The organism is Cupriavidus sp. HY129, from assembly GCF_059492215.1.
In genome coordinates this window covers 1,888,449-1,945,891 of record NZ_CP083254.1, presented here as the reverse complement: position 1 = coordinate 1,945,891, position 57,443 = coordinate 1,888,449, and the positions used below count along the sequence as shown (strand labels likewise).

The 57,443-nt window shown below is 62.1% G+C and carries 49 protein-coding genes, 2 tRNA genes and 2 pseudogenes (2 of these 53 cut by a window edge); 34 read left to right on the top strand and 19 right to left on the bottom strand.

Annotated elements, in window-relative coordinates:
- A protein-coding gene (locus K6G35_RS08785) for a DsbA family oxidoreductase (protein ID WP_286880497.1) crosses the window boundary here: on the bottom strand, positions 1–574 show its 5' portion. The gene continues 80 nt to the left of window position 1, outside the view; only the first 574 of its 654 coding nucleotides appear in the window; the start codon lies at positions 572–574; its stop codon lies beyond the left edge, outside the window.
- Between the two features lie 145 nt (positions 575–719).
- A pseudogene (locus K6G35_RS08780) lies at positions 720–1,397 on the bottom strand (hydrolase).
- On the opposite strand from K6G35_RS08780, the pseudogene K6G35_RS08775 reads away from it, so the two are divergent.
- Positions 1,335–1,793, top strand: a pseudogene (locus tag K6G35_RS08775) (response regulator transcription factor); the annotation flags it as partial. The pseudogenes K6G35_RS08780 and K6G35_RS08775 overlap by 63 nt on opposite strands.
- Before the next feature lie 206 nt (positions 1,794–1,999).
- Here the strand turns inward: K6G35_RS08775 and K6G35_RS08770 are convergent.
- Positions 2,000–2,698 carry a hydrolase gene (locus K6G35_RS08770; protein WP_008651604.1) on the bottom strand — a complete coding sequence of 233 codons (699 nt, stop codon included), beginning with the start codon at positions 2,696–2,698 and terminating at the stop codon, positions 2,000–2,002.
- Between the two features lie 279 nt (positions 2,699–2,977).
- Here K6G35_RS08770 and K6G35_RS08765 point away from each other — a divergent pair, with 279 nt between their 5' ends.
- The 9 genes from K6G35_RS08765 to K6G35_RS08725 all read left to right on the top strand — a co-directional run bounded on the left by K6G35_RS08765 (position 2,978) and on the right by K6G35_RS08725 (position 11,172).
- Entirely contained in the window at positions 2,978–3,544 is a 567-nt protein-coding gene (locus K6G35_RS08765; RefSeq protein WP_495675571.1) for an antibiotic biosynthesis monooxygenase, read from the top strand.
- A 220-nt stretch (positions 3,545–3,764) separates the two neighbouring features.
- Positions 3,765–4,703, top strand: coding sequence for an intradiol ring-cleavage dioxygenase (locus tag K6G35_RS08760; protein WP_495675570.1), 939 nt, complete (start codon positions 3,765–3,767; stop codon positions 4,701–4,703).
- Between the two features lie 67 nt (positions 4,704–4,770).
- Entirely contained in the window at positions 4,771–5,520 is a 750-nt protein-coding gene (locus K6G35_RS08755; RefSeq protein WP_040011300.1) for an SDR family NAD(P)-dependent oxidoreductase, read from the top strand.
- 28 nt (positions 5,521–5,548) lie between these two features.
- Positions 5,549–6,433, top strand: a complete 885-nt coding sequence (locus tag K6G35_RS08750) for a beta-keto acid cleavage family enzyme (RefSeq protein ID WP_035882654.1) — start codon at positions 5,549–5,551, stop codon at positions 6,431–6,433.
- Positions 6,434–6,459: 26 nt separating this feature from the next.
- Entirely contained in the window at positions 6,460–7,437 is a 978-nt protein-coding gene (locus K6G35_RS08745) for a quinone oxidoreductase family protein (RefSeq protein WP_035882655.1), read from the top strand.
- Positions 7,434–7,784, top strand: coding sequence for a cupin domain-containing protein (locus tag K6G35_RS08740; RefSeq protein WP_008651613.1), 351 nt, complete (start codon positions 7,434–7,436; stop codon positions 7,782–7,784). Before K6G35_RS08745 ends, K6G35_RS08740 begins: the two co-directional genes overlap by 4 nt.
- Positions 7,785–7,933: 149 nt before the next feature.
- Entirely contained in the window at positions 7,934–9,013 is a 1,080-nt protein-coding gene (locus K6G35_RS08735) for a porin (protein ID WP_474373885.1), read from the top strand.
- Positions 9,014–9,070: 57 nt separating this feature from the next.
- Positions 9,071–10,048, top strand: a complete 978-nt coding sequence (locus K6G35_RS08730; protein ID WP_186425112.1) for a tripartite tricarboxylate transporter substrate binding protein — start codon at positions 9,071–9,073, stop codon at positions 10,046–10,048.
- 98 nt (positions 10,049–10,146) lie between these two features.
- A complete protein-coding gene (locus K6G35_RS08725) occupies positions 10,147–11,172 on the top strand; it encodes a LacI family DNA-binding transcriptional regulator (protein ID WP_187192274.1) in 1,026 nt (341 codons plus the stop codon).
- 327 nt (positions 11,173–11,499) lie between these two features.
- Here the strand turns inward: K6G35_RS08725 and K6G35_RS08720 are convergent, their stop codons facing one another.
- Positions 11,500–11,826, bottom strand: coding sequence for an EthD family reductase (locus tag K6G35_RS08720; protein ID WP_008651620.1), 327 nt, complete (start codon positions 11,824–11,826; stop codon positions 11,500–11,502).
- 133 nt (positions 11,827–11,959) lie between these two features.
- The gene (locus tag K6G35_RS08715) at positions 11,960–13,183 is read right to left on the bottom strand and encodes an MFS transporter (RefSeq protein WP_495675569.1); all 1,224 of its coding nucleotides are present in this window, start codon (positions 13,181–13,183) and stop codon (positions 11,960–11,962) included.
- 75 nt (positions 13,184–13,258) lie between these two features.
- Here K6G35_RS08715 and K6G35_RS08710 point away from each other — a divergent pair, with 75 nt between their 5' ends.
- Positions 13,259–14,305, top strand: a complete 1,047-nt coding sequence (locus K6G35_RS08710; protein WP_035882611.1) for an AraC family transcriptional regulator — start codon at positions 13,259–13,261, stop codon at positions 14,303–14,305.
- A 284-nt stretch (positions 14,306–14,589) separates the two neighbouring features.
- Here K6G35_RS08710 and K6G35_RS08705 read toward each other — a convergent pair whose 3' ends face one another.
- Positions 14,590–15,447: an alpha/beta hydrolase gene (locus tag K6G35_RS08705; protein WP_008651625.1), complete on the bottom strand. Its 858-nt coding sequence runs from the start codon at positions 15,445–15,447 to the stop codon at positions 14,590–14,592.
- Positions 15,448–15,585: 138 nt separating this feature from the next.
- On the opposite strand from K6G35_RS08705, the gene K6G35_RS08700 reads away from it, so the two are divergent.
- The 6 genes from K6G35_RS08700 to K6G35_RS08675 all read left to right on the top strand — a co-directional run bounded on the left by K6G35_RS08700 (position 15,586) and on the right by K6G35_RS08675 (position 21,860).
- Positions 15,586–16,371 carry an AraC family transcriptional regulator gene (locus tag K6G35_RS08700; RefSeq protein WP_495676338.1) on the top strand — a complete coding sequence of 262 codons (786 nt, stop codon included), beginning with the start codon at positions 15,586–15,588 and terminating at the stop codon, positions 16,369–16,371.
- Positions 16,372–16,517: 146 nt separating this feature from the next.
- A complete protein-coding gene (locus tag K6G35_RS08695; protein WP_051705380.1) occupies positions 16,518–16,982 on the top strand; it encodes a RidA family protein in 465 nt (154 codons plus the stop codon).
- 3 nt (positions 16,983–16,985) lie between these two features.
- Entirely contained in the window at positions 16,986–18,344 is a 1,359-nt protein-coding gene (locus K6G35_RS08690; RefSeq protein ID WP_495675568.1) for an adenylosuccinate synthetase, read from the top strand.
- A 12-nt stretch (positions 18,345–18,356) separates the two neighbouring features.
- Complete coding sequence (locus tag K6G35_RS08685; RefSeq protein ID WP_495675567.1) at positions 18,357–18,983, top strand: pyridoxamine 5'-phosphate oxidase family protein; 627 nt, start codon at positions 18,357–18,359, stop codon at positions 18,981–18,983.
- Positions 18,984–19,202: 219 nt separating this feature from the next.
- Positions 19,203–20,576 (top strand): MFS transporter, encoded by a 1,374-nt coding sequence (locus K6G35_RS08680; RefSeq protein WP_495675566.1) that lies wholly within the window; start codon positions 19,203–19,205, stop codon positions 20,574–20,576.
- A gap of 981 nt (positions 20,577–21,557) precedes the next feature.
- A complete protein-coding gene (locus K6G35_RS08675; RefSeq protein WP_495675565.1) occupies positions 21,558–21,860 on the top strand; it encodes a hypothetical protein in 303 nt (100 codons plus the stop codon).
- 70 nt (positions 21,861–21,930) lie between these two features.
- Here the strand turns inward: K6G35_RS08675 and K6G35_RS08670 are convergent, their stop codons facing one another.
- Both K6G35_RS08670 and K6G35_RS08665 read right to left on the bottom strand, forming a co-directional pair.
- The gene (locus tag K6G35_RS08670) at positions 21,931–22,179 is read right to left on the bottom strand and encodes a hypothetical protein (protein WP_317915098.1); all 249 of its coding nucleotides are present in this window, start codon (positions 22,177–22,179) and stop codon (positions 21,931–21,933) included.
- A gap of 405 nt (positions 22,180–22,584) precedes the next feature.
- Positions 22,585–23,604 carry an AraC family transcriptional regulator gene (locus tag K6G35_RS08665; protein ID WP_008651640.1) on the bottom strand — a complete coding sequence of 340 codons (1,020 nt, stop codon included), beginning with the start codon at positions 23,602–23,604 and terminating at the stop codon, positions 22,585–22,587.
- Positions 23,605–23,703: 99 nt separating this feature from the next.
- Between K6G35_RS08665 and K6G35_RS08660 the strand changes: the two genes are divergently transcribed.
- From K6G35_RS08660 to K6G35_RS08640, 5 genes are all read left to right on the top strand, one after another.
- On the top strand, positions 23,704–25,233 hold the full coding sequence (locus tag K6G35_RS08660) for a flavin-containing monooxygenase (RefSeq protein ID WP_495675564.1): 1,530 nt from the start codon (positions 23,704–23,706) through the stop codon (positions 25,231–25,233).
- A 31-nt stretch (positions 25,234–25,264) separates the two neighbouring features.
- Positions 25,265–26,212: an alpha/beta hydrolase gene (locus tag K6G35_RS08655; RefSeq protein ID WP_495675563.1), complete on the top strand. Its 948-nt coding sequence runs from the start codon at positions 25,265–25,267 to the stop codon at positions 26,210–26,212.
- An 83-nt stretch (positions 26,213–26,295) separates the two neighbouring features.
- Positions 26,296–27,738: a DUF1254 domain-containing protein gene (locus K6G35_RS08650; RefSeq protein WP_495675562.1), complete on the top strand. Its 1,443-nt coding sequence runs from the start codon at positions 26,296–26,298 to the stop codon at positions 27,736–27,738.
- Positions 27,739–27,814: 76 nt separating this feature from the next.
- Positions 27,815–28,849, top strand: coding sequence for a DUF1254 domain-containing protein (locus K6G35_RS08645; protein ID WP_495675561.1), 1,035 nt, complete (start codon positions 27,815–27,817; stop codon positions 28,847–28,849).
- A gap of 182 nt (positions 28,850–29,031) precedes the next feature.
- Positions 29,032–30,000 (top strand): SphA family protein, encoded by a 969-nt coding sequence (locus K6G35_RS08640; protein ID WP_495675560.1) that lies wholly within the window; start codon positions 29,032–29,034, stop codon positions 29,998–30,000.
- A 404-nt stretch (positions 30,001–30,404) separates the two neighbouring features.
- On the opposite strand, the gene K6G35_RS08635 is transcribed toward K6G35_RS08640, so the two are convergent.
- Both K6G35_RS08635 and K6G35_RS08630 read right to left on the bottom strand, forming a co-directional pair.
- Positions 30,405–31,301, bottom strand: coding sequence for a hypothetical protein (locus tag K6G35_RS08635; RefSeq protein ID WP_040011301.1), 897 nt, complete (start codon positions 31,299–31,301; stop codon positions 30,405–30,407).
- Positions 31,302–31,886: 585 nt separating this feature from the next.
- Positions 31,887–32,789, bottom strand: a complete 903-nt coding sequence (locus K6G35_RS08630) for a LysR family transcriptional regulator (protein ID WP_008651648.1) — start codon at positions 32,787–32,789, stop codon at positions 31,887–31,889.
- Between the two features lie 254 nt (positions 32,790–33,043).
- Here K6G35_RS08630 and K6G35_RS08625 point away from each other — a divergent pair, with 254 nt between their 5' ends.
- A complete protein-coding gene (locus K6G35_RS08625; RefSeq protein ID WP_193750071.1) occupies positions 33,044–33,241 on the top strand; it encodes a nuclear transport factor 2 family protein in 198 nt (65 codons plus the stop codon).
- 255 nt (positions 33,242–33,496) lie between these two features.
- Entirely contained in the window at positions 33,497–35,209 is a 1,713-nt protein-coding gene (locus K6G35_RS08620) for a thiamine pyrophosphate-dependent enzyme (protein ID WP_495675559.1), read from the top strand.
- Between the two features lie 29 nt (positions 35,210–35,238).
- Here the strand turns inward: K6G35_RS08620 and K6G35_RS08615 are convergent, their stop codons facing one another.
- The 3 genes from K6G35_RS08615 to K6G35_RS08605 all read right to left on the bottom strand — a co-directional run bounded on the left by K6G35_RS08615 (position 35,239) and on the right by K6G35_RS08605 (position 37,569).
- Entirely contained in the window at positions 35,239–35,394 is a 156-nt protein-coding gene (locus K6G35_RS08615) for an aldehyde dehydrogenase family protein (RefSeq protein WP_411860083.1), read from the bottom strand.
- An 81-nt stretch (positions 35,395–35,475) separates the two neighbouring features.
- The gene (locus tag K6G35_RS08610) at positions 35,476–35,886 is read right to left on the bottom strand and encodes a tautomerase family protein (RefSeq protein ID WP_035882630.1); all 411 of its coding nucleotides are present in this window, start codon (positions 35,884–35,886) and stop codon (positions 35,476–35,478) included.
- Positions 35,887–36,024: 138 nt separating this feature from the next.
- The gene (locus tag K6G35_RS08605; RefSeq protein ID WP_035882631.1) at positions 36,025–37,569 is read right to left on the bottom strand and encodes an acetolactate synthase large subunit; all 1,545 of its coding nucleotides are present in this window, start codon (positions 37,567–37,569) and stop codon (positions 36,025–36,027) included.
- 149 nt (positions 37,570–37,718) lie between these two features.
- Here K6G35_RS08605 and K6G35_RS08600 point away from each other — a divergent pair, with 149 nt between their 5' ends.
- Positions 37,719–38,693, top strand: a complete 975-nt coding sequence (locus K6G35_RS08600) for a LysR family transcriptional regulator (protein ID WP_495675558.1) — start codon at positions 37,719–37,721, stop codon at positions 38,691–38,693.
- Between the two features lie 38 nt (positions 38,694–38,731).
- Here K6G35_RS08600 and K6G35_RS08595 read toward each other — a convergent pair whose 3' ends face one another.
- The 3 genes from K6G35_RS08595 to K6G35_RS08585 form a co-directional block, all read right to left on the bottom strand.
- A complete protein-coding gene (locus K6G35_RS08595; protein ID WP_008651656.1) occupies positions 38,732–39,181 on the bottom strand; it encodes a YdeI/OmpD-associated family protein in 450 nt (149 codons plus the stop codon).
- A gap of 247 nt (positions 39,182–39,428) precedes the next feature.
- Positions 39,429–39,953, bottom strand: coding sequence for a phospholipase D family nuclease (locus K6G35_RS08590; protein ID WP_040011307.1), 525 nt, complete (start codon positions 39,951–39,953; stop codon positions 39,429–39,431).
- Between the two features lie 1,564 nt (positions 39,954–41,517).
- A complete protein-coding gene (locus K6G35_RS08585) occupies positions 41,518–42,375 on the bottom strand; it encodes a 23S rRNA (adenine(2030)-N(6))-methyltransferase RlmJ (protein WP_008651658.1) in 858 nt (285 codons plus the stop codon).
- Between the two features lie 123 nt (positions 42,376–42,498).
- On the opposite strand from K6G35_RS08585, the gene mnmC reads away from it, so the two are divergent.
- From mnmC to K6G35_RS08545, 8 genes are all read left to right on the top strand, one after another.
- A complete protein-coding gene (gene mnmC / locus K6G35_RS08580; protein ID WP_495675557.1) occupies positions 42,499–44,517 on the top strand; it encodes a bifunctional tRNA (5-methylaminomethyl-2-thiouridine)(34)-methyltransferase MnmC2/FAD-dependent 5-carboxymethylaminomethyl-2-thiouridine(34) oxidoreductase MnmC1 in 2,019 nt (672 codons plus the stop codon).
- A 149-nt stretch (positions 44,518–44,666) separates the two neighbouring features.
- The gene (gene tig, locus K6G35_RS08575; RefSeq protein WP_495675556.1) at positions 44,667–46,016 is read left to right on the top strand and encodes a trigger factor; all 1,350 of its coding nucleotides are present in this window, start codon (positions 44,667–44,669) and stop codon (positions 46,014–46,016) included.
- A gap of 109 nt (positions 46,017–46,125) precedes the next feature.
- On the top strand, positions 46,126–46,776 hold the full coding sequence (clpP, locus tag K6G35_RS08570) for an ATP-dependent Clp endopeptidase proteolytic subunit ClpP (RefSeq protein WP_008651661.1): 651 nt from the start codon (positions 46,126–46,128) through the stop codon (positions 46,774–46,776).
- A 281-nt stretch (positions 46,777–47,057) separates the two neighbouring features.
- Positions 47,058–48,335 carry an ATP-dependent Clp protease ATP-binding subunit ClpX gene (gene clpX / locus K6G35_RS08565; RefSeq protein ID WP_008651663.1) on the top strand — a complete coding sequence of 426 codons (1,278 nt, stop codon included), beginning with the start codon at positions 47,058–47,060 and terminating at the stop codon, positions 48,333–48,335.
- A gap of 246 nt (positions 48,336–48,581) precedes the next feature.
- Positions 48,582–50,993, top strand: a complete 2,412-nt coding sequence (gene lon / locus K6G35_RS08560; protein WP_008651665.1) for an endopeptidase La — start codon at positions 48,582–48,584, stop codon at positions 50,991–50,993.
- Between the two features lie 253 nt (positions 50,994–51,246).
- Positions 51,247–51,322, top strand: a tRNA-Val gene (locus K6G35_RS08555).
- Positions 51,323–51,363: 41 nt separating this feature from the next.
- Positions 51,364–51,440: transfer RNA gene (locus K6G35_RS08550), tRNA-Asp, on the top strand.
- A 243-nt stretch (positions 51,441–51,683) separates the two neighbouring features.
- Positions 51,684–53,630, top strand: coding sequence for a SurA N-terminal domain-containing protein (locus tag K6G35_RS08545; RefSeq protein WP_035882634.1), 1,947 nt, complete (start codon positions 51,684–51,686; stop codon positions 53,628–53,630).
- Between the two features lie 135 nt (positions 53,631–53,765).
- On the opposite strand, the gene K6G35_RS08540 is transcribed toward K6G35_RS08545, so the two are convergent.
- Positions 53,766–54,446, bottom strand: a complete 681-nt coding sequence (locus K6G35_RS08540; RefSeq protein WP_035882636.1) for an arylesterase — start codon at positions 54,444–54,446, stop codon at positions 53,766–53,768.
- Between K6G35_RS08540 and K6G35_RS08535 the strand changes: the two genes are divergently transcribed.
- Positions 54,433–55,131 (top strand): ABC transporter ATP-binding protein, encoded by a 699-nt coding sequence (locus tag K6G35_RS08535; RefSeq protein ID WP_008651672.1) that lies wholly within the window; start codon positions 54,433–54,435, stop codon positions 55,129–55,131. The genes K6G35_RS08540 and K6G35_RS08535 overlap by 14 nt on opposite strands.
- Before the next feature lie 15 nt (positions 55,132–55,146).
- On the opposite strand, the gene pgi is transcribed toward K6G35_RS08535, so the two are convergent.
- Entirely contained in the window at positions 55,147–56,772 is a 1,626-nt protein-coding gene (gene pgi, locus K6G35_RS08530; RefSeq protein ID WP_035882637.1) for a glucose-6-phosphate isomerase, read from the bottom strand.
- A gap of 279 nt (positions 56,773–57,051) precedes the next feature.
- Positions 57,052–57,443: the final stretch of a bifunctional ADP-dependent NAD(P)H-hydrate dehydratase/NAD(P)H-hydrate epimerase gene (locus tag K6G35_RS08525; RefSeq protein WP_008651674.1), read on the bottom strand. It continues 1,216 nt past the right edge of the window; only the last 392 of its 1,608 coding nucleotides appear in the window; its start codon lies beyond the right edge, outside the window — the gene reads right to left on this strand; it ends in the stop codon at positions 57,052–57,054.

The window sequence follows — 57,443 nt, the reverse complement described above, 5'->3', positions numbered from 1 at the left end:
GGCTGCCGACCCGGTATGTGGGCACCGAACGGATGCCATCCAACTGGGCCTGTAGTTCCTGGGTCACGACGCTGGCTTCTCCGGTCGAGCCGTCCAGATACTCGCGCACGTTGGCTGCGTCAACGCCGATCGAAACCGCGATGTCTACCAGTACGTCCAGAGAACCAATGTCCTGTCCGCGTGTGAAATAGGCTTCCATCACTGCGCTGAACAAGTCATCCGCGCGTGCGGCGTCGTGGTCCTGTACGTAGCGCATAAGGCGGTGTGCCAGGCGTGTATTCGGCGTGACCAGTATCCGGTCGTAGTTGAATGCAAGACCCACGCGTTTCCCAGCCGCCGCAACCTCCGCATCCAGCACCTGGGACCGCTCCCAGCTGCCAAACTTGCGGCTGCGATATGCCTTGCGATCCGAGCTGGGTTTCGGCATGTCCGGGTTGAGCTCGTAAGGCTGGTATTGCGAGCGGAATCGGCCAGCCATGCCAGCCTGCTCGATGCCGGCCTTCAGCGATTGATGCCCGATCCAGCACCAGGGGCAAATGAAGTCATAAGTGATGACGATGTCTATCGGTGTCATGGAGCGCTCCAGTCCTGAAACGAAATGGCGATGACACAAAGGTAAGGCACGCGTCCGGATTCCTGAATAGGGACGCCGCGCAACCCAGCGTTGCGTTCGATGCAAGGCACGGCCGCCGACAGGGCAGCCGTGTGTCAGTCCACCTTCAGCGTGCCGGTACGGGTGCGAGCGATTCGTGCGGCGTGGCGGTCCGTTGCGCGGCTTTATGGACCATCGTGTAGGCGTAGTCCACGCCCATGCCGTAGGCGCCGGAGTGCTCCTTCACGAGCTGCATCACGGCATCGTAGGTGTCGCGATGCGCCCAGTCGCGCTGCCATTCGAGCAGTACCTGCTGCCATGTCACCGGCACCACGCCGGCCTAGATCATGCGTTGCATCGCGTAGTCATGGGCTTCCCGGGTATTGCCACCACAGGCATCCGCAACCACGTAGAACTCATAGCCGGCGTCCTGCATGGCGCACAGGGCGAAGGTGGTAATGCACACCTCGGTCCACAGTCCTGCGGCCACGATCTTCTTGCGGCCGGCCGCCTTCAGCGCATCGCGCACCTTCTGGTCGTCCCAGGAGTTCATCGACGATCGCTCGAGTGTTTTCGCGTTCGGGAACACGTCAAGGAGTTCTGGAAACGTGTAGCCCGAGAACGACTCGCTTTCCACGGTGCTGATGGTGGTCGGGATATTGAAGATCTTGGCGGCCTTGGCAAGGCCGACCACATTGTTCTTCAGCGTCTGACGATCGATGGACTGAATGCCGAACGCCATCTGCGGCTGCGTGGCCAGAGGGGACTGGATCTGCAGGCCAGGCTGGGGCAGATGGGCATTCATATTCCGATCATCTTCATGACTGGGTACGGAGACATCGCCATGAGCGTCGCGGCCATGAAGGCCGGTGCCGAAGACTTCATGGCCAAGCCGTTTCGCGACCAGGATTTGCTGGACGCCGTATCCGCCGCGCTGGAGAAAGACCGTTTGCGCCGCCAGGCGGTTGGCAAGGTTGATGAGATTCGGGCGAACTACGCCACACTCACGCCACGCGAATCCGAAGTCATGGGACTGGCCGTGACAGGACTGCTGAACAAGCAGATTGCGGGCGAGATCGGCATCAGCGAGGTTACCGTCAAGATTCACCGCGGGCAGGCGATGCGCAAGATGCGGGCGCGCACGTTTGCCGATCTGGTATTGCTGGCGCAGCAGCTTGGCATCTGCAAGGCCAATCACTGACCGATTGTCAGGACGTTGCGCGCGGGAGAGGGTTCCCCCGCGCGACTGACATGCTCAGGCAATCAGTGTCCGGGCGACCAGCGTTGCGGCCGCCACGCTTGACGTACTGACCGCCAGCCAGCATCCCAGCAGGAGGGCGCCGTTGACCACGCTTCGATCTGATTTCATCTTGTGTGCTCCGTGGGATGACTGGCTGCGGGCAGGCATCAGCGCTCGATCACCGGTGCGTGCACGGGCGCGATCGATGCGTGCGGGGTCGCCGTGCGTTGCGCGGCCTTGTGAACCATCGTGTAGGCGTAGTCGATGCCCATGCCGTAGGCGCCTGAGTGTTCCTTGGCCACGGCCATCACCGCGTCGTACGTTTCGCGGTTCTTCCAGTCGCGCTGCCATTCCAGCAGAACCTGTTGCCACGTCACCGGTACCACGCCGGCCTGGATCATGCGCTGCATGGCGTAGTCATGCGCTTCCTTGGTGGTGCCGCCCGAGGCGTCGGCCACCATGTAGATTTCGTAGTCGCCTTCAAGCATGGCGGAGAGCGCGAAGGTGGTGTTGCAGACCTCGGTCCACAGGCCGGCCACGATTACTTTCTTGCGGCCGTTGGCGGCCAGCGCGTCGCGTACTTTCTGGTCGTCCCAGGAGTTCATCGAGGAGCGTTCCAGGGTTTGCTTGCCGGGGAATACGTCGAGCAGTTCCGGGTAGGTGTAGCCCGAGAACGACTCGCTTTCTACGGTGGTGATGGTGGTCGGCACGTCGAAGACCTTCGCAGCCTTGGCCAGGCCCACAACGTTGTTCTTCATGGTCTGGCGGTCCATCGACTGGACGCCGAAGGCCATTTGCGGCTGGTGGTCAATGATGATCAGCTGGCTGTTGCGCGGGGTCAGGACTTCCAGTTTGGCGTTCGACATGGTGCTCTCCACTAAGTTTTACTCAAGGAATTTGAGTTCTTGATCTGGCAGCGCCGCTTTCGCTTCGTTGCGTTGTTGCGCTGTCCATGTGCAGAACTATAGCGATGGCGAGCGCACAAACATCCGGTCAGGATTGTCAGTGTTATTCAAATTTTTTGATATTCGGAATTGGGCGGTGAAATCATGGGGGCGAGATCGAGCCCATGCCATGCGTGGTCGTGAAGCCCTGACGCGCTTTCGCATTTCACAAGCGACTGAGTTCCATCCATTGGGAGCGAGATGAACACGACAACCCTCAACCCTCAGGACATCGTGACCAGCATCATTGTTCACGAGGTCGAGCCCGGCGCCGCCGGGCAGTATGAGACGTGGCTCGCCGACATCCGTGTCGCATGCTCCAGGTTTCCCGGCTACCTGAGTACCGACGTGATCCGCCCGGTTGGCAAGAGCCGTGAATACGCGACGATCGTCCGTTTCGCTGACTTCAAAAGCCTGAATGCCTGGATGGAATCCGATGAACGCCGGCAGCATATTGCGCGGATGCAGTCGTCGCTGCGGCAGGGCGATCGATACGAGATCCGAACGGGTCTCGATTTCTGGTTCACGCCGAAGCACGCACCGGTCAAAGTGCCGACCGCGTGGAAGCAGTGGCTTGTCACGTGGAGCGCGATCTTGCCGCTCAGCATCGTTGTTCCGCTGGGGGTGGTGCCAATGCTCACCCGTCTCGGCTTCGCCCGCGACTCGTTTGCCGACAAGGCCGTCGTTTCGGCAGCAATCGTGTTCCTGATGGTCTACGTGGTGATGCCACGCTATACCCGGCTTGTGGCGCGCTGGCTGTTCAAGTGAGGGCGCTGTCGGTTTAGGCGTGGCTCCGGCTCAGTGGAGGGTGTCCCCCATCGGTCAACTACGGGTTTTGCCTGACACGCACCGTATCCGTTGATTTGATTGGGTTTTCCGGGGCGCTGTGACGTTCCGCGTTCCTGCGGGAGAAAAATTCTGCTTGATCTTCCCGATTCGATGTCCATAATGCAAACGTTTGCAAAAACGTGAGAAGAAGGAAGAAGCCATGGAGACGATGCAATCTCGATCGACGCCGCAATCCATTGAAGACCTGGCCCTGATCGACGACGAATGGTCGGTGACCGACGTTGTCAGGCGTGCAATGGAGGGAACGGAGAATTCGCGCCTGCGCACCGTGATGGCGGCGCTGGTGCGGCATCTGCACGAATTCCTGCGCGAAGTGCGTCCGAGCGACGAGGAGTTCGAGTTAGGGCTCGAGTTCATCGCCGCGCTCGGCCACGCCACGCACGCCACCAACAATGAGGTGGTGCTCGCCGCCGACGTGCTGGGCCTGTCGACACTGGTGACCACCATGAACAACAGCACGGCGGGTGGCCGTACCCCGGGCGCGCTGCTGGGGCCGTTCTATCGCGCCAATGCGCCGCGTTACCAGTGCGGCGATTGCGTGGTGCAGGACGACGCACCGGGTCTGCCACTGTTCGTCAGCGGCACCGTGCGCTCGACCGACGGCACGCCATTGCGTGGCGCGACCGTCGAAGTCTGGCAGGCGTCGCCGGTTGGCCTCTACGACAATCAGGACCCGAACCAGCCGGACCGCAATCTGCGCGGACTGTTCCAGACCGATGCCGAAGGCGGCTATCACTTCCGCACCGTGCGTCCGGCCGGCTATCCGGTGCCCACCAACGGCCCGGTCGGCGAACTGCTGGCCGCGCAGTTTCGCCATCCGTATCGCCCGGCGCATATCCATTTCATCGTCGCCGCGCCGGGCTATCGCACGCTGGTGACGCAGGTGTTTGCCGACGACTCGGACATCCTCGAAACCGATGTCACGTTCGGCGTGCATCGCCAGCTCGTTGGCCGCTTTCAGCAGGTGGAAGCGGGACGCAGCCCGTGGGGGGACATACCCGCGCCGTTCTACACGTTGGCATTTGATTTCACGCTGGAACCCGGCGTTCAGACGTTCCCGCGTCCGCCGATCGATTGATGGGCCGACGAACCCGTCGCTCCACCGTCGCGACGTTCATCACGACTCTCCATTCACCCAACCGAACATGCCTATTCATTCCCTATCCGGCAAAGTCGCCGTGATCATCGGCGGCACCGGCGGCATTGGCCTTGCCACAGGCCATGCGCTGGCAGAGATCGGCGCCAGCGTGGTGCTGACCGGCCGCGATGCCGATCGCACCGCGAGCGCCGTCGCCACGCTGCCGGCCGGCAATCATCTGGCTGCTCATGCCGAAGTCGGCGACAGCGCCACGCTGCGGCTGCTTGCGGACGACGTCCAGCATCACTACGGACGTGTCGACATCCTCGTCAACACGTCGGGCTTCACACGTGCGATTCCGCATGCCGATCTCGATGCGCTCGACGATACGTTGATCGACGAAATGTTTGCCGTCAACTGGCGCGGCCAGTTCGCCGCGATTCGCGCGTTCGCACCACTGCTGCGCGCGAACGGTGACGGCCTGATCGTCAACGTCGGCTCGATCGCGGGGCGTACCGGGCAAGGCAGCAACGTTGCGTACTGCGCGGTCAAGGCGGGCCTCGACGTCATGGCAATGTCGCTGGGCCGTGCACTCGCTCCTGCAATCCGCGTGCTCAATGTTTCGCCCGGCGTAGTGGATACCGGCTTCGTACCGGGCCGCGATAGCAGCTTCAATGAACGCGCGGCCAAGACCACACCGCTGCGGCGGATCGGCCAGGCGCAGGACGTGGCCGACGCCATCGTCGCGTGCGCCACATCGCTTCGCTTTGCCACGGGCACCACCATCGTCGTCGATGGCGGGCGCCAGCTCGGCTGATTCCTTTTCTTCTCAGTTCAACGTATCCATGCACGCACGCAAGACCATCATCACCTGCGCGGTGACCGGCAATATCGTCAAGCCAGACCAGCATCCCGGTCTGCCCATCACACCGGAACAGATCGCCAACGCCGCGCTCGAAGCGGCCGAGGCTGGCGCCGCCGTCGCGCACATCCATGTACGCGATCCGGAAACGGGCAAGCCGTCGATGCGTCTCGATTACTACGCCGACGTGATCGACCGCATCCGCGCGCGCAACCGTGCGCTGATCATCAACCTGACTACGGGCCCCGGCGGGCGCTTCGTGCCCGACGAGGACGAGCCGCGCGTGGCCGCGGCGGGCACCACGCTGCTGCATCCGCTCAAGCGCGTCGAGCACATCGCCGCATTGCGTCCCGACGTGTGCTCACTCGACCTCAACACGATGAACTCGGGCGCTGACGTGGTGATCAACACGCCGGGCAACGTCCGCAAGATGGCCGAGGTGATTCGCGCCGCGGGCGTGATGCCGGAACTGGAGATCTTCGATTCTGGCGATCTGAACATGGCGCTCGACTTCATGCGTGATGGCGTGCTTGAAGGCCCGGGGCTGTGGACCTTCGTGCTGGGCGTGAAGTATGGCTTCGCACCCACGCCGGAAACGATCTTCTACGCCCGCAACATGCTGCCACCGGGCGCGCACTGGTCGGCGTTCGGCATCGGCCGCGCGGAGTTCCCGATCGTCGCGCAGGCCTGGCTGGCGGGTGGCCACGTCCGAGTCGGCCTGGAAGACAACATCTATCTCGAAAAAGGCGTGCTGGCGCCGAGCAACGCCGCGTTGGTCGCCAAGGCGCGCGACATCGTGAAGTCGCTCGGTGGCGACATCGCTTCATCCGCCGATGCGCGCCGCACGCTCGGACTGCGCGAAGTCTGATTTCTCTCTACTGCATGTCAATCATCATGAACACTATTCAGGTCAAACGAAAAGCCGCGAACATCGACGAACTCGATCTCACCCTGTTGGGCGTGCCACGCCCCGAGGCTGCCGACGGCGAATGCGTGATCGAAGTGGCCAGCGCCGGGGTGAACCCGAGCGACGTGAAGGCGACGCTCGGTCTGATGCCCCACGCGGTCTGGCCGCGCACACCTGGGCGCGACTACGCAGGCGTCGTCATAGATGGACCGGCCGCGCTTATCGGCCAGCAGGTATGGGGCAGCGGCGGCGAGCTTGGCATCCGCCGCGACGGCACCCATGGCAAGTACCTGCGCGTCAACGCGCAATCGGTGCGCGCCAAGCCGGCAACGCTGTCGCTGCTGGAAGCGGGTGCGGTGGGCGTGCCGTTCATCACCGCCTACGAGGGATTGCGGCGCGCGGGCATGCCGAAGGCAGGCGGCGTGGTGCTGGTCGGCGGTGGAAACGGCAAGGTGGGGCAGGCCACGATCCAGATCGCCACGGCGCTCGGCGCGCGTGTCTTCGCCGTCGAGCGTGGCGCCGAACCGTATCGCGGCCACGCAAGCGGACCGGTACGCATGATCGATGCCAGTCGCGAAAGCATTGCCGAGGTGGTCCGGACCGAGACCGGCGGCCATGGTGCGGACATCGTCTACAACACCGTGGGCAGCCCGTACTTCGAGCAAGCGAATCTGGCCATGGCGATTGGCGCCACGCAGATCTTCATCTCGACGATCGAGAAGCCGGTGCCGTTCGACATCTTCGCGTTCTATCGCGGCCAACACACGTATGTCGGCGTCGATACGCTCGCACTGGACAGCCAGGCATGCGCGAGCATCCTGGATGCGCTCGCCCCGATGTTCGCCTCCGGCGCGCTGAAGCCATTCCCGGTACTCGACGACTACACGTATGCACTTGCGGATGCCCGCGAGGCGTATCGCGCGGTACTGCAGGGCGCCAGCGAGCGCGTGGTGCTCAAGCCATGAACACCACCCGGTTCGCACAGGCGCCGGCCTACTTCCCGGCCAATCACGAAGGCATGCATTGCCTGCGCTTGCAGGGGCACGAAGCTGGGCCGTCCGAGGCGTTGTGGATGGGTGTATCCGTGATCCTCCCGGGCGGCCACACGTCCATGGATGCCTCCCCCGTGGAAAAGCACTACGTGGTGCTGGAAGGCGAGGTATGCATCCGGACGCCCGGGGAGAGCGTCACGCTGGGCCAGTTCGACTCGGTGCGGCTGGCGCCGGGAGAAGGGCGTCAGGTGTCCAACCCTGGCAATCGCCCGGCGATGCTGCTGCTGGCCATGCCTTATCCGAAAGCTGTCAATCCATAACCATAAGCAGTTGACCCTTGACGCCCTCGTCCGCCCCGGAATGCAAACGTTTGCGTGTTATGCGGCCCGAGGCGGGCATCAGAAGAACATAAAAAAAACCTGGAGACAAAAAGATGCCCCCGATACTGCACCTGCGCCGACGCCACGTCATGCCACTGGTCGTCATGGCGACCGGCCTTGTAGCCGACGCCAGCGCGGAAACCAACGTGACGATCTATGGCCGGCTCAACACAGCCATCGAGTATTCGAGCGCCAGTACCTCGACGAATGGCACGTCGCTTGGCAGCGTGGTGCGCCAGACCAACAACCGTTCGGTGTTCGGCTTCCGCGGTGAGGAAGATCTGGGCGGATCGCTGAAAGCGGTGTGGCAGATCGAAAGCAACCTGTCGATCGATACCGGGCAGGGACAGATCGCGGGACGCAATTCGCGCATCGGTCTGCAGGGCGACTATGGCCTGTTTTTCATGGGGCATTGGACCACGCCCTACACCGAGGCAACGATGGGTTACGACCCGTACTACCCGACCACCGCTGGCTACATGGCGCTGATCGGCAACGGATCGACCTCGAGCTCCGACAACGTGCAGGACACCAGTTCGTTCGACCGGCGTCAGAAGAACATCGTGCAGTACCGTTCGCCGTCACTGGCCGGCGTCAGTGTTTCGCTCGGCTGGGGGCTGCCAGAGGAAAAGCTCACCGTGCCGCGCAATCCGGCGCTGTACTCGATGGCTGCCGTCTACGAACGGGGCCCGCTGAACGCCACCGTCGCCTACGAAATCCATCAGCACTATCAGGCAGCGGGCCGCAACGACGATGCGCTGAAGTTCGGCATCGCATACCAGTTGTTCCAGGGGACGCGCATTGCGGCGATCTACGAGCACCTGCATTACCGCACCGATACGGGCGACCTGCAGCGCAACGCCTATTACGCGTCGCTGGTGCAGCAGGTGGGTACCGGCAGCGTGCGCGCTGGCGTTGCGTATGCGGCGAACGGTACAGGGTCGTCGACCAGCACGATTGGCTACTTCCGTAGCGGCGCCGAGACCGGGGCTATCCAGTTCACGGTTGGCTACGACTATCCGCTGTCGAAGCGCACGGCGCTGTTCGCGTACTACAGCCGCATCAACAACAAGAAGAACGCGATCTACGACTTCGCAATCAACCAGCTTGGCATCAAGGCCGGCGCCGACCCGCAAACGGTGGCGCTCGGCATGCGCCACTTCTTCTGACGTTCGAATACCCGCACCCGCACCCGCACCCGCACACGCATCGCGAGGAGACCTATCATGTTTCGACGTTTCAAGGCGCTTGGCGCCATGCTTTCCCTTGCAATCGCATCGACCATGGCGACGGCAGCGCCGCCGCACTATCCCAGCAAGCCGATCCGGCTGGTCGTGCCGTTCTCGGCCGGCAGCGCCACCGACATACTGGCGCGCATCATCAGCACCAAGATGGGTGAAGGCGGCACGTATCAGATCGTCGTCGACAACCGGCCCGGCGCGGGCGGCACGCTTGGCGCCACCACGGTGGCCCGGTCGGCGCCGGATGGGTACACCCTCATCCTGGTCTCGGTGGGCCACGCCATCAATGCGACGCTGTATCCGAAGCTCGGCTATGACACGGTCAAGGATTTCGCGCCGGTTTCGCTGGTGGCATCGGTGCCGAACGTGTTGGTGGTGAACGCGGCGAGTCCGTACAAGTCGGTGCGTGATCTGGTGACGGCGGCGAAGGCCAGGCCGGGCGCGATGAACTTCGACTCGGCGGGATCGGGCAGTTCCACGCACCTGAGCGGCGAGTTGTTCAAGATGCAGGCCGGGATCGACATCGTGCATATTCCGTACAAGGGCACTGGCGAGGCTCTGACCGATGTCATGGCCGGGCGCGGTGACATGATGTTCGCGCCGACGCTTTCCGCCATGCCGTTTGTCAAGCAAGGCAAGCTGCGCGCGCTGGCAGTGACCACGCCCGCGCGCACGAGCGTGCTGCCCGATATCCCGACGGTAGCGGAGGCCGGACTGCCGGGCTACGCCTTCGATTCCTGGTTCGGCGTGCTGGCGCCGGCGGGTACCCCGAAGGAAATCGTCGATGCGCTAAACGCGGAGATCGGCAAGGTGCTGGCTTCGCCAGACGTGCGCGAGCGGATGGCTGCACAGGGTGCCGAGCCCCGCCGCAGCACACCGCAGGCGTTCGCCAGCTATATCCAGGTGGAGATCGGCAAGCTCGCGCCAGTGGTGCGGCAGTCGGGGGTGACGGCGGGGCAGTAAGCGGCGCCGCCATCTGGCAGCAAGCGGGCACGGGCGTGCTGATCGCAGGCGCTAGAATAGCGCATCGCCAACCCGTAATCGCACCGCCCGCTGCCAACATGCCCGAGCGCAAACGCCTGACTCTCAAAGACCTGGCTGCCGAGATTGACGTCCACTACTCCACCGTCTCGCGCGTGATGAATCCGGCCACGCGGCATCTGGTGGCCGACGAGGTGGCCGCACGCATCCTGCAGTTGGCCGAGCAGCGCGGTTTCCGGCCGAACCGGATCGCGGCCGGCCTGCGCACGCAGCGCTCCGGACTGGTCGGTGTGGTGCTGCCCGATATTGCCAACCCGGTGTTCCCGCCGATCCTTGCTGGTATCGAATCGGTGCTGGCGCGTGACGGCTATGTGCCGATCGTCGTCAATGCCGGCGCCGATAAGTCGCGCCAGCGGTTCGTTATCGACCAGTTGATGGGACGGCAGGTGGAAGGGCTGGTGCTGGCCACGGCCGAGCGCGACGACCCGATCCTCGACTACTGCCTGAAGCTTTCCATCCCGGTGGTGATGGTCAACCGGGGCGAGCCGACGGGGTGCGCGTCGTGCGTGGTCAGCGATGGCCTGCTGGCGATGCGGCTGACTGTCGATCACCTGGTGAAGCTCGGTCATCGGCGCATCGGTCATATCGCCGGACCGGAGACCACTTCTACCGGCCAGCAGCGCCGCGAAGGTTTCCTGCAGGCGGTCAAACGCCATCGCCTGCGCCGCGACGATTACGCGGTGGTGGAGGCCGCCAGCTATTCGCGCGAGGCCGGCCGTGAGGCCTGCGCCGAACTGTTCCAGTCACTGCCGGGCCTGACGGCGATCGCGGCCGGCAACGACCTCGTCGCGATGGGCTGTTATGACTATTTGCGCGAGCACGGCATCCGCTGTCCCGATGACGTATCGGTTGTCGGACACAACGACATGCCGTTTGTGGATGCGCTGACCCCACCGCTGACGACGATCCGCATTGCCGTGCATGAGATGGGCGAGCAGGCCGCTACGCTGCTGCTCAGGAAGATCGGCAAGCCCGAGGCGCCAGTGGTATCCGTTTCGCTGACGCCCGAACTCGTCGTGCGTGGCTCGACGGCCGTGCCGCGCTAGGCGGCTACGGCCAGCATCGGCGCATCATCAGTCCGAATTGCCGCTAAATTGCACCGAATCCTGAATCACCAAGTCATCCTCGCCACGGCAAACGGGGAGGGGATGCTTGCGAAGCAACCCTCTTTTACCGCGGCGGCAATTATTGTCCACCCAAGATTCAAAGGCCGTAGGGCCAGGCATTTTCAGATGTCGGCGCGGGTACGCCTTTTGTGATTCGCTTTTATCGCTATGCTGCTGCCCCATCGGGCGGCGGCAATGGCCAGCGGCGGCCGCGCGAGCGCAGGGTGGGGCGCCGGCGCCGCCGCTGGAAGGCAAGCTGCGGAGAATTCAACGATCCGACCGTTCGACGACGATCTCGCTGACCTGGAGCACCGGCGCGATGTCGGTGTAGTTGGCGATGTCGCCAAGGATCTCGGCGCCGTGCTCCTGCATGGCGGCCTGGAAGCCTTCGACGGAATCACAGATAAACGCGCACATCGCTACGAAGGCGGGTGGCGCACCTGGCGCTCCGCCAGCCAGGCCCTTTTCGACGGTGTAGTAGTTGCAGGCAGTGCCTAGCCTCGCCTTTACCATCGGCATGTGCCGGTCGCGGTAGTAGGTGTGGTCGAAGCGCGCGCCTTCGGTGTACGGATACATCACGTTGACCTTGATCATGGGGTTCTCCTTGCTTTGCACTGACTGCGATTTGGGACGGTAGAACGCCGTTCATGCATGGCGAGTGGTTCAATGGTTGCTTGGCCGGAATCGTCTGGCGTGTTGGGGCGTCTACTGTCGCACTGTGACAGATTTAATGCGGTCTACGCTCGACCAGCGCGGATACTGTCTCCACGCGTTGCGGTACGCCCGTCACGATCGTAGCAACCGCGATGGCTAGCACGACGGCGGCCCCGGCGAATACACCAGTCGCGCCGTTTGCGTCAAACACGACGCCGCCTGCCGCCGCACCGGTTGCGATCGCGAGCTGCACGGCCGCGACGATCAGGCCGCCCGCACTCTCGGCTTCATCGGGAACGGTGCGCGTGACCCATGTCGACCATGCGACCGGCACGCCGCCGAACGCCATCCCCCAAAGCGCGACTAGCACCGCATCGATCATCGGCGCGCGGCCGAGCACTACGAGCCCGATGCCGAGCACGACCATCAGTGCGGGCATTGCGATCAGCATTGGCCGCAGCCGGTGTTCAAGCACGCGGCCGGCGAGCGACGTGCCGAGGAAGTTCGCGACCCCGTAGCCGAGCAGGATCGCTGACAGCCCGTTTACTCCAACGCCCGCGACCTGTTCGAGGAACGGCCGCAGGTACGTGAAGAACGCAAAATGTCCGGTGAACACGAGCGTCGTCGCGAATATTCCGAGACCGACGGTCGGCCGGCGCAGCACGTCGATCAACGTGCGCAGGCGCGTCGTTCCGCTCGGCGGCATCGACGGCAGCGTCGCGACCTGCGACAGAAACGCGACGCCGCCAAGCGCGGCGGCTAACAGGAACACGTTGCGCCAGCCGATCAGGTGGCCGAAGTAGCTGCCGAGCGGGGCAGCGGCGATCGTCGCGACGGCCACGCCGCTGAAGATGATCGACAGCGCGCGCGGTACCATCGCAGCAGGCACGAGTCGCATCGCAGTGGCCGTTGCCATCGTCCAGAAGCCTCCGAGCGCTATGCCGAGCACAACGCGGCCAATCAGAATCGTCGTGAGGTTGGTGGCAAACGCAACCGCGAGATTCGACGCGATCAATAGTATCGAAAACGCGAGCAGCACGCGCCGTCGGTCGATCGTACGCGTCGCGGCGGCGGTCAGCAGGCTCGCGACGAGCGCGACCGTTGCGGTGGCCGTCACCGTCTGCCCGGCGACACCTTCGGTCACGCCGAGGCTGTCGGCCATTGGTGTGAGCAGGCTTGCGGGCAGGAATTCGGCCGTTACGAGGCCGAACACGCCAAGCGCCATTGCGAAGACCGCGCCCCAGGCGGGTTCACTGGAGGCCGCTTGCGGAGCGGCCTTGGAAAATCCGGGATTCATGCGTCGTTCCATGTCAGGAAAATCGGGAAAAGTGCCAATGACGGCATATCGTAAGCAGCGATGGCAGGACGGTATATGACATACAATCCGCAATCATTGATTAATCGTCCGGATCCAATGTCCGCTTCCCTTCCGGCTCCCGTTCCCGACGTGCGCGACCTCGTCAGCGAGCTGCTGCTGGGGATGCGCCTGAGCGGCGTCCAGTATCGCCGCATCCAGGTCCCGCGACCGTTCGGGTTGAGCTTCGGCCACGTCCCGGGACGCGCGCAGTTCCATTTCGTCGGGCGCGGGCCCGTGCTGCTGCGCGACGCGGCTGGCGCAACGATGAGGCTTGAAACTGGTGACGCGATCCTGTTACCGCACGGCAGCATGCACGCACTTGTGTCCGATCCAGACGCCCCGTGCCGTCCCATCGGTGCCTTCGAGAGCGCGAAGATCTGCGACTCGGTCGCGTCGGTCGGTACTCCACCGCCGTGCGCGAAATCCGATCCGACGCTCGGCGACGCGCTGATCTTCAGCGCGTGCATGGAGTTTGATCTTGGCGGCATGCAGCCGCTCGTCGGCACGATGCCGGAGTTCATGCACGTCGGCACACTGCTCGCGCGCTACCCCGAAATCCGCCCGATGCTCGATGCGATGGAGCGCGAAGCCTGCTCGGAACGCGCAGGCTTCGCGGGCATCCTCGCGCGGCTCGCGGACGTAGTCGCCTCGTTCATCGTGCGCGGCTGGGTCGAATGTGGCTGCGGCGACGCGACGGGCTGGGTGCAAGCGCTGCTCGATCCGAAGCTCGGCCGCGCGATCGTCGCGCTACATCGCGATCCGGGCCGAAACTGGAGCGTCGCGGAATTGGCCGCCGAAGCAGGTGTGTCGCGCTCGGTGTTCGCCGAGCGATTTCTCGCGGCGACTGGGATGACGCCCGTGCGCTACCTGACCGAGCTGAGGATGCGGCTCGCCGCGCAATGGATCGCACGCGACCGCGAGGCCATTGAATCCGTTGCGTACCGGCTTGGCTACGGGTCGCTCGCCGCGTTCAGCCGCGCATTCAAGCGGGTGGTCGGGCGGCCACCGGGCGCGGTACGTGCGGAGATTGACGCAGCCTACGCCACGCGTGCCGTGCCGTAGGCTGGTCGGAGAGCTGTGTTGCAACGACCGGTTGAATCCGCAATCCTTAGCGGCCTTCGCTGGCTCCCGGGCCGTTGAACGAGTGCGCCTTGGCGATGATGTAGTCGATGACGATGGGCGTCACGATATCGGCTAACGGGATGCCAAGCGCGGGCGGGAAGAGCCTTGCAGTGTGGACAACCGGCCGACAGCGAACTGGGGTCGCATGAGATTGGCCGGCTTTTCTTGCAAAGGCGGACTAGGCTAACGACTGCAAGATATCAGCGAGGCCCGCAACCTGAGCTTCAGGTTCGTTCGATCATGCGCAATACAGACGCGGCAAGGGTCCCGTCGGCATCGCCCAGCAGATCGACCGCATCGAAATGATGTCCACCCTCCTGCGGCACGATTTGCACGTCGAATCCGCATTCGGTCAGCAGCGCCTGATACTCTCGCTGGAGCCGGTGGTACTCCGGCGACTCATCTCCACCAACGGTCAGGATCATGGGCACTTTCACCATCGGCAGATGGCGCATCGGGCTGTAGTTTGCGACATCCGCTTCGGTCAACTGCACCACCTTGTTGAGATAGCACAGGCGGATGGGCTCCAGGTCATACAGGCCGCTGATCGCGCAGCCTCCCTTTACGATATCGGCGGGCACGCCGAGCGTCTCCCAATCCGTCCCTGCCAGCGTAGCGGTTAGATGCCCGCCGGCGGAGTGTCCCGAGACAAAGATCCGGCTCGCGTCGAACTCGAGTTCCTCAGCATTGCGATGGAGCCATGCCACGGCATCGCGATTGTCCCGAACGATGCCGGCCATGCCAACATCGGGGGCGAGGCGGTAATTCACCACGGCGACATTGATGTCGCGCTTCAGGTAGGGCGCAGCAATGTAGCTGAAGTCCGACTTGTCGAGCGATTGCCAATAGCCACCATGGATAAAGACAAGCAACGGACGGTTCTTCGTTCTGGCGGGAAAGAAATCCAGCGCCTGTTTGACGTTCGGTCCGTATGCAAGATTCTCCCTTACCGGATTGGCGCGCCGAAACGCCGCGCTGGTTCTTTCCCATGCCAGGAAGATGTTCTGGAAGCCAGGGATGCCCGCCCTGACGTTGTACTGATGGTCCAGTTCTTCCTGATTGAAGTTTCGATACACTGACATTACATTTGGCTCCAGACTGTTGGATCGATGTCTCGATTCCACTAGATTGTTGCGACGCGAATTGACGTCCGGCCCAAGATACTTGTCGGTGCCTGATGCGTCGCGCCCGTGGATGACAACGACTATCGCAAGGACGCCATGTTTGGAAAGAGCGAAAACCGGGATGACTACCAGGCGATAGACCGGCCGGTAGGCGGCATGGCGAGGAAGCTGAAGGATGGCTTCCATATCGGCGCGCATTCACATCCACGTGCTCAACTCATCTACGCCTATGTAGGCGCAATCCTGGTCACAACCGATTTCGGATCGTGGGTCGTGCCGCCGCAGCGCGCGGTATGGGTCCCGTGCAATGTCGAACATGCCATGCAAGCTTGCGGTGACGTCGAGATGCGAACGGTCTATGTCCGATCCGATGCCGTTCCCGAGGAATTGCATGACTGCTGTGTCGTGGCCGTCCCGCCTCTGTTGCGGGAGCTGATATCGGCGGTGGTTCGCATGCCTTTGACCTACGACGAAGGTAGTCGTGACAACCTGGTGGTCGAATTGCTGCTGCAGGACTTGCGACCGCTTTCCGTTGTTCCGCTGCATTTGCCGATGCCGAGGGATACGCGGCTAAGCAAGATCTGCGCGAAGATCCTCGACGATCCCTCTGACGAGACTTCGGTGGAAGCATGGAGTCGATCGGTGGGCGCCAGCGAGCGGACCATCATCCGGCTCTTCCCGGAGGAAACAGGCATGACTTACAGCCGCTGGAAGCAGCAGGCGAGACTGATGGCAGCTGTACGGCTGCTCGCCGAGGGCTGTCATGTCACGGACATTGCCTTGCAGCTTGGATATGAGAGCCCGAGTGCATTCAGTGCCATGTTCAGGCGAGCGCTGGGCATGACGCCTACTGAATATTTCAGGGATATGGCTGGGGATTAGGCATCGCGGACAGTTTGGCGTCTGCTCGACATCAACTGGCGTCACCGCGCGAATCGCATACCGCGCCGTGCGGCACAGTCAGGGTGTCGGCGGATTGCTAGCACCGTGCAGGCTCCGTCGACCTTTTATCAAGTCGAGGAGTCAGTATGTCAGTGATGGATCGTATCCGGGCCGCCGGTATTGTCTTGCCTGCGGCGGAAATCCCCAAGGCACTTTATGTCCCATACACGCTTCACCATGGTTTGCTGACTGTATCGGGGCAATTGCCGCTGCAGAATGGCAAGCCGATACTTGTCGGCACGGTTCCCGACGCAGTCACCGTGGAAGCAGCTCAGGATGCCGCACGACTGTGTCTGGCCAACATGCTTGGTTGGGTTGGCGCGGCCGTGGAGGGGGACTTCGAGCGTATTCGTGGCGTGGTCCGGGTTGGTGGCTACGTCGCGGTGAAGCCGGGTTTCAATGATGCGCCGCAGGTGATCAACGCGGCGTCCGAGCTTCTCAATCGGATCTTCGAGGAGCGGGGACGTCATGCACGCGTGGCGATGGGGGTGGCGAGCCTTCCCTTCGGTGCCCCGGTGGAAATCGAGGCGACGTTTGCCCTGGATGCGTAGTCGATGAATACCGCGACAAGAGCAGCATGCGCGGACGTGCTGGTGGGGCTGCAGTACGGCGATGAGGGAAAGGCCCGGGTGGTCGACCATCTCGCCGGCGAGTATGACGTGATCGCGCGCTTCAACGGCGGCGCGAACGCAGGGCATACCATCGTCACGCCTGACGGCACATTGCGGCTACGCCAGGTTCCTTCCGGCGTGCTGCATCCAGGGGTCGCCCTCTACATCGGTTCCGGCTGCGTGATCGGCTTGCAGCAACTGGCGTCGGAAATCGAAATGCTGGCCGGGCAGGGGATCAACCTGGCCGGGCGACTGACCATCAGTGACCGATGCCCGATCGTTCAGCCCGTCCATTTCCTGTCAGATCGCCAGGATGGCGGGCAAATCGGCACAACCGGTAACGGCATCGGGCCGTGTTACGCGGACCTGGCAGCCCGCATGCGAGGCGGCGAGCGAGCCGCGTGTCAGATTCGCGACCTGCTGCTGGATGAGGGCAGCGCATTCGAGCGGATGGCACGGTTGGCTGCGCAGGACAGCGATGAGGAACTGTCAATCTTCATGGATGGGATGCGCCAGGCGTGGCGGGTCGTCAAACCATTTGTGACAGACAATCCGGCCGCACTGCTGGAGCGGGTCGAACGCGGTGCGCGGGTACTCTTCGAGGGCGCACAGTCGGTCATGCTGGATGTTGTGCAGGGTGCTCAACCTTGGGTGACGTCCAGCCATACTCTGCCTTCCTACGCCTTCGTGGGGGGCGACCTCCCTTGTCAGTATCACCGCAAGACAATCGGCGTGGCCAAGGCCATCGTCTCCCGCGTGGGCAGCGGGCCGTTGCCAACGGAGCTCGGTGCGGAGCGGTCCGAGGCCTATTGCGCCCGGGCCGGAAGAGAGGGGTGGGGAAGAGCCGACGAAGCCGTCCGTTTTGATCCACAGGCGTTGCTCGCGGAAGGGGATGCGTTCTCCATCGGTGTGGCGATCCGGATGCTGTCGAACGAATATGGCACGGGGACCGGGCGACCGCGTCGGATTGGGATGCTGGATGTCGCGCAACTCCAGCTTGCCGTGCGGCAGTTTGGCGTCGACGAGGTCTACCTAAACAAGTGCGACAGCCTGGCCGCCTTTGCGCAGACTCCCAACCGATGCATTCCGGTGGTCGTCAGCTCGAGGGGCGGGGGTGAGTCGCAGGTGGCGTTGTTTCCAGCTTTCGATGCGGACGCCATCCCGCGCGACCACGCTTCTCCGCTTCCCCCACAACTTGAAACCCTGCTCGAGTGGCTGGCCGATGCCCTTCGCCGGCCGCTACGCGGCATTGGTTTAGGTCCGGAACGTAAGCAGATGCGGTTGTTCAGGACTCAACATTGAACCCACCCGATCATGACCATCGAGAAACCTTCCTACTTGCACAACGAAATGCGCCGGACCGATCTGGCCTGGGCAGACTGGCCCGCGATCGAGGAATTCCTCAGGAATGAACTGATCTGCAGGGTGGCGGTGCACGACACGCCGTTCCCCTACATCACCGCGCAGAGCTTTACCTTTACCGGCGACGCGTTCCTGATCCACAGCTCGAGATTTGGCAAGCTCGCGTCGGCGATCCGGGCGAATCCCCTGATCACTATCGAAGTGGATCGACCGGTGGCCTTGTTGAAGGCGCCCAAGGGACAGAACACGAGCCTTGAGTACTATAGCGTGATCGCGCGATGTGAAGTGAAACTCCGGGAGAGCACGGACGAAATACGGGCACATCAGAACCAGGCGTTGGATAAGTTCCGACCTGAGAAGGACTATTCGCCGATCGAGGACGGTGCGGCGAATCAGATCATTGCCTATCGATGCGAGATTCGCGAACTGAGTGCAAAGAAACGCATCCTCGCGGATGGCCAGTACTCGCCGCCGGGGCAACCAAAGGCTCCATACTTACGCTATCCATTCCAGTCCGGTGCCACGCTGTCCGGCTTGCCGCCGGAGGCATTTGATCCGCACAAGTTCGCGACAAGGTAACGGCTGCGCGCTGACGGCTGACGAAAAGAGGGGTGCTCAGGCACCCCTCTTTTTTTTGATACCACGTGAGTGGCTTGGCACCTTCGAGACAGACCTTGGCGTTTCCGCACGGGCCTCGACTACGTCTCCACGCGACAGTAGAAAGCGATGACGCATCGATGCGTCATCCCATTGTGATCAGCGCCTTCAGGCGCTGGCATCAAAACTACTGGAGACAACATGAAACACACACCGCTCGAGCTGATGCGCGTGCGCACAGGCGACCGGCTGGAACGACTGCCCGTGTGCGGGTACCACCGATTCCTGTTTGCCGTGATTGCCATGGCCTTCTTCTTCGACAATCTCGACCTGGCCATGATGACCTATCTCCTGGGGTCGATCCGTACAGAGTTCGGATTGACCTCCGCGCAGGCGGGGATGCTCGGCAGTGCCAGTTTCGTCGGGATGGCCATCGGCGCGATCTGCTCTGGGGTACTGGCGGACCGGTTTGGCCGTAAGCCGGTTTTCCAGTTCAGCATGATCATCTGGGGAGTTGGCAGCTACCTCTGTTCCACGGCGAGCAGTCCAATGGAACTCGGCGCCTATCGGATACTGCTTGGTCTTGGCATGGGTATGGAGCTGCCGTTGGCCCAGACGCTGTTGTCGGAGTTTATTCCGGCACGCCAGCGTGGCAAGTATCTGGCATTGATGGACGGAAACTGGCCGATTGCTTTCATCTGCGCCGGCTTGATGTCGTACTACGTGTTGAGTGCCTATAGCTGGCGCACGATGTTCCTGCTCGGTGCCGTCCCGGCCGTCTTCCTGCTTGTCATCCGCCGCTACGTGCCGGAATCCCCCCGCTGGCTGGAATCGCAGGGCCGGCATGCGGAAGCGGCCGACATTGTCGAGCGCATCGAGCATTCGGTGATGCGGCGGTTGAAGCTGGATGCGTTGCCCGAAGTCACCCCCGTGATCACCATGGCGGAGTCGACCGCATCGGGTCCGCGTGTGCTTTGGTCTCGCGAGTACCGCAGCCGGACGCTGACTGTGTGGGGTTTGTGGTTCTTTGCCTTGCTGGGGTTCTATGGGCTGAATACCTGGATTGGGGCGTTGCTGCAGCAGTCCGGGGTGGAGGTGACCAAATCCGTCCTGTACACGGTCTATATTTCCATCGGTGGTATTCCGGGGTTCCTGTGGGCCGCATGGGCAGTGGAGCGGTGGGGACGCAAGCCGGCATGCGTGGCGACGCTGGTGGGCGGTGCATGCATGGTGTTCATCTACGGCAGCCTGGCGGGCTCCAATCCAGACGCCACGGTGCTGATACTTTCAGGCGGCATGATGCAGTTCTTCATGTTCGGTATGTGGGCGGTGCTCTACACCTATACGCCTGAACTCTATCCCACGCGTGCACGCGCCTCTGGATGCGGGATGGCATCGACGGTCGGGCGGGTGGGTTCGTTGTTGGGCCCGGCGCTGGTGGGTCTGATATTGCCGGTTGCTGGGCAAGCTGGCGTGTTCTGCCTGGGTGCGCTGTGCTTCCTTGCGGCCGCAGGGATCGTGAGCAGGTTCGGCGTCGAGACCCGAGGCAGGGCGTTGGAGACCATTGCCGACTGATACGATCGCGGCAACTCACGGCGCGACGGCCGGTCGAATCCGCAGTCGGATATGGTGATGTAAGGAAAAGGCGCCCGGTCGGCGCCTTCCGACCCTTCTGAGACGTTCAAAGCGAGCGGGAAGAGTGGCTGATACGCGCCGATGCCAACGGTCGCCACCTCGGCGAGGTGTTCTATTTTCGGAATCGTTTGATCCTCGCAGCGAGTTCATTGGCAGCGCTAACGCTCCCACTTATGGCTTGCCCGCCGATCGTTATCCAGCCGAGCACAATGCCGATGAAACCGACTAGAACTCCGAGTATCGTGATACCAAAGCCAAGCAGAGACAGCCACCGCGTCTCGATCCCGAAGCCGATAAACCCTGTTATCGCGCCCATTGCTGCTATGCAAAATCCAGCAAAGCCGATGTTTAAATAGAGAAATCGCCTAGCCATGCTATTACCCCTTCTCGTGTGAAACCGTAGGACGCCATCACCCCAAACTAGCTGCCCTCATAATCGCGGACGCTTTTTGGGTGCGCTACGGGAAAGCGAAGAAAAGCTAGAGCAGACATGTGACCCATGGTAATGGGGGGCTGGCAGTGCGCAACGGCCGCTCCTGGCCGAACCGTGCCCTAAGCCGACGAGCGCCTGGCCTACCAAACCGCGATCCCTACCAATTCGCCAAGCAGACGAGGCTCTAGTTGCCCGTATCACCTGGATGGAGCCAGTGCGTTCACCAAGGCGTTGCGGGTGCGCAGCAGCCCCGCGAGTTGCTCGGCATCTCGCCGTGCCCCATCTCTTTGCGCTTCGAACTGAACGACGAGCGCTCCGCCCCCCTTTGGTGAATTCTCGGGGCGAGGCACACGTATCGGCGATGGGCTCTGCAGAAACATTGCTTACGGTTTGTCACAACCTCATCGTCAACGCCAAATCAACGCGGGTCGTTTTTACGGGCAAGCACGGCAACTTGCTGTGCCTCTAACCTCAAAGAAGGATTCATCATGAAGAAGCTGTTCGCCGCTGTCGCCTCTCTCGCCATCACCGGCGCCGCTTTCGCCCAAGGCGTTGCCCCGGCTCCCGCTGTTGCCCCGGCACCGGCCACCCCGGTTGCGCAAGCCGCGCCGGCTCCCGCTGTGAAAGCACCCGCCAAGGCCGCTACACATAAGCACGCCACCGCGCACGCCACCACGCACGCCAAGGCCACCAAGGTGAGCACGGCGAAGGCTGCTGCTCCGGCAGAAGCGAAGGCCACCCCCGTAGCGGCTGAGAAGGTCGCGCCGGCCCCCACCGCCACGAAGCAGTAAGGCGGCGTTCGCAAGGCGGGCGGAAGGGTGCTCGTTCGAGCCAGACCTTCCGCAAGCCTTCAGCGGCTTCTTAAGGGAACAGCCGACCGATTGGTCGGCTGTTTTGTTTTTGGCTGTCGCGATCGGTGTGTTCTGGTCTGAACGTGATCGTGACGCCGGCTTTTGGGCGTGGCCGGTTGGGCTCTTCCCCGGCGACCGCCATCAAATCGCTCGCATGCCAGATCAATTCATCCCAGTTCAGTGCACCGTGTAATTGGGCTGCAAGATCGACGCCACGCGCGAAGTGGGATGCGTAACTCTCTGGCCAAGTTCTGGTCATGCAGATGACCGCAGCGACCGACTCTGCCCGACCCGGAACTGCCGTTCGGTGACGTCATAACAAGACGTCTCCTGCCGACGTACAGAGGGTCGTTCGCGTGCCGGTTTGGCTGGCGGATGATCGGCCGTCGGGGTTGCCCTGCTGCGCCCAGCATGAACCTGAAAGACGTCATTTAGCAAACTAAGTCCTGCAGAGTATCTTCGGCTCGGAAGGAAGCTGCGGCCAGCGTCGACCGGGTTACGCGGTAAAAGGATTCCCTGAGCGGTAGCGGTGATCCGGACGGCCGTAAGATCAGCCTCTCACAGAGCGCGACGTCGGCATCCTCTCCCCAGTCGCGGACCGTTGAGAAGCCCCTCACGATCACACATGTCGAGGGGATTTTTCAGCCTGGCAGCGAATCACTCATCAATCTGCGGTGCGTTTATGTTTGCGCAGTGTCGAAGGGGCGGCGCCATACCACTGACGGCAGGCCCGCGACAATGCAGATTGGGCGGGAAGGCCAAGAAGCAGGGTGATCTGCCCGAGAGGCAGATTGGTTTCAGACAAATAGCGCATCGCCAATTCCTTGCGCACATCGTTTCTTATGGCCTCGAAACTGGTTGCCTCCGCGGCAAGGCGGCGTTGCATCGTGCGCGGGTGCATGGCCAGCAGATCGGCCACGCTGGCCTTGCTGTGGCTCGACGTGCCCAGCGTGTCGCGCAGCACCTGCCGGACACGATCCGAAACACTGCCGTGCTCGCTGCGGAAGTTGCGGAAGATATAGTCCTCCGCGATCCGCCGCAACGTCGCGTCGACGCCCAGCAGGTCGGCCGCAAGCGTGCTGCGGCTGAGATGCAGACTGGCCCTTGGCTGCTCCACCAATACCCTGGCGCCAAAGAAGCGCTCGTAGGTGCTAAGCGACGCAATCGGCGTGTGAGGAATGGACACCGCGCGAAGCGCGTATCGGTCGCCGGCGAGTAGCCGGGTGAAGTTGTGCATATCCGCCAGGCACAGGTCAATGGCTTGCCGCTGGGCCGGCTGCCGCGAGAGCCGTATCTCGATGGAGACCTCGGCCGCATCCTTCGCAATCTCGCTGTGCTCGTGGACTGTGTAGACGAGACCCGGACTATGCACAAACATATGGTGCGCCGCGAAATCCATACCAGCGCGGATTGTCGTTGCATTCTGCAACGCAATGCTCAAGGGCCCCAGCACGTCAATGCTCTGGTGCTTGGACAAGCGCAGGCCGAAGTCAGCGGTCCGGGTCTGTTCCGCGCTGGCCTCCAGAAGATGCACGACAGCGCGCAGGGAAATCATGGCGTCGTCGCTGTCGAGCGTCCCTTCGTCGACGTGATAGCGCCGCAGCAGCGGCGCGGGGTCGCAACCCATGGCGCGCATCAGTGCCGGGTATCCACGCAGTCCGCTTGTTCGCACGAGGGCATCCATGGCTCGTAACGTAAATTAATTGTCTCGTGACGTCAAGAGTCGCTTGGCTCCACGCGCTACAGTTTCCGGACGACAAGGCAAGCCATAAGGAGACGCTGCGTGAACGCCAATTACGACGTATTGATTATCGGTGCCGGACTATCCGGCATCGGCATGGCATGCCACCTGGCTGAGGCATGTCCGGACAAGCGCGTCGGCATCCTGGAGCGGCGCAGTGCCATCGGTGGGACCTGGGACCTGTTCCGGTATCCCGGCATCCGGTCAGATTCGGACATGTTCAGCTTCGGCTACAAGTTTCGCCCCTGGCACGAGTTGAAAGTCCTTGCCGACGGCCCTTCGATCCGTCGCTATATTGGCGATACCGCGCGCGAATACGGTGTCGACGAATGCATTCAGTTCGGGCAGAAAGTCCTGCGGGCATCGTGGTCGAGCGAGGACCGGTACTGGACCGTCACCACGCAGCAGGAAGGCAGCCACGATACCTGTACCCTCACTTGCAAGTTCCTGATCCCCTGCACGGGCTACTACAACTATGACCACGGGCACCGGCCTGACTTTGCCGGCCTTGAGCGGTTCCGGGGCATCTGCGTTCATCCGCAACACTGGCCTGAAGACCTGGACTATCGGGGCAAGCGCGTCATCGTGATCGGCAGTGGCGCAACGGCGGTGACGCTGGTGCCGGCCATGGCCGGTCAGGCGTCGCACGTCACGATGCTGCAGCGCTCGCCCAGCTACGTCTTCTCGGTGCCGGCATATGACAAGATCTCTGCCGTCCTGCAATCGATACTGCCCGCACGCTGGGTGTATGGCCTGGCACGGTGGCGCAATATCCGCTTGCAGCGCCTCATCTACAGGACCGCAAAGCGGTGGCCGCGGCGCGTCCGTTCCTGGCTGCTGTCGCATGTTGAACAACAGCTCGGTCATGGCGCCGAAATGCAGCACTTTTCGCCCAGCTATAACCCGTGGGACCAGCGGTTGTGCGCAGTGCCTGACGGCGATCTCTTCAAGGTTATCTGCGAAGGCAAGGCCTCTGTGGTGACGGACCACATCGAGACCTTTACCGAAACCGGCATCCGTCTGAAGTCGGGCAAGAGCCTTGAGGCTGACATCATCATCACGGCCACCGGGCTTCAGCTCCAGTCCCTTGGTGGCATGGAGGTACAGGTGGACGGGCAGCCGCGGCACCCCAGCAGCCTCATGACCTACAAGAGCGTGCTGATGCAGGACGTGCCCAACCTGGCCAACCTGTTTGGCTATACCAACGCATCGTGGACATTGAAGGTCGACCTGGCTGCCAACTACATCTGCCGCCTGCTCAACCACATGGACCGCCACGGCTACGACGTCGTAACGCCATTCGCCCCAGCCGGGGAAATGCTGGAAGAAACGGTCATGGATTCCCTGCAGTCCGGTTACGTGCAACGCGGCCGGAGCACCTTGCCTCGCCAGGGCCGGACGCCTCCCTGGCGCGTTCTCCACAACTTCGCGGCCGATCGCGAGATGTTGACGAGGCATCCGATCGACGATCCAGCGCTGAGGTTCGTCCGTGCCGCAACGACTACGACGGTGGCGCGCGGCCGGCCAGCCGGCGACCTTGTGGCAACCGGCATGGACGAAACAGCCGTGTGAGGTTCAGCCGCTTTCCGCATTGGAGCCTTGCATGGTCAGCATTGATTCTTTCTTCCAAAGCCACGGTGAGCGCTGCGCGGCCACGCTGATACTGCCGAGCCAGGGGACGCGCCCGCCCGTCGTCATCATGGCGCATGGATTCGGCGCCATTCGCGCCGCCGGTCTGCCAGCCTTTGCCGAGCGGTTCGTGGCCGAAGGCTACGCCGCATATCTCTTCGATTACCGGAACTTCGGCGACAGCGAAGGGGAGCCGCGGCACTGGGTCAGCCCGCGCCGCCACCTGCAGGACTGGGCCGCCGCCATCGCACATGTGCGCTCACTCCCAGAGGTTGACGCCGATCGCATGGTGTTGTGGGGGACGTCGTTCTCGGGCGGACACGTCATCCAGACTGCTGCTGCAGATCATCGGGTCCGAGCCGTCATAGCCCAAGTCCCGCATGTCAGCGGGCTGGCCAGCATGAAGCAGGTACCCGTCCATCTCTTGCTGCGCATGATGCTTGCGGCCACGCGCGACCTTGGTGGCAGCGTCATTCGTCGCGAGCACTACAGCCCGATCATCGGCCGTCACGGCGATATGGCCGCGTTGACCGGCGACGACGCCTGGCATGGCTATGCAAGGCTGCTGCCTGCGGGAACGGCGTGGGAGAACAAGGTACTGTCCCGCATCTTTCTGGAGGTGCCACTCTACAGCCCGATTCGGCACGCGCACAAGGTCGCCGCGCCTACGTTGATCGTGGCCGGAACCCGTGACACGATCACGCCGGCCAGTGCCGCGCGACGGGCGTCCAGGCGCATACCGTACTGCGAGTTCCATCTCGTGGAAGGCAACCACTTTGAGCTGCATTTGCACGATGAACCGGCGTTCGCAAGTAGCATCGCGGCACAGTTGGCCTTTCTGAACCGGCACATTGGTGTCGTCCCCCTTGCCCCCGCAAGAGGCGGCCGAGATCATCGTGCGGGCAGTGGAATCCGACCGTGAACGCGTGCTGTTGGGCGTCGCAATTCTCCATGTGTGCTGCACGTGGCGCATGTAACCGTCTGCTGTAATGTCTGGGAGCCGTGATGTCGATGAAGGATCTGTTGGTGGCCGCTTTGCTGTCGGTCTTTGCGTTGTCGGGATGCCAGTCCGTGAAGATTGGTCCTGCGACGGAACAGGCAAATGACGAGGGAGCCGCGAGCGCAGTCAACGAAGCGGAAGTTCGCGCCATCGCGTGCGAAGCCTACATCTACGGCTACCCGGTCGTCGAAGCGTACAAGACGCTCCACGCCCAGGCGGTCGACCAGGGCGGTCCGAACTTCAAAGCGCCGTTTAACCAGATAGGCAACACGGCCAACGTCTTCACGCCGAACGACACGGCGATCATTACGCCCAATTCGGACACGCCATATTCATTTGTCTGGATGGACCTGCGCGCGGAGCCGCTGGTGTTGACGTTGCCGCCCATCGAGAATAAGCGCTACTACTCCGTCCAGCTGATCGATCTCTATACGCACAACTTCGCCTATCTTGGCACTCGCACCAGCGGCAACCAGGGCGGAAATTACATGATCGTGGGCCCCGACTGGAGCGGCGAGAAGCCAGCCAACGTGAAGGCCGTGATTCGCAGCGAATCCAGTATTGCCTATGCTATTTATCGTACGCAGCTCTTCAATGCCAAGGATCTGCGCCGGGTGCGTGCCATCCAGAACGGCTACAAGGTGCGGACGCTGAGCGCGTTTCTCGGCAGGCCGGCACCAGCGCCAGCCTCTCCCGTCGATTGGCCGAAGCCCGTCGCGGATGCCACGGATTCGCTGGCTTTCTTCCGCTACCTGAACTTCATGCTGCAGTTCGCCCCGACGGTGCCGAGCGAGCAGGACGTGATGGCGCGCTTCGCAAAAATCGGTGTGGGCCGCGGCCTGTCGTTCGACAAAAGCTCGCTATCGCCAGAGATACAGAAGGCCATGGCGGCCGGCATGGCTGATGGCAAGTCGCAGTTCGTGGAATTCAAGAAGACGCAACTGGACACCAGGAAGCTCACCAGCGGCGACTTGTTTGGTACACGCGAGCACCTGAAGAACAACTATATGTACCGCTATGCAGCGGCAGTACTGGGGATATTCGGTAACTCGGCGGAAGAGGCGATTTATCCCGGCTACTTCCTGGATGTCGCAGGCAAGCCGCTGGATGCTGCCGCCACGCGCTATACCCTGCATTTCGACAAGGACAAACTGCCGCCGGCCAACGCGTTCTGGTCTCTGACGATGTATGACGGCCAGAGCAAGCTGCTGGTGGCTAACCCTCTGAACCGGTATTTGATCAACGCTTCGATGCTCGGCCAACTCAAGCGCGATCGCGACGGTGGGCTCACCCTGTATGTCCAGAAGGACAGTCCAGGCAAGGATAAGGCGAGCAACTGGCTGCCGGCGCCTGAAGGGTCTTTCTATGCCATCTTGCGCGTGTACTTGCCGAAACAGGAGATGCTGTCCGGCCAATGGCGCCAGCCGCCTATGGTGGCGGCCGAGTAAAAATCAAGCACAGGCGCCGAGGCGCCTGTGTGACTATGAAAACCCGATACGACGGAGGGGAACTGTGAAGAAAACAATGATTTCCAACGCCTTGATGGGCTTCGCGCTCGTTGGCGTGGATACGACCTATGGCCAGATTGCCGCTGCTCAGGCGACCGGCGCACCCGTGCCGGTCACGGTAGACAACTTCGTGCGGGCGGAGTCCGACATGTATATCGTCGGCGTGGCAAAGCAGGGGGGCGTCGGTAAGCTGCAACACCGGCGCGAGCCCGCGTCGATTGATGACCAGGCCGTCATCCGCCTGAACCGTGACACGCTGTATTCCTCGGGCGTGTTCGACCTCGATGCTGGCCCGGTGACAATTACCATGCCGGACCCGGGCAAGCGCTTCATGTCGCTGCAGGTCATCAGCGAGGACCACTATGTACCCAATGTGTTCTACGGTGCCGGCACGCATACGTTGACGCGCGAGAACGTCGGCACGCGCTATGTGGCCGCAGCCATCCGCACGTTGGTGAATCCGAACGATTCGAATGACCTGAAGCAAGTCCATGCGCTGCAGGACGACATCAAGGTCAGCCAAAAATCGACGGGAAAGCTGGAGGTGCCCAACTGGGACCAGGCGAGCCAGAAGAAGGTGCGTGACGCGCTGCTGGCGTTGTCGGCCACGACACCGGACTTCAAGAGGTCATTCGGCAAGAAGGGCGAGGTCGATCCGGTGCGCCACCTGATGGGCACGGCGGCTGGCTGGGGTGGCAACCCCGACAAGGACGCCATCTACCTGAACATCACACCGGAAAAGAACGACGGAAAGACCGTGTACCGGGTGAACGTGAAGGATGTGCCCGTGGATGGATTCTGGTCGATCAGCGTTTACAACGCCGAAGGTTACTTCCAGAGAAACGCGGCCAATGCCTACACCGTCAACAACATCACAGCGCAGAAGAACAGTGACGGGTCGATTCCGATCCAGTTCGGCGGGTGTAACGGACAGTTGCCCAACTGCCTGCCCATCGTCCCCGGGTGGAACTACACCGTACGCCTGTATCGGCCGCACGCCGAGATTGTCCGTGGCGCATGGAGTTTTCCGCAGGCTCAGGCTGTGAACTAAGCAGAGCACGCCAGGAAAAGGCGGAAGGTACTTGGACGAAGGCGGCATTCTGGATCTGAGAACGCCTTTGTCCTCTCCTGGATGGCGTGGGCCAAGGGTGAGGCGCGTCTTGGCGTTCCCTCGCAATGTCGCATCCGCACCCACTGTAATTCGTAACAGCACTCTTAACACGGAGACACACCATGAAGCGTGCAGGTGCCCCCGTCCTGGCCGCCATCGCCGCTGGCAGTCTGATGGCGCCGCTGGCTGGACATGCCACGGAGGGCGCTTTGGGCCGACCGGTGGCGGGCACCAGCGTGTCGTCCAACGTTGCCGTCATCCCGGACCAGCCGGTATGGATAGCCAATCTCCAGCAACTCTACATGGACGGATCGATCAGCGGCGGTCGCCAGGTGCCGATTGGTGGCCGTACCACGCTGGGCGTTGACGCGAAGATCGCGTTCACGCTGGCCACACTGATGAAGGTGTGGGATACGGGCCCCGGCGCCTGGAATTTTGCCTCGAGCTTCACGCTACCCTATGTCTGGACTTCGGTGCACGCCAATGCGGGCGTGACCGCCGGCGCTGCCAGTTTCTCGCGTGACACCTCGGATCGGGCGTCGAATCTTTATGACATCTATTTCAGCCCGATCATCGCCGGCTTTCACTTCTCGAAGAACAGCCACATGGCCTTGAGCTTTAATGTCTGGGCCCCCACTGGGCAATACGACAAGAACGCGCTGGCCAATCCGAGCCTGAACAACTGGACTTTCGTGCCGCAGGCCGCATTCACGCACGTGATGCCGCAATACGGGCTCGAATTTAACGGCGTGGCTGCGTTCCAGTTCTATACGCGCAACAGCGCCACTAACTATCAGAATGCACCGTTGTTCACGCTCGATGTCATGGGGCTGAAGAAGTTCGGCGCCTGGGGTATAGGGATCGTCATGGGCACGGTTCAGCAACTGGGTAACGACACCGGGCCCACGGCCGACCGCCTCAATGGCTTCCGCGGCCACGACTTCACGATCGGGCCGATCGTCACGTACGACACCAAGCTTGGCGGCAAGGCGCCGCTTTCATTCAGCGTGCGCTGGGTGCCTACGGTCACCAGCAAGAACCGGCTGGATAGCACTGCCACTGTCTTGGCAACAGCAACGCTTGTATTCTGACAGCTCGCATCCTGCGACTTGCATCGGTAGCCCTCGAATGCCAGATGGCCGGGCGCGGAGGCCGACGTTCGAGAGGCTATTTGGAGCCGTTGACGAACGTCGGCAAATGGCCGGTCTCGGCCCTCCGCCTATCCAGGCAAGGGCTTCCTGGCACAGAAGGCGGCTACCGAGCCTTATGAGGCAGCCGGCGTGCTGGATAAGCTGGCCGGAGCCGTTCGGTATTTGGCCATTCCGGCTTGCGGGGACCGACAGCGAGCCACGAAGTTGTATCGCAGGCGACTACCGACTCCCAGGCGGTCATTAGGTATGGATCGTTTGCACGACCATTGCAGGGATAACACCGGACGACTTGATTGCCAGTCCCTGAGGTGGGGCGCGAAGGCGCGCTGATGGCAAACGAGTATTTAGAAGCGAAAGGCCACGCTTAGCATGGGGCCCTTCAACGTCAGCCTTTGAACAAGGTCGCCGCTGCGGAGTTGATACGTCAAGTAGCGATAGGTCAATTGCACATCTCCCCAGCTTGCCGCATAGGCCGCGCCACCGGACGCTTGCACGGTATATCTGGAAGAGCCGGTCCCGACGTCGACGTAGTACGGCACATACCATCTATCAAGGTTTCCGAGACGTAGGCGACCGCGAACACCAATAATTCCATCCCAGATATTTGCTGTCTGCGACAGGCTTCCCTGCGTCGCCAGAGTCGCGCCTTGCTGCGTGAACGTGGCGGATAGTGTCCAGTTCGCGCTGGCGCTGAGGTTCAGGTATCTAAGCCCGCCGAGCGGCTCGACCGTTCCCCATTGCGATCGCACCGCGGTATAGGCAGCGGCAAGCCCGAACAGCCCACCGCTCAGGCTACTGCTTGTATTCGTCGCCAACTCGCGAGGGATGGCAACCACGGCGCCGCTCCCGGCGCCGACGGCATTGAGGGTGGTTTGTTGGTGGCTGAAGTCGAGATATGCCCCATCAGCGATGATCGCCCAGTCCCCCTTGCTGGCTTCGGCCTGCACCATCAGAAGAAACTGCAGATTCTGGAGATAGCTGTCCGGCCCGGTTCCCAGGTCGAGCCTACCCCCTCCTGTTGATGAGTTTCCGGAGAAGCTGAAAGCACCGCTCACGTTGGGTAACCAGAGATAGGGTGCGACTGCAAATTTCCATCCACCCGCGTCCGGCGATTCGGCATGTCCCGAGCCAGTAGCGATAGCAAGGAGGATAGCGAGGCCGATACGTTTCGCACGGAGCCTCGAAATGGGCACCCCGAAATCGCCCCTACCTGGACGACGTCCCCATTGCACCAATTCCATTGATCACGCCTTCGATGATCGAAATGTTGTCACACAGCTGCTGCGCGATGCCGTGAATGAATGAGGTAGCCCGGCTACCTCTGGGCACGAAACGTCCCGCTTCCCAACCTATCCGGTCTTGATGGGCGACTCAATTGGCCCAAAGGGAAGGCCAAGAACGCCTACCAGTTTCTGGGAGGAGGCCGCCGCCGCTCTGCCGGCATTGCGGCGGCTTACCCGGGAACAGGAGGCGCAACCGGTGTTAGACCGCAAGCTGCTGCTGGTTGCAGTCTGCGCGTTAAACCACTGGTCGGCGGAAGAGATCATCACTGCTTACCAGATTACCCATGCGGAGTGTGTGAAGCCGGATTTGCGAGCGTGCGCTAACGGCCTCGGTAAGAGGGGGCTGTAAGCCCTATGGCTCCCGCAGCGAAGAAAAGCGGAAGCCCTCAGGCTTTCGCCGCAGATTGGGGAGCGGCGCAGCAGCTATGGGCGCCGATTCCAGTCCTCTGGGTCAACTGTCTGTTGGAAGCGTTTCATAGCGCCTCTTCTGAGGCATCCGACAGGTTCGAGGTGTACGGCGATCGCGGTCATGTGACGCTGCCGTCAGCTATCGCGCGCACTCGTTACCGTCCAGACGTTTTCCAGAAACTCGCGCAGTAGTGTCGAGGAATTGTTTTTCTTCCAGATCAAATAGAACGGCAATGGAAAGTTCAAATCGTCGACAGGGCGAAGGGCCACGCCAGCCGGGCACTGCCACCGCGTCGCGTCGCTGACGAAGGCGACACCGAGGCGACAAGATACCAAGCTGAGCATCGTCGCATGATCTGTGACCTGCTGGACAATTTGTGGCGCCAGAGCCCCGTCGCGAAGGCACGCGCGTATTAAGCGATCATGGAAGAGTGGATAGACCCACCGATGGAACCAGATAAAGGGAACATCACGGAGTTCACGCAAGCGCACGCTGTCGAGCGACATGATGGGATGATCCTTCGGTGCGGCCAGCACCAGCTTGTGCCTGGCGACATTTCGATGTGCGAACTCCGAAGGGGGCTTTGTCAGGCTGAAGATGAATCCTGCGTCCAGATTTCCCGAGCTGACCGCATCAATCTGACGACTGGAAGCCATGGCATGGAGTTCGAGTTCCACAGCCGGGTGCTGTTCACTGAACGCGCGTAGCGAGTCAGGTACGGCACCATGCCACGCCTGGGTTTCACCGAATCCCACTCGCAGCGTTCCGGTTTGACCGGCGGCGATCCGCTCCACCCGAAGCTTCGCCTCATTCACCTCGCGCAGAATACGACGGACGTCGTCGAGAAATGAGCGCCCCACAGCATTTAGCCGTACTCCGCGCGGCAAGCGATCGAAGAGCGCGACGCCCAACTCAGCTTCCAGATCCCGGATCTGCCGCGAAAGCGCTGGCTGTGCGATTTTGAGCACCTTCGCTGCCCTCCCGAAGTGCTCCGCCTCGCCGACGCACGCGAAATAGCGCAGATGCCTCAGTTCCATTTCATGCCTCAAGGGTATCGGACAGATAAATAGTAGGTCTTGGACGCATCGGATGAGGCTATCTAAACTCGAAACGTCCGGCGCGGGCAAAACTGTGGCGCCCAGCCGAAAGCCCAGGTTGCTAGCGATATGAGCGACGACTTGGACTGCGCCTTGCTTGCACGCCCTGATAACCGCCGTTCGACCTGCGGGATGCCGGTTTTCGCTGACCTGAATCAGTACTACGCACCATGCATTGTCCTGGTCAGAGCACCTTGTTCGATCTGACATCTGACCGCGCGAAGGGAGAAACATTCTGCCTGGCTCGCCACGTAACAGTGGACGGTGAAGCGCGACAAGTAATGATCGCCGCGCTTCGGTACACCGATTCCTTCGTCAAGCAAGAAGGCGCATGGCGCTTCGCCGAACGGTTGTTGTTTGTGGTCTGGAGCGAAAACCGCGCAATGAGGTGAAGGGGAGGGTGCGACAGGTATGGTTGGAGCAACTGCTGTGTGCGCTGGTCTGGGTCGCCCCGATGCTCTCGGCGTGCGATTGATCTGACGCAACAGCGCGGCCTGGCTCTCACGAACGACGGACATCAGGCACAGCAAGCTCGGCTTTCCACTGGCGAACCAAAGAATGTTCGTCGATCTCCGGGGCCATAGGGGTGACAAGATGGCGAAGCGGACCCTCGCCAGCTTTCCAGTTCCAGCGTAGAGGAGATAAGAATGGGCAAGAAAGTTGCGGAGATCATCGTAGAGGTACTCGAGCAGGCTGGCGTCAAGCGCTGCTATGGCATCGTCGGCGACACCCTCAACATGATCGCCGAACACCTCGATCGAAGTTCCATCGACTGGGTCGGTGTTCGTCACGAAGAAGCGGGCGCCTTCGCCGCAGGCGCTGAAGCGCTATACACCAACAACCTGACGGCGTGCGCCGGAAGCTGCGGCCCAGGCAGTCTGCACTTCATCAACGGCCTGTACGAGGCCAATCGCAATCGCGCTCCGGTTGTCCTGATCGCCAGTCAGGTAGCGATGAGCGAGATGGGCTTCGAGTTCATTCAAGAGGTAGATTTCAAGTCGGTCTTCAAGGAATGCTCGGTGTTCTGCGACATGATCCTGACGCCAGAACAGGCCCGCAGGAAAACCGCGATGGCCTGTCAGACCGCACTGGCCAGGCGCGGCGTTGCCGTGCTGATCGTGCCGGTAGACATTTCCCATGGCGAAGTGAAGGAGGACTTCCCTTATCGCGTGCACCACAGCCGTCCGACCATCCGGCCGAATGATGCGGAGATTGGAGCCATCGCGCAGGTTCTAAATACCGGCAAGAAAACTGCCATCTATGCGGGGTCCGGCTGCGAGCATGCGCTCGCCGAGATCATGACCGTCGCGGAAAAGCTCAAGGCACCGGTCGCTCACACCTCGCGCGCGAAGAACTGGCTCGAACCGGGCAATCCGTACAACATCGGCATGACGGGCATCCTGGGGAATGAAGCTGGCTATAACGCGGTGCTCGAATGTGACACGCTGCTGTTGCTCGGCGCGGACTTCGCGTGGCGCCAGTTCTATCCCGACGGGGCAAAGATCGTGCAGATCGACATCGACCCAACGCATCTGGGCCGGCGCCACCCCATCACGCTGGGCGCGGTAGGCGACATCCAGACCACGCTGCAGGCATTGCTACCGCATCTGGACCAGCGCGAGGACGCGTCATTCCAGGAGAAATACATCAAGCGCTATGCCGAAGCGATGGCAGCGGCAAGGAAGCCTCTCATCCCGGGGCACAACGACAGCATTCCCGGTTCGTACCTCGCGTCGATCATCGATAAGCACGCCGCCGAGGATGCGCTGATCTGCGCTGACGATGGCAGTCCGATCGTGTGGGCGCTGCGTCTGTTCGATGCCAACGGCAAACGCCAGATCTTCGGCAGTCTCCTGCACGGCACCATGGCGAGCGCCCTGCCCAGCGCGCTGGGCTTGCAAAAGGCATGCCCCGATCGCAAGATCATCGCCATGTGCGGCGACGGCGGCATTGCGATGCTGTTCGGCGAACTGCTCACCACGATCCAGGAAGAGGTGCCAATCAAGATCGTGGTGTTCGACAACAGCAAGCTTGGCTTCGTCGAGATCGAGCAGAAGGCCGAGGGCATGCTCGACACCTTCACGAAACTGAAGAACCCAGACTTCGGCAAGGTGGCGGAGGCCATCGGCCTCTGGGGAAAGACCGTGCGCAAGGCCTCCGAGCTGGACGCGTCCGTGCGGGAGTGGCTGTCGCAACCCGGCCCCGCGCTGCTTAACGTGATCGTCAATCCGCTGGAACTGGTCAAGCCACCCTTCCTGGAAGCCGGCCCCGTGATCGGTATGGCGATGTACTCCGTGCGCGCCATCCTCAACGGACGTGGCGCGGATGTACTGGAAATGGTGCGCGAGAACTTCCGCTGAAGACCCAAGCGTTTGACCCAGGCGTTGCTTCAAGTCAGCAACGTCTTGGGCTCAAGGTACGCGCTCATGCCCCATCGGCCCATCTCTCGCCCGAGCCCGGAATGCTTGAAGCCGCCAAACGGTGCGCGCGGCTCGTGGGCCAAGGTGTTGACAAGCACGGGGCTCGAATCGATCTGGTGTGCCACACGTTCGCGGCTTTCACGATTCTTGCCCGGCAACAGGGCACTCAGGCCATCGCTTCGTGCCCGCACGGTTGCGCGCGCTTGTCAGCCTGGTCCATGAGTTGCGTCTGGCTGAAGCGCAGTAGCGATTGGTAGCCCGTTGCCAGGGGACCAGTTCTCGTTGGCGACTTCGATCAGATTGATGAACACGTCGGCCGGCTTGACGCCGGAACCGGATTCGAGCCGTGCGACGAGATGGCGATAGAACCGCTGCTTGTCGCCGGTAGACCGGCCCGCTGTCAGCGTGATCTGGATGAGCAGAAGATTTGGCGAACGCACGAACGGATACGTCATGTTGGCGTGGAAGTTCGCATCCTCGTGTTCGCTGATGGTCATGAAGAACGCTTCCGGATGCACATCGAGCGATGTTTGCAGGGACTCGTGTATGGCTTCCAACACCGCGGCGCGGAACGCCGCGGGCTGGCCTTTGCGCATGGATACGTGGGTCATTGGCATGATCGATTCTCTTCGGTCGATGAAAGGGTGTGAGTCAGCCGGCAGCGGGCGTTGATCGCTGCTTCCGATTCCGGCTGATACGGTGGTCGCATCGGCAGGTTCGATTCGCCGCCCGGGAATGGCTCCAGCGCATAGCGCTCAGATCAGCGCCTCGATAAGCATCGGCCCGGGGCGCTGCATCGCGGAAGCGAACGCGGCGTCGAAGTCTGCTGCAGAGACCGTGCGGACCGCTTCCACGCCCATGCCTGTGGCCAGTGCCACCCAGTCGAGCGATGGATCTTGCAGATCGAACATCGACGCGGCACGCGCCCCGTCCTGTGACGCGCCAACACGCTTCAGTTCGTTGTTGAGGATCTTGTAGCCGCGGTTCGCGTAGATGACGTTGACAACGTTGATCTTCTCGCGAGCCTGCGTCCACAGCGACTGCACCGTGTACATGGCGCTGCCGTCGCCGAGCAGGTTGACGATCTTGCGGTCCGGGCAGGCGATGCCGGCACCGATCGACAGCGCCATCATGCTGCCGATGGCCCCGCCGGACAGCGTCAGGAAATCGTGCGGCGCGGCTGATTCGGTCAGACCGTAGTACGCCATCGCCATGCCCGATTCCTCGGTGACGATGGCCTGCTCGGGCAGGTGCCTGGCCACGCTGCGCATGATCGACTCGGGGGTCAGGGGGCCGCTGGCAGAAGGCTCCAGGTACTTGCGTACGCTGCGACCCGCGATCGAACCTTTTGCGCCGAGCGCGTCGGCCAGCGCTTCCAGCGCGCCGGTGCCGTCCTCGTGCGCATGGGAGAGCACCGCCAACCGGCATCCTTCCGGCGTCAGCCAGCTTGGTTTGTCAGGGTAGGCGAAGAAGCTGACGGGTGGCTGCGCGCCGACCAGCACGATCAATTCGGTGCCAGCCAGGAAATCCGCAACTTGCTCGGCAAAGTACGGCAGGCGTTCCACGGGCACGCGCCCGGCGCCACGCTGCAGGCGCGGGGCGAACGTATCGGAAAGAAGGCGGGCACCGGTCTTCGCAGCGATCTTGCCTGCGGCGTGCAGGGCCGGTTCCTGCAAAGCGTCACCGCGCAGCAGAAACGCCGTCTTCACGCCACGCTGGACGAGCGCGGCGATGTTCGCAATGGTGGCGCCGCTTACCGGCGCCCGACTCGGTAGCGGCAGTGGCGCTGCGACGGTATCGGCCTGGCCCCAGGCGGTATCCGCGGGCAGGATCAGTGTGGCCACCTGGCCGGGTGCCTCCATCGACGCTTGCACGGCGCGCGCGGCGTCGGCGCCAACCGTCAGCGCGCTTGCGGATGAGTGAATCCATTGCGATACCGGCCGCGCGAATCCCTGGATATCGGAAGTCAGCGGTGCCTCGTAGCGCGAATGGGACGCTGCATGGTCGCCAACAATGTTGACGATCGGGCTCGATGCCCGCCGCGCGTTGTGCAGGTTGGCCAGGCCATTGGCCAGGCCCGGACCCAGATGCAGCAGCGTGGCGGCGGGCTTTCCTGCCATGCGGCCGTAGCCGTCGGCGGCGCCAGTGACCACGCCTTCGAACAGGCCGAGGACGGGGCGCATGCTATCCACCGAATCGAGCGCCGCCACGAAATGCATCTCCGACGTGCCCGGATTGCCAAAACACACCTCCACGCCACACGCCACCAGCGAGCGCAACAGACTTTCCGCACCGTTCATGCTTGACACTCCGAAATCGAACCACCATCGAACCCTCGTCCGCCGCGGTTTCGTAGCGGGGCAACGAGGTTGTGCAACCGAGCACGGATCGATAGTAGAAACTTCGATTCGATGTAAAAATACAGTCAACTCGGAAACTCTGTTACGTCATGCGTAAGAATCTCGACTATGGATTGCTCCATGCGATGACAGCGTTTCTGCGGGTCGTCGATGCGGGCAGCTTTACGGCCGCCGCCGCCCAGATGGCGCTCACGACGGCGCAGGTCTCGCGGCTGGTTTCCGAGTTGGAAAAGCGCCTGCAGGCCAAGCTTCTGCAACGGACAACACGCAGGCTGGCGCTGACCAGCGTCGGCGAGCGGTATGCAGACCAGTGCCGGAGCATTCTCGACATGGTGGCCGAGGCGGAAAGCGGGGTGGGCGGCGCAAATGTCGAACCGGGCGGACGGCTCAGGGTGCGTTGCATGGCCGCGTTTGGCGAACGCTATGTGGTGCCGCTTGTGTCGAAGTACTGCGCGATGTATCCGAAGGTGACAGTGGAGTACGGCACGTCGCAATACGCCCCGGACCTGATTGCCGAAGGCGTGGACGCCAGCGTCTACCTGGCGCAACGGCTCCCCGATTCGAACCTGGTGGCGCAGGCCCTTGGGGAAACCTACGGTTTGCTGTGCGCGGCGCCAACCTATCTGAAGCGGCGCGGCACGCCGAAATCCGTCGAGGAACTGGCAGCCCATGCCTGTCTGCGCATCGCCAACCCGTCCACGACGCCTGATTGGACGCTGACGGACGGCACACGCAGCTTCACACTGTACGCGGGCGGCCCGCTGGTGGGTGACAACCCCGGCGTTGTCCTCCACGCGGCGAGCGGCGGGCTGGGCATTGCGCTGCTGCCGATCTTCTCGGCCGTGGACCACATCCGCAACGGCGAACTACGCGTCGTACTTCCCGCGTGGCGCTCCCCGGCTATCGGCGTCTACCTGATGATGCCGTCGCGGAAGTTCCTTGAGGCCAAAACGCGCGCGTGGATCGAATTGCTGAGGACCGAACTGCCGACTGCACTGCAGCGAGATGCGGGTCATCCCGCCACGGCGTCGAAGCCTAAACCGCGTCGATACCCGTCTCGCTGAACTGCTACGGCCGTAGCACGTCGGTGTGCGGCGAAGGGTTAGGCCGAACTTTGCTGCAGTTCGCTGACGAGCTTGGCGATGCGACGCTGCCGCGTATCGAGAGACTTGGCCTCCTCAATCGCAGCGATGTGCTTCCGTTTGAGCCCAAACGGCAACCTATTAAAGGCGGCTCTGGCGCCTTTATTTTTCCTCAGGGCCTCAGAAAGGTCTGTCGGTTCCGGCAGTGTTCTCGGCTCTTCGTCGAGTTCTATTAGAACGTCGACGAGGTCGCCCTCCGCGATACCGCTTTCTCGCCGGTTGGCCGCGCTGATACCCACCAAGCATTTGCCATTCATCACGGCGATTCTGCTTCGCCATCTGTGGCCGTTGATGGAGATGGCGACCGGTGGTCGCGCGCCCGCGCCGAACGACTCGATGCCATCCTTCGGAACTTCGACGGCCGTTGCGTTGCCCGAAGGGACGACCTTTGCCTGGAATTTGAGTTTCATGCGATCGGAGAACCGAAGATGTGGTGCGGCCCGACGCGGATGTGCGCGGCTATCGTACTCAAAGGAAGGCTCGATGACGCCCGAGCATAACCTGAAGAGGTGACCGCGTGCTGGCGCCTGCGAAGGATCAAGACGACATCCCGCCAGTCGAAGCCGGGGCAATCTAGTATTGACAGCTTCAAATCCCTGCCCCTGAACCGCCATTTACGTGAACCGACCAGCCGCCAATGTTCCCGGTGCGGTTCCGTTATCGTGCCGGATAAGCCTTCCCCAGATTCCACCGTGATTGCCAATGCTCGATGTACTGGCGTGAAATCTCCGGCATGTCTCGAATGACGACCACATTCTCGGAGTTGGATGTCTCGGCGGATGGCGCGAAGTTGAAGGAGCCCGTTTCAACCGTGTTGCCATCGACAATGATCGTCTTGTCGTGATGGATGTGGAAATGGTCATTGGTTCGCAATTCCACACCATTGCTGGTCACAAAGTCCATGGCCGCCAAGCTCGTCTTGCCCAGGTTGCGCTTCTTGTCGATTACCACGCGCACCTCCACGCCTCGATTCCTGGCATCAACCAGCGCCTGCATGATGTCAGGAGCTTGAAACGAGTAGGCGAGCATCTGAATGGAATGCTGCGCACTACCGATAGTCTTCAGGACAAGCTCTCGTGCCGAACCCTCTGGGGAGAAGCCGACCTGAATGCTGGGACCGGCATGGGCGAGAGATGAAATGCTGAGGAGGGTGGCCAGGGCGATGCTTCGGATTCTTGTCATGACGTTAGGGCCTTGGTCGGAGTGCATGGCGCTGGACCGGCTATGCGCCACGTACATCGACGCTCGCAGTGGTTGTTTCGGCGTCGGCGTGGCCGGTGGTCCCGCAATGGGAAGTTTCCTAGGTTCAATTCGGAGCTGGATGGTTGGATCCGCTCTTGCTGGTTGCTGAAATGAAGTTGTACCAACCAGTTAAGGAAGTTTGCCATGTTCGCCTATTTTGTTGTGTTCTTCGCGCTCTGGGGCGTCATGAGGCTGGCAGATCGTTGGGAGATCTAGGGGGCATTGACGACTCGGAACATTCAGGCGTGGCGGCTAATACGGGCCATCAATTGGTCGATGCAAGCCCGGTCAGCAGCGGTACGCGTGTTGGCGATGCGGGCCGCGTGACCGACGGGGCAGGGCCAAATCATTCGGAAGTGAGTCGATGCAATTTAGGAAAAATTCTATGTATCGATCGTAGTTCCTTGCCTTTACTGAACCTTGTCCAGTCCAGAGTTTTGGTGGCTGTATGAGCGGGAGCATCGATAAGTGATGCCCCGGCATTGATGGTCGAGGTTTGAAGTGAGTGAAGTTGAATTTGTGAACTGGTTGCGCGGTTTTGTGAACGCCCGAGGTGCAGTACCGCCTACCGCCGTCCAGTGGCGAGAGATCATGGCGCGCGTGTCGATTTGCGCTGTGGATCCACTGGGTCCAAAGCAACGCGAGGCTGTGGAGTTGTCTGAGGCCATTGGGCGCCTTCGCGTGGCGGCCACGCAGCAGGTTAGGGCGCTTGTGCCGTAGCCGTTGGCTGTTACGCGGCAGTGAAGGGGCGCTCATGTTCGTTCCTGTCTACTACGGTTTCTTCTGGGCGCTACCGGCCAAAATAGTAATCCCTGCTGATCACCGCTGAATCGTTGCGGTGATGTGTCGACATCAACCCGCCCTGTGCAAGCCTGGCGGGTTTTGCTCAGTCTCGGATGGTGCTTCTTGCTGCCGGAGATCTGCGGATGGACGCGGTTCCAATGCGAGACATCGCATGCCATGGTGGGTGAGGGATCGAGCTTTCTGCCAGTTACTGGTCCTGGGTAGACGGATTCCCGCCACGCGCCCTGTCACGCTCCCGCTCATAATCCTCATAGGGCGGAAGCGTCTGCCTTACCGTTCCCGGAGTCATAGGATTCACCGCGGCATCGTGGCTGCGGACACCTTCGTAGGTGCCGCGCCAAAGATCGAAGGATGAGCATCCTGCGCTGAAGGCTGCCGAGGCAAGGGCAAGAAGAGCTGAGATCAATCGGTTCATGCGACTAGGGACTGGAAATCTGATTGCGTCTACAAGTCTGGCGCATCGAGACATGCAGCCTATTGTCCCCATACGTTCAAAGCCGAAAAAAAAGCCCGCTGCGCGAAGCAGGCGGGCCGGGATGAATTATCGTGGGGTCAATCACGACAGTTTGAATTGTCTGATAATGTATCTTCGTCGTCTGCCCTACGTGCGAGGGGATTAACTCAAATGAGTTAGTTTTATCCCACTCATAGCCAAAAGGATTTGCATGAAGCACTTTCTGGTGATAGCAGAAGTGCGGATTTAGCCATCCAATGACTCGAGCGTGAACTTCGCGCCGCCGTCCTGCCCAAGCAATTCGACCAGTTTCGGCATGGCTTCCTGAAGCGCGGTCTTGAGCGTCCAGGGTGGATTGACGATGAACATGCCACTGCCATGCAGGCCCAGGCCACCCGCGACCGGGTGTTTGACGGTCAGTGAGACATGCAGCCAGCTCTTGAGCGGCAGGCGCTTCAATTGGGCCGGTAGCTGGGTCGATTCCCGTCGTTGCACCTCGGGATACCAGATTGCGTAGATGCCCGTGGCGAAGCGTTCCAGGCCAGCCTTGAGCGTATCGAGTGTGCGGGCGTAGTCTTGCTTGTCTTCGTAAGAAGGATCGATCAGCACCAGTGCGCGGCGGGGCGGGGGCGGCAGGATAGCCTTGATGCCGTTGAAGCCATCGCCGTCATAGAGCATGACCTTGCGTCCCGCGCCGCGGAAATTGTCGCGCAGTACCTGGATCTCGGTGCTGTGCAGTTCGAACAGGCGCAGGCGGTCCGCATCGCGCAGCATTTGCCACGCCAGCCACGGCGAGCCGGGATAGTGCTTGAGACTGCCGTCCTCGTTCAGCGCACGTACCTGTTCCAGGTAGGCGTCGAGCAGGGCGGGCATTGGTTGGCCATTCGCGGCGGCGCGCCAGAGCGGGCCAATGCCGGTCTCGAACTCCGACTTCTTCTGCGCGTAGGCGTGATCAAGGGCATAGAGCCCGGCGCCGGCGTGGGTGTCGATGTACCAGAACGCCTTGTCCTTCTGCGTCAGGTAGTCCAGCAACTGGACGACGACGGCGTGCTTGAGGATATCGGCATGATTGCCGGCGTGGAAGGCGTGACGATAACTGAGCATGGCGAGGGAATGACGGCGCGCAAACTTCGCGCAAATACGGCCTTGAAGGCATTTTCAGGGCGGTGCGCGGGGAGGGCGCTATGCTACCATCCGCCGCCATTTCCGGCCGTATGAATCCTTGCCATGACGCGCGTTCTCGAGCCCGCCGAGCCCATTCTGTCCAGTGACGGTACTCCCTATTCGCCCCGCTATGACGATGTCTATCACAGCGCGCGTGGAGGTCTGGCGCAGGCGCATCACGTGTTTCTCGGTGGCAATGGTCTGCCCGGAGGCTGGGCCGGGCGCGAGCAGTTTGTCATTGTCGAGACGGGGTTTGGGCAGGGCCTGAATTTCCTCGCCACCTGGCAGGCATGGCGTAGCGATCCGCAGCGTTGCCAACGGCTGCATTTCGTGTCGATTGAGAAGCATCCCTTCACGCGCGAAGGTCTGGCGCAATTACATGCACATGCTGGCCTGGGCGAGCTGCTGCCGTTAGCCGACCAATTGCAGCAACAATGGCCTGACGCGCTGCCCGGCTTGCACAGGCTGTCGTTCGAGGATGGGGCGGTCACGCTGACGCTGGCATTGGGCGACGTGGAAACGATGTTGCCGAAACTCGTGCTTGGCGCCGATGCGTTCTACCTCGATGGGTTTTCGCCATCGCGCAACGCCGACATGTGGTCCGACAGCGTGTTCCGCGGCCTGGCGCGTCTCGCTCGCATCGGTGCGACGCTCGCGACCTACACAGCGGCGGGATTCGTGAGGCGCGGGCTCAAGGCGGCCGGGTTCGAGGTGCACAAGGCGCCCGGATTTGGTGGCAAGCGGGACATGACCGTGGCGCGTTTCGCGCCAGTCTGGAAGAACCGTCGTCATGCGCCGCCCGAGGCAGCGCAATGGGCGGAGCGACACGCCATCGTCATCGGCGCGGGGCTGGCGGGCTGCGCCGTGACCGAACGCTTGACTGCGCGTGGGTGGCGCGTGACGTTGTTTGATGCCCACGACGGACCGGCGCGACAGACGTCGAGCCACCGTGCCGCGGCGATGCATGCGCATGTGTCCGCCGACGACAGCTTCCTTTCGCGACTGTCCCGTGCAGGCAACCTCCATGCGTTGCGCGCGTGGGGCGCCTTGGAGGCGGCTGGCTATCCCGCGGGATGGCACGGCACTGGAGTCCTGCAACTCGGCGAGGATGATGCTGAGAGCGCGGCGCAGCAGGCCGCGCTTGCGGAGCTTAGGTTTCCGGAGTCATTTGTGCGCTGGATGTCGCCGCAAGAGGCTGCGGAGCAGCATGGCGCAGCGGTTCCGAGAGGCGGCTTGTGGTTTCCGAAGGGAGGCTGGGTAGCGCCGCCCGACATATGCCGCGCGCAGCTTGCGAAAGCTGGTGCGGCTGTGGATGCGCGATTCAATTGCCGCGTGGCGGCGATCAGCCAGATCGGCGATGCGTGGCAGGCGCTTGCCGATGGCGGTGGCGTATTGGCCGCCGCGCCGGTTCTTGTGCTCGCCAATGCCTACGAAGCCGATCGGCTGACCTCGGGCCAGTTCCTGGCGCTGCGCCGGGTACGTGGCCAACTGACGGATCTGGCGCCCGCGCAGGCAGAGGCGCTGGGTGGCTGGCCTGATTGCGTCGTGACCGGCGGTGGTTACCTATTGCCGCGTGACGCGGCGGGCGGAGCAAGGATGGGCTCGAGTTATGAAGAGGACGAAGGGCCGCTGGTCGAGCGTCCGGAAGTGCACGCTGCCAACCTCGATCGTCTGGCGTCGCTGCTGCCGGACCGGGCGTCACAAATCGCGCAGATCGACCCCGCCACGCTGCAGGGTTACGTCGGCGTGCGCACGGTCACGTACAACCGCCTTCCACTCGTCGGGCGCATCGCCGACGATGCGCAGGCACTGTCCCATGCCGGTGCGTTGCGTGGCGCGCATTTGCGCGATCTGCCACGGCTTCCCGGTCTGTATGCGGCCCTTGCGTATGCGTCGCGAGGCCTCACATGGGCTGCCTTGTGCGCGGAACTGATCGCCAGCCAGATCGAGGGTGAGCCACTGCCGCTCGAGGCCGACCTGGCAGATGCGATTGATCCCGCACGGCTCCTGCTACGCGCGCTCCGACACGGTCAAGCGCAGGCGCCCGAATCGGTGGGTCCTGGGGTGGATACGGCCGGCTAGGGTAAAAACTGCCGGAAGCGAATCAAAACCGTGCGATAATCCCCGTTTTCCGTTTGCACGGAGACCCCCGCTCGTCGGCGCCAGTCGCGGGTGGACCGAGATGCAGGCGGTTGCGCTGACAACAACATTTCTGGATTGGATTAACGACCATGTCGAACGTCATTGAAAACCTCGGCAAGCTGGACCGCAAGGTGACCCTGGCTATTCCCAAGGCCGAAGTGCAGAAGGAAACCCAGGAACGCCTGGCTCGTCTGTCGAAGACCGTGAAGATGTCCGGCTTCCGCCCGGGCAAGGTGCCGATGAAGATGGTCGAGAAGCAATATGGCCAGCAAGTCGAGTTCGAAGTGCGCTTCGACAAGGCTGCCCGCAAGTTCTTCGACATCACCCAGGCCCAGGAAGTGAAGGTGGCCGGTCAGCCGAAGTTCGACATCAAGACCGAAGGCGTGGCTGACGACGAACTGGCTTTCGAAGCCACGTTCGAGGTGTATCCGGAGGTCAAGATTGGCGACCTCGCGTCGGCCGAAGTGACCCGCACCCAGACCGAAATCGGCGATGCCGAGATTGACAAGACCGTTGACATCCTGCGCAAGCAGCGCGTGCACTTCCACGGTCGTGGCGATGCGGGTGCCCACGGTGACGGTGGCGCCGATGTGGCTGCCCAGAACGGCGACCGCGTGACGCTGGACTTCGTCGGCAAGATCGACGGCGTCGAGTTCGCTGGCGGCAAGGCCGAGGACTTCGTGTACGTGCTGGGCGAAGGCCGCATGCTGCCGGAGTTCGAAACGGCCACGCTGGGCCTGAAGGTGGGCGAAAGCAAGTCGTTCCCGCTGACGTTCCCGGCCGATTACCACGGCAAGGAAGTGGCCGGCAAGACCGCTGAATTCACGGTCACGCTGAAGAAGGTCGAGTGGGCGCACCTGCCGGAAGTGGACGACGCATTCGCCAAGTCGCTCGGCATCGCTGACGGCAGCGTGGAAAAGATGCGCGCCGACATCCGCGAAAACCTCGAGCGCGAAGTCAAGCGCCGCACGCACTCCATGCTGAAGGATCAGGTCATGGAAGCGCTGCTGAAGGTTAGCGAACTGGACGTGCCGAAGGCGCTGGTCGAGCAGGATCAGGAGCGCCTGGTGGAAATGGCCCGTCGCGACCTCGAGCAACGTGGCGTGCCGAACGCCAAGGACATGCCGATTCCGGCCGAGATGTTCACCCAACAGGCCGAGCGCCGCGTGAAGCTGGGCCTGATCCTGGCTGAGATCGTCAAGGCCAACGGCCTGGAAGCCAAGCCGGACCAGATCAAGGCCGAAATCGAGGACTTCGCGAAGAGCTACGAAGACCCGAAGGAAGTCATGCGCTGGTACTACGGTGACCAGCAACGTCTGGCCGAGATGGAAGCCTACGTCCTCGAAAACAACGTGGTAAATTTCGTGTGCGACAAGGCCAAGGTCGCGGACAAGACGGTGTCGTTCGAAGAACTCACCGCCGCGCCCGCACAAGCCTGAGGTTGGGCATAAGCCGGAAGCCGCGCGAGTATGGCGCGGCGCTGGCTTGCGTCAATCGGCCTCGCGCGCTGGCCGATTGACGCCATTCCTGAATATCTGGAGAACCTGCATGACCCGCAATGATTTGCTTGATCGTCTCGCCACCACGCAGGCTTCTGCTCTGGAGACCCAGGGTCTTGGTCTGGTGCCGATGGTCGTCGAGCAGTCCGGCCGGGGCGAGCGCGCGTACGACATCTACTCGCGCCTGCTCAAGGAACGTGTCGTCTTCATGGTCGGCGAAGTGAACGACCAGACTGCCAACCTGGTGGTGGCCCAGCTTCTGTTCCTCGAAAGCGAGAATCCTGATAAGGACGTGTCGCTGTACATCAATTCGCCCGGCGGTTCGGTTTCGGCCGGTCTGGCAATCTATGACACGATGCAGTTCATCAAGCCCGATGTGCAAACGCTGTGCATGGGCATGGCGGCCAGCATGGGTGCATTCCTGCTCGCAGCCGGCGCCAAGGGCAAGCGCAGCGCGCTGCCGAACTCCCGAATCATGATTCACCAGCCGTTGGGCGGTGCGCGTGGCCAGGCTTCGGACATCGAAATCCAGGCACGCGAGATCCTGTATCTGCGCGAGCGCCTGAACAGCATCCTTTCTGAGGTGACCGGCCAGCCAGTGGAGAAGATCGCGCGCGATACTGACCGCGACAACTTCATGAGCGGCGACCAGGCCGTGGATTACGGTCTGATCGACAAGGTGATTACCCGTCGTAGTTGAGACGGATCGGCCGGTGTGCCGGCAGGCCATTCCGGGCGCGATCCAGAAAGGATTGCCCCGGGGTGGCGCCCGGTAATGCCGGGCGTGTGCTGTACGAATCCGCTCGCCGTAAATGGCGAAGGCTACACCGGAACGAGGCTGTATGCCTCGTTTTTGCGTTTTGCCCCACATGGAGGGGTTGCCGCCGACTGTGCCAATTGTTTTGGCGTATGATGCGTTTAATGCGTTTCCCACCCGGTCTCCCGCCCGGTGGGAACACACTGCTAATGTGACTGATTCCTATGGCGGACAAAAAAGGTTCATCCAGCGAGAAGCTTCTCTACTGCTCCTTCTGCGGCAAGAGCCAGCATGAGGTGAAGAAGCTGATCGCCGGCCCGTCGGTGTTCATTTGCGACGAATGCATCGACCTGTGCAACGAGATCATCCGTGACGAGGCCGCCGCGACCGACAAGGACGCCACGGCCGCCACGCGATCGGATCTGCCCACGCCCCACGAGATCCGCGAGAGCCTCGACCAGTACGTGATCGGGCAGGATCAGGCCAAGAAAATTCTGGCCGTCGCGGTCTACAACCACTACAAGCGCCTCAAGCATCTCGGCAAGAAGGACGATGTCGAGCTTTCGAAGAGCAATATTCTGCTGATAGGGCCGACTGGCTCCGGCAAGACGTTGCTTGCCCAGACGCTGGCCCGCCTGCTCAACGTGCCGTTCGTGATTGCGGACGCGACGACGCTGACGGAAGCCGGCTACGTGGGCGAGGATGTCGAGAACATCATCCAGAAGCTGCTGCAGAACTGCAATTACGAGGTGGAGAAGGCGCAGCGCGGCATCGTCTACATCGACGAAATCGACAAGATCTCGCGCAAGTCCGACAACCCGTCGATCACCCGCGATGTCTCCGGCGAGGGTGTGCAGCAGGCGCTGCTGAAGCTGATCGAGGGCACGATGGCCTCGGTGCCGCCGCAAGGTGGCCGGAAGCATCCGAATCAGGACTTCCTGCAGGTGGATACCACCAACATCCTGTTTATCTGCGGCGGCGCGTTTGACGGCCTGGAGAAGGTCATTATGCAGCGCTCGGACAAGACCGGCATCGGTTTTGCCGCCCAGGTGCAGAGCAAGGAAGAGCGGGAAGTCAGCGAAGTGCTGCCGCAGACCGAGCCTGAGGATCTGATCAAGTTCGGCCTGATTCCGGAACTGATCGGTCGTCTGCCGGTGGTGGCCACGCTTGCCAAGCTGGATGAGGCCGCACTGATGCAGATTCTGATCGAGCCGAAGAACGCGCTGGTCAAGCAGTATCAGAAGCTGCTGGCCATGGAAGGCGTGGAGCTGGAAATCCGCCCGGCCGCACTGTCCGCGATCGCTCGCAAGGCCATTCGCCGCAAGACCGGTGCACGCGGCTTGCGTTCGATCCTTGAACAATCGCTGATGGACGTCATGTATGACCTGCCCAACTACAAGGGCGTCCAGAAGGTCGTGATCGACGAGAACACGATTACTGGCGACGCGGCGCCGCTCCTTGTGTATGAGGAGCAGCAGCCCAAGGTGGCGGGGTCCAACTGACGATCGCGCCGCACATGGGTGGCTTCGACCACACCGGCAAATTTCAAGCGGCCGTTCGCAGCGAAGCGAACGGCTTTTTTTCTTCAATTCCACAAACGAACGGGAGCAAACGCGGGTATGCTGTTTCACTGGGGGTCGCAAGTGCAGTTTGCAGCATGTTTTTCTGCGTACAGATTCGATGATGGGCATCTTGCAATCGAATTCCGCGACCCTATTTACGCCTTAAATGACTGACTGGGGAAAATGATGTCCGGAACACAACTCCTCCCGGCTGAGCCGATTCGCCTCCCACTGTTGCCGCTGCGCGACGTGGTGGTGTTTCCGCACATGGTGATCCCGCTGTTCGTGGGACGCCCGAAGTCCATCAAGGCGCTTGAGACTGCGATGGAGGCGGGCAAGAGCATCATGCTCGTGGCCCAGAAGACTGCGGCCAAGGATGAGCCCACCGCGGATGACCTGTACGAGGTCGGCTGCATCGCCAATATCCTGCAAATGCTGAAGCTGCCCGACGGCACCGTGAAGGTGCTGGTGGAAGGTACGCAGCGTGCAAATATCACCGAGGTGAGCGAGGACGATTCGCACTTCATGTGCGAAGCCGTGCCTGTGCCCCCCGCACCGGTTGAATCGGCCGAAACCGAGGCCCTGCGCCGCGCAATCGTGTCGCAGTTCGACCAGTACGTGAAGCTGAACAAGAAGATCCCTCCCGAGATCCTGACGTCGCTGTCCGGTATCGATGAGGCCGGTCGATTGGCCGATACGATCGCCGCGCATCTGCCGATCAAGCTCGAGCAGAAGCAGAAGATCCTTGAAATGGTCAAGGTGACCGAGCGTCTCGAGAGCCTGCTGTCGCAGCTCGAGGGCGAGATCGACATCCTGCAGGTGGAAAAGCGCATCCGTGGCCGCGTCAAGCGCCAGATGGAAAAAAGCCAGCGCGAGTACTACCTGAACGAGCAGGTCAAGGCGATCCAGAAGGAGCTGGGCGAGGGGGAGGAAGGCGCTGATCTGGAAGAACTGGACAAGCGCATCAAGGCCGCCCGCATGCCCAAGGAGGCCAAGAAGAAGGCCGACGCCGAGTTCAAGAAGCTCAAGCTGATGTCGCCGATGTCGGCCGAGGCCACCGTCGTGCGCAACTATATCGACACGCTGGTCAGCCTGCCGTGGCGCAAGAAGAGCAAGGTCAACAACGACCTGGCCAACGCTGAGCGCGTTCTCGACGAAGACCACTATGGTCTCGAGAAGGTCAAGGAACGGATTCTCGAGTACCTTGCCGTGCAACAGCGCGTGGACAAGGTGAAGGCGCCGATCCTGTGCCTGGTCGGACCTCCGGGTGTCGGCAAGACCTCGCTTGGCCAGTCGGTCGCGCGTGCCACGAACCGCAAGTTCGTGCGTATGGCGCTGGGTGGTGTGCGTGACGAGGCCGAGATCCGCGGTCACCGTCGTACGTACATTGGATCGATGCCGGGCAAGATCCTGCAGAGCCTGTCGAAGGTCGGCGTGCGTAATCCGCTGTTCCTGCTCGACGAGATCGACAAGATGGGCATGGATTTCCGTGGCGATCCTTCGTCGGCGCTGCTCGAGGTGCTGGACCCGGAACAGAATCACACGTTCCAGGACCACTACATCGAGGTGGACTTCGATCTGTCGGATGTGATGTTCGTGGCGACGTCGAACTCGCTGAACATTCCGCCGCCGCTGCTGGACCGGATGGAAGTGATCCGCCTGTCGGGCTATACGGAGGACGAGAAGATCAACATCGCCACGCGTTATCTGTTGCCCAAGCAGATCCGTAACAATGGCCTGAAGCAGGGCGAGATCGAGGTGGCCGAAGCGGCAATCCGCGACATCATCCGCTACTACACGCGAGAAGCCGGTGTGCGCTCGCTGGAACGCGAAGTGTCGAAGATCGCTCGCAAGGTTGTGAAGATGCTGCTCCTGAAGAAGGAGTCCACGGCGGTGAAGGTGGATTCCGAGAACCTGGACAAATTCCTCGGCGTGCGCAAGTACGACTTCGGTTTAGCCGGCAAGGAAAACCAGGTGGGTCAGGTGACGGGTCTGGCGTGGACGGAAGTCGGCGGCGACCTGCTGACGATCGAAGCCGCGATCATGCCTGGCAAGGGCAACATCACGCGCACCGGTTCGCTCGGCGATGTGATGAAGGAGTCCGTCGAAGCCGCGCGTTCGGTGGTGCGTTCGCGGGCGCGTCGTCTGGGTATCGCGGATGAGATGTTTGAGAAGCGCGACATCCACATCCACGTGCCCGAGGGCGCCACGCCGAAGGATGGTCCGTCGGCCGGTATCGCGATGACGACCGCGCTGGTATCGGTGCTGACTGGCATCCCGGTGCGTGCCGATGTGGCGATGACGGGTGAAATCACGCTGCGCGGAGAGGTGCTGCCGATCGGCGGTCTCAAGGAAAAGCTGCTGGCTGCCCATCGCGGCGGTATCAAGCTGGTGCTGATCCCCGAAGAGAACGTCAAGGATCTGGCTGACATTCCGGACAACGTGAAGAACGCCATCGAGATCATGCCGGTGCGCTGGATCGACCGGGTGCTGGAGCTGGCGCTCGAGCGAAAGCCCGAGCCGCTGCCTGAGGAAGATGCCAAGCCCGCCGAGGTGGCGGACAAGGCTGCGTCCCAGGTGGAGCGTATCCATCACTGATCGACGCACGCGTCAGTCTGAGATGTAGTTGGGAACGCCGCAGGGTCAAACCTGCGGCGTTTTTGTTTGCGCGCCGCCTGCTGCGGCGTGTGCCTTGCGGTGCCCAGAAGATTGTTGCAATCAATGCTTGGCAAATCGAAAAGTCTCGTATTACAATCGCGGCCTCGCAACGCAAACAGCGGCAACGAAGCAGTAACCGCCGAATCGTGCGAAGCGAGATTACCCTGCAGGCAGCAGCTTGCGATGGTCTAGTGGGTGCTTAGCTCAGCTGGTAGAGCGGCGCCCTTACAAGGCGTAGGTCGGGGGTTCGAACCCCTCAGCACCCACCACTTCACCATTGCGATGCGTTGCCACTGATTGGGGCCGACACGGAGTGGTAGTTCAGTCGGTTAGAATACCGGCCTGTCACGCCGGGGGTCGCGGGTTCGAGTCCCGTCCACTCCGCCAACAAAATTAGCCCGCGTCAGCGGGCTTTTTTGTGTCCGCAATTCGGGCTTTCAGACGGGCCTCTGGCATCGGAGTGGAACGAGTCGCCTGTGCGGCCTCCGCTTCGTTGGCGCGACCACGCCAGCAGGATCGACAGATTGCGGTTTCGCATCATCTCTCGACGCACATTCAAGCAGTACAACTCCTCGCTTTTGATAGAATTGCAAGGTTTGACTTTCGAGCCACCCCTTTAACCGGATCAGCATGCTTGATTTCGTACGCAACAACCGGCGCCTGATGCTTCTTCTGCTGCTGGTGCTTGTCTTCCCGTCGTTCGTATTCTTCGGCGTGGAGAGCTATTCGCGCTTCATGGACAGCTCGCACGATGCTGCCAAGGTCGACGGCCGGACCATCACCGTGCAAGAAGTCGACAACGTGGTGCGCGACCAGAGCGAACGGATGCGCCAGATGCTCGGCAACAACTACGATCCGCGCATGTTTGAAGGCCCTGCCGCGCGGCAGGCCGTGCTGGATCAGCTAATCCAGCAGCGCGTTATCTCCGAAGCCACGCAGAAGAAGCACCTGACGGTTTCCGATGCGCAGATCGCCGCAGCGATCCAGAGCATTCCCGCCATTGCCCAGCTTCGCACGGCGGACGGCAAGTTCGACGAGAAGGCCTACGTGCAGCTGCTGGCGGCGCAAGGTATGACGCCCGAGCAGCTCGACGCACGGATGCGCTTCGAACTCTCCACGCAGCAACTGGGTGGCGCCATCGGTACGACAGCTTTCGTGCCGAAGTCGCTGCTCGATCGCCTGATCGCGATTCGCGACCAGCAGCGTGATGTGCAGGCCATCGTCATCAAGCCGGCCGATTTCACGGCCAAGGTGACGCCGGACGCCGCCGCGCTGAAGGCTTACTACGATTCCCATCTGGCAGCCTACACGATGCCCGAGCAGGCCAAGGTCGAGTATCTGGTGCTGTCGGGTGATGCCCTGGCTGCCAGCCAGACGATCACACCTGATCAGTTGAAGTCGTACTACGACAGCAACATCCAGCGTTTCCGCACTGACGAGCAACGTCGCGCCAGCCACATCCTGATCGCCGCGCCGAAGGATGGCAAGGAGGCAGACCGCAAGGCCGCCAAGGAGAAGGCCGAGAAGCTGCTCGAGGATCTGCGCAAGCATCCGGACACGTTCGCCGAAGTTGCGAAGAAGAACTCGCAGGATCCGGGTTCGGCGGAGAAGGGCGGCGACCTCGGCTTCATGGGTCGTGGTGCCCTGGTCAAACCGTTTGAAGACGCGATGTTTGCGCTCAAGGATGGCCAGATCAGCGATGTCGTGGAAACCGATTACGGCTATCACATCATCAAGCTGACGGGTATCAAGCCGGCAGCCACCGAGCCGCTTGAGACAGTGCGTCCGGAACTCGAGATCGAACTCAAGAAGCAGCTTGCCGCGAAGGCATATACCGAGCAGGCCGATGCGTTCGGCAACATGGTGTACGAGCAATCCGAGAGCCTCAAGCCCGCCGCCGACAAGTTCAAGCTGACGATCCAGACTGCGGACAACGTCACGCGTACGCCGAACCCGGCACTGGGCAAGGACAACCCACTCAATAACGAGAAGGTGCTCAAGGCGCTGTTCAGCGATGACGCCATCAAGAACAAGCGCAATACGGAAGCCGTGCAGGTGGGCCCGACCACGCTGGTGTCGGCCCGCATTGTCGACTATCGTCCGGCCGCCGCGCGCAAGTTCGAAGAGGTGGAGCCGCTGGTGCGTCAGGCCTACGTTGCACAGCAGGCGGCGGAATTGGCACGCAAGGATGGCGAAGCCCGTCTCGATGCCTTGAAGAAGAGCGGTAGCGCCGATGGCTTCGGTCCGATGGTGACCGTGTCGCGTGCCAAGGCTGATGGCGTGTCGCCGAAGGCCGTCGATGCAATCATGCGTGCCGATGCCTCGAAGCTGCCTTCGCTGGTGGGTGTGGACCTCGGCGCGGATGGGTACGCGATCTACCGTATCGCCAAGGTTGGCACGCCGCCGCAGGCCAACGCGAACCAGCGTGAGGCTGACGCGCAGCAACTGGGCCAGATGGCCGGTCAGACGGAACTGGCAGCGTTCTATGACGTGCTCAAGGCCGGTGCGAAGGTGAAGATCCTGCATCCAGCCAAGACGGACGACGCGGCGGCAGCGAGCGCACCTGCTGCGAACTGACGCGACGTCGCCTGCGATGTAAAAAAGCCCCTGCGGTTGCTAGCCTGCAGGGGCTTTCTTGTATCTGGTCTCGCCGATCAGCTCGGGATGCCGTGGCGCGTACCAGCAACGCCAGCACGGCCGAAGGTCCGGTGTCTACGCCGCCTTTTTCAACAACGGCTTCAACTGCGACCAGACGTTGTCCAGCAACGTGGGCTGCGCAGCGGAGGTCGGGTGAATCCGATCGATCTGGAACCATTCGGGACGTGAGATCACGTTGTCCAGCAGGAAGGGCACCAGCGCAGCCCGTTTTTCCTTGGCCAGCTTGCTGTAGAGTGCGAAGAACCGCTCGGTGTAGTCCTGACCATAGTTCGGCGGGATTCGCATTCCTACGAGCAGCACGGTGGCGCCAGCTTGCTGGGCATCGCTGACGATTGTTCTCAGATTGGCCTCGGTGGTCTGCAACGGGAAGCCTCGCAAGGCGTCGTTGGCACCCAGCTCGACGATCACCACTGCCGGCCTGTGTCGCTTGAGCAGGTCAGGCAGGCGCGTCTTGCCACCGATTGTGGTCTCGCCACTGATGCTCGCGTTGACGACGCTATAATCGAACCGCTCCTTGCTCAGGCGGTCCTGCAGCAGGCTGACCCAGCCAGTGCCGCGTGCAATGCCGTACTCCGCCGACAGACTGTCGCCCAGTACCAGCAGCGCGGGCTTGTTGCCAGATTGCGCGTGCGCCGGCACAGCCGTCATGACGGCAGTTGCCAGTGTGATACCCAACGCCGCCAGCCATTGCCGGCGCCTACTGTTTGTCATCCTCTCTCGCATGTCCACGTCCATTCTTGCCGTCGAGTCATTGGGAAAGACCGTAGCCGATACGACCGGTTCGCTGACGATTTTGCACGACGTAACGTTTTCCGTCACGGCGGGTGAAACGTTGGCCATTGTCGGGGCGTCTGGGTCGGGCAAATCCACGCTACTTGGCCTGCTTGCCGGGCTCGATCTGCCGAGCACGGGATCGGTCCGGCTCCATGGTCAGGATCTGTTCCGGCTCGATGAAGACCAGCGTGCCGCGCTGCGCGGGCGTCACGTTGGTTTTGTGTTTCAGTCGTTCCAGCTGGTCGGCCATCTGACCGCGCTGGAGAACGTAATGCTTCCGCTCGAGTTGCGTGGTGAGACCGATCGCGTGCGCGAGCGGGCCGTCGACATGCTGGAGCGAGTAGGGCTCGGTCAGCGGCTGTCCCATTATCCGCGCACGCTTTCCGGCGGCGAGCAGCAGCGTGTGGCGTTGGCGCGCGCCTTCGTTGCGCGGCCCGATATTCTGTTTGCGGACGAGCCGACCGGCAGTCTGGACACCGCCACGGGCGAGGCGGTCATCGCGCTGATGTTCGAGCTCAATCGCGATGCCGGATCGACGCTCGTGCTGGTCACGCACGACCGTTCGGTGGCAGCGCGATGCGGCCGCATCCTGACGATCGAGGCTGGCCGTGTAGCTAGCGACGAGTTCATGGATGCGGGCGTCTGAACGGCGTAGACGGGGTTAACTGCGTGCCAGTGAGCGTCGCGCCAGCGCGATCAGCGCGGCAGTCGATGCATCGTGGGCTTCCGTGGCATTGCCACTGAGTTCGGCCTCGATCGGGCGCGCCAGGATCTTGCCGAGCTCCACGCCCCACTGATCGAACGAATTGATGTTCCAGACGATGCCTTGCACGAAGGTGCGGTGCTCATAGAGCGCGATCAGCGCGCCCAGCACGTGCGGCGTCAGGTTTTCCATCAGCAGCATGTTGCTCGGCCGATTGCCCTCGAACACCATATGCGGAATGCGCGCTACGTCGACGCCGGCCGCTTGCAGCTCTTCCGCACTGCGTCCGCGCATCAATGCCTCGGCCTGCGCAAAGCAGTTGGCTAGCAGCTTGACGTGATGGCCTGGCAGTTCGCGCGGCGGCACCAGCGGCGCGACGAAATCGACCGGCACGATCTGCGAGCCCTGATGGATCATCTGGAAGTAGGCGTGCTGGCCGTTGGTGCCAGCCGTGCCCCAGACCACTGGCGCGGTATCGGTGTCCACCGGACGACCATCGAGCTGGACCGACTTGCCGTTGCTCTCCATTTCGAGTTGCTGGAGGAACGCCGGAAACAGTTCGAGCGAGGTCGAATAGGGCGCCATGCAGCTCGTCGGCATGTTGTGGAAATTGCGATACCAGATTCCCAGCATCGCCATCACCACGGGCATGTTTTGGGCGAGCGGCGCAGTGCGGAAATGATCGTCCATCGCCCGGGCGCCGAGCAGCAGGTCCTCGAAGGCGTCGAAGCCGACGGCCAGCGCAATCGACAGGCCGACCGACGACCACAGCGAGAACCGGCCACCGATCCAGTCCCAGAATTCGAACATGTTGTTCGGGTCGATGCCGAACTCGACCACGGCATCGCGATTGGTCGATACGGCGACGAAGTGCCGCGCGAGCTGGTTCTCGGGCACGCCGTGGCGGAGGAACCAGTCCCGCATGCTGCAGGCGTTGGCCATGGTTTCGAGCGTTGTGAACGTCTTCGAACAGACGATCACCAGCGTGCGTGCCGGATCCAGGCGCTGGAGCGTTTCCGCAAGCTCGGTGCCATCCACATTCGAAACGAAGTGCACACGCGGTCCGCGCGGGTCGGCCAGGTGCGCCAGGGCGCGGCATACCATGCGTGGGCCCAGGTCAGAGCCGCCGATGCCGATGTTGACGATGTCGGTGATCCCCTGGCCCGTGGAGCCGGTCCAAACGCCACTGCGCACTCGGCCGGCAAACTCGCGCATCCGGCGGAGTACATCGTGGATGGCGGGCATGACAGACGCCCCGTCGACCTTGAACGGCGCGTCGGGCAGGGCGCGTAGCGCGACGTGCAACGCGGCACGATCTTCGGTGGCGTTGATATGTTCGCCAGCGAACATAGCGTCGCGGCGTGCCGGCACGCCGGCTTCCTCGGCAAGCTTCATCAGCAGCGCAAGGGTCTCGCCGGTGATGCGGTTCTTCGAGTAATCCAGATACAGGCCGGAGGCTTCCAGCGAGAAAGCATCGACCCGTTGAGCAGCCCCGGCTTCGGCGAACCACTGCTGCATCGGCGTCTCGCGGACGACGTCATGGTGTTGGCGAAGGGTGTTCCAGGCTTGGAGGTCAGTCGGCATTCGTTCTTGGGGGAAATCGGGCACGAACGCCTGCACGAGGCAGGCGCCAGCAAGTATATCGCCAGAATGTGATCGCAAATTCCGGAAGTGGCAGCAAAAAGTAACGAGGCTTGCCGGATTGACGGTTTCCGACGTCGGGATGTCGTTACCTTAGCAGAGGGGGACAACGCCCCCTATCGGCAATTGTCCGACGCGTGCCGCGCCGCGCGCATCACCTGAGATCACCTGGACGGCGTCTGGCGTGATCCGCGCGGCATTGTTGGTGGCAGTGCCGGGACGTTACGCACCGCCGCCGCGTAGCAACGCGTTGAAGATATCCCGGGCGGGCAGATAGAGCTCGCTGGCAGTCATGCCAGCCGGGCCCGTGCCCGACGCTACCAGCCTGTCGGCGGCACGGCCGTGAATCCAGACCGCCGCGCGCGCGGCCGCGACGATCGGCATTCCCTGGGCGATCAGGGCGCCGATCATTCCGGCCAGGACATCACCGGTGCCGGCGGTGGAGAGCGCGGCATTGCCGGTCGGATTGATCGCAGGCGGCGCGCCGTCCGGGGACGCTATCACGGTTCCGGAGCCCTTGAGCACGATCGTGGCCCGCCACCGCGTGGCCAGTGCGGCTGCGGCCTCCAGCCGGTTGCGCTGGATATCGGCCACGGTGCTGCCCAGCAGTCGCG

Bases quoted from the DNA above. Each gene is read 5' to 3' on its own strand.
- K6G35_RS08770 (WP_008651604.1), bottom strand. From the start codon at position 2,698: ATGTCGAACGCCAAACTGGAAGTCCTGACCCCGCGCAACAGCCAGCTG.
- K6G35_RS08765 (WP_495675571.1), top strand. From the start codon at position 2,978: ATGAACACGACAACCCTCAACCCTCAGGACATCGTGACCAGCATCATT.
- K6G35_RS08760 (WP_495675570.1), top strand. From the start codon at position 3,765: ATGGAGACGATGCAATCTCGATCGACGCCGCAATCCATTGAAGACCTG.
- K6G35_RS08755 (WP_040011300.1), top strand. From the start codon at position 4,771: ATGCCTATTCATTCCCTATCCGGCAAAGTCGCCGTGATCATCGGCGGC.
- K6G35_RS08750 (WP_035882654.1), top strand. From the start codon at position 5,549: ATGCACGCACGCAAGACCATCATCACCTGCGCGGTGACCGGCAATATC.
- K6G35_RS08745 (WP_035882655.1), top strand. From the start codon at position 6,460: ATGAACACTATTCAGGTCAAACGAAAAGCCGCGAACATCGACGAACTC.
- K6G35_RS08740 (WP_008651613.1), top strand. From the start codon at position 7,434: ATGAACACCACCCGGTTCGCACAGGCGCCGGCCTACTTCCCGGCCAAT.
- K6G35_RS08735 (WP_474373885.1), top strand. From the start codon at position 7,934: ATGCCACTGGTCGTCATGGCGACCGGCCTTGTAGCCGACGCCAGCGCG.
- K6G35_RS08730 (WP_186425112.1), top strand. From the start codon at position 9,071: ATGTTTCGACGTTTCAAGGCGCTTGGCGCCATGCTTTCCCTTGCAATC.
- K6G35_RS08725 (WP_187192274.1), top strand. From the start codon at position 10,147: ATGCCCGAGCGCAAACGCCTGACTCTCAAAGACCTGGCTGCCGAGATT.
- K6G35_RS08720 (WP_008651620.1), bottom strand. From the start codon at position 11,826: ATGATCAAGGTCAACGTGATGTATCCGTACACCGAAGGCGCGCGCTTC.
- K6G35_RS08715 (WP_495675569.1), bottom strand. From the start codon at position 13,183: ATGAATCCCGGATTTTCCAAGGCCGCTCCGCAAGCGGCCTCCAGTGAA.
- K6G35_RS08710 (WP_035882611.1), top strand. From the start codon at position 13,259: ATGACATACAATCCGCAATCATTGATTAATCGTCCGGATCCAATGTCC.
- K6G35_RS08705 (WP_008651625.1), bottom strand. From the start codon at position 15,447: ATGTCAGTGTATCGAAACTTCAATCAGGAAGAACTGGACCATCAGTAC.
- K6G35_RS08700 (WP_495676338.1), top strand. From the start codon at position 15,586: ATGTTTGGAAAGAGCGAAAACCGGGATGACTACCAGGCGATAGACCGG.
- K6G35_RS08695 (WP_051705380.1), top strand. From the start codon at position 16,518: ATGTCAGTGATGGATCGTATCCGGGCCGCCGGTATTGTCTTGCCTGCG.
- K6G35_RS08690 (WP_495675568.1), top strand. From the start codon at position 16,986: ATGAATACCGCGACAAGAGCAGCATGCGCGGACGTGCTGGTGGGGCTG.
- K6G35_RS08685 (WP_495675567.1), top strand. From the start codon at position 18,357: ATGACCATCGAGAAACCTTCCTACTTGCACAACGAAATGCGCCGGACC.
- K6G35_RS08680 (WP_495675566.1), top strand. From the start codon at position 19,203: ATGAAACACACACCGCTCGAGCTGATGCGCGTGCGCACAGGCGACCGG.
- K6G35_RS08675 (WP_495675565.1), top strand. From the start codon at position 21,558: ATGAAGAAGCTGTTCGCCGCTGTCGCCTCTCTCGCCATCACCGGCGCC.
- K6G35_RS08670 (WP_317915098.1), bottom strand. From the start codon at position 22,179: ATGACCAGAACTTGGCCAGAGAGTTACGCATCCCACTTCGCGCGTGGC.
- K6G35_RS08665 (WP_008651640.1), bottom strand. From the start codon at position 23,604: ATGGATGCCCTCGTGCGAACAAGCGGACTGCGTGGATACCCGGCACTG.
- K6G35_RS08655 (WP_495675563.1), top strand. From the start codon at position 25,265: ATGGTCAGCATTGATTCTTTCTTCCAAAGCCACGGTGAGCGCTGCGCG.
- K6G35_RS08650 (WP_495675562.1), top strand. From the start codon at position 26,296: ATGTCGATGAAGGATCTGTTGGTGGCCGCTTTGCTGTCGGTCTTTGCG.
- K6G35_RS08645 (WP_495675561.1), top strand. From the start codon at position 27,815: ATGATTTCCAACGCCTTGATGGGCTTCGCGCTCGTTGGCGTGGATACG.
- K6G35_RS08640 (WP_495675560.1), top strand. From the start codon at position 29,032: ATGAAGCGTGCAGGTGCCCCCGTCCTGGCCGCCATCGCCGCTGGCAGT.
- K6G35_RS08635 (WP_040011301.1), bottom strand. From the start codon at position 31,301: ATGGAATTGGTGCAATGGGGACGTCGTCCAGGTAGGGGCGATTTCGGG.
- K6G35_RS08630 (WP_008651648.1), bottom strand. From the start codon at position 32,789: ATGGAACTGAGGCATCTGCGCTATTTCGCGTGCGTCGGCGAGGCGGAG.
- K6G35_RS08620 (WP_495675559.1), top strand. From the start codon at position 33,497: ATGGGCAAGAAAGTTGCGGAGATCATCGTAGAGGTACTCGAGCAGGCT.
- K6G35_RS08610 (WP_035882630.1), bottom strand. From the start codon at position 35,886: ATGCCAATGACCCACGTATCCATGCGCAAAGGCCAGCCCGCGGCGTTC.
- K6G35_RS08605 (WP_035882631.1), bottom strand. From the start codon at position 37,569: ATGAACGGTGCGGAAAGTCTGTTGCGCTCGCTGGTGGCGTGTGGCGTG.
- K6G35_RS08600 (WP_495675558.1), top strand. From the start codon at position 37,719: ATGCGTAAGAATCTCGACTATGGATTGCTCCATGCGATGACAGCGTTT.
- K6G35_RS08595 (WP_008651656.1), bottom strand. From the start codon at position 39,181: ATGAAACTCAAATTCCAGGCAAAGGTCGTCCCTTCGGGCAACGCAACG.
- K6G35_RS08590 (WP_040011307.1), bottom strand. From the start codon at position 39,953: ATGACAAGAATCCGAAGCATCGCCCTGGCCACCCTCCTCAGCATTTCA.
- K6G35_RS08585 (WP_008651658.1), bottom strand. From the start codon at position 42,375: ATGCTCAGTTATCGTCACGCCTTCCACGCCGGCAATCATGCCGATATC.
- mnmC (WP_495675557.1), top strand. From the start codon at position 42,499: ATGACGCGCGTTCTCGAGCCCGCCGAGCCCATTCTGTCCAGTGACGGT.
- tig (WP_495675556.1), top strand. From the start codon at position 44,667: ATGTCGAACGTCATTGAAAACCTCGGCAAGCTGGACCGCAAGGTGACC.
- clpP (WP_008651661.1), top strand. From the start codon at position 46,126: ATGACCCGCAATGATTTGCTTGATCGTCTCGCCACCACGCAGGCTTCT.
- clpX (WP_008651663.1), top strand. From the start codon at position 47,058: ATGGCGGACAAAAAAGGTTCATCCAGCGAGAAGCTTCTCTACTGCTCC.
- lon (WP_008651665.1), top strand. From the start codon at position 48,582: ATGTCCGGAACACAACTCCTCCCGGCTGAGCCGATTCGCCTCCCACTG.
- K6G35_RS08545 (WP_035882634.1), top strand. From the start codon at position 51,684: ATGCTTGATTTCGTACGCAACAACCGGCGCCTGATGCTTCTTCTGCTG.
- K6G35_RS08535 (WP_008651672.1), top strand. From the start codon at position 54,433: ATGTCCACGTCCATTCTTGCCGTCGAGTCATTGGGAAAGACCGTAGCC.
- K6G35_RS08540 (WP_035882636.1), bottom strand. From the start codon at position 54,446: ATGGACGTGGACATGCGAGAGAGGATGACAAACAGTAGGCGCCGGCAA.
- pgi (WP_035882637.1), bottom strand. From the start codon at position 56,772: ATGCCGACTGACCTCCAAGCCTGGAACACCCTTCGCCAACACCATGAC.